At 60.9% G+C, this 54,779-nt stretch carries 57 protein-coding genes and 2 pseudogenes; 31 read left to right on the top strand and 28 right to left on the bottom strand.

Annotated elements, in window-relative coordinates; translation table 11 throughout:
• Positions 1-63: 63 nt before the first annotated feature.
• Together ABIB06_RS18430 and ABIB06_RS18425 are read left to right on the top strand one after the other, a co-directional pair.
• Positions 64-1,344 carry an O-acetylhomoserine aminocarboxypropyltransferase gene (locus ABIB06_RS18430; protein WP_354049636.1) on the top strand — a complete coding sequence of 427 codons (1,281 nt, stop codon included), beginning with the start codon at positions 64-66 and terminating at the stop codon, positions 1,342-1,344.
• A 119-nt stretch (positions 1,345-1,463) separates the two neighbouring features.
• Positions 1,464-1,808, top strand: a complete 345-nt coding sequence (locus ABIB06_RS18425) for a hypothetical protein (RefSeq protein WP_354049637.1) — start codon at positions 1,464-1,466, stop codon at positions 1,806-1,808.
• A gap of 19 nt (positions 1,809-1,827) precedes the next feature.
• Here the strand turns inward: ABIB06_RS18425 and ABIB06_RS18420 are convergent, their stop codons facing one another.
• Positions 1,828-2,910 (bottom strand): COX15/CtaA family protein, encoded by a 1,083-nt coding sequence (locus tag ABIB06_RS18420; RefSeq protein ID WP_354049638.1) that lies wholly within the window; start codon positions 2,908-2,910, stop codon positions 1,828-1,830.
• A 94-nt stretch (positions 2,911-3,004) separates the two neighbouring features.
• Here ABIB06_RS18420 and ABIB06_RS18415 point away from each other — a divergent pair, with 94 nt between their 5' ends.
• Positions 3,005-3,226, top strand: a complete 222-nt coding sequence (locus ABIB06_RS18415; protein WP_247349382.1) for a DUF2842 domain-containing protein — start codon at positions 3,005-3,007, stop codon at positions 3,224-3,226.
• Positions 3,227-3,247: 21 nt separating this feature from the next.
• Here ABIB06_RS18415 and ABIB06_RS18410 read toward each other — a convergent pair whose 3' ends face one another.
• Positions 3,248-4,291, bottom strand: a complete 1,044-nt coding sequence (locus tag ABIB06_RS18410; protein WP_354049639.1) for a polysaccharide deacetylase family protein — start codon at positions 4,289-4,291, stop codon at positions 3,248-3,250.
• A gap of 129 nt (positions 4,292-4,420) precedes the next feature.
• Here ABIB06_RS18410 and ABIB06_RS18405 point away from each other — a divergent pair, with 129 nt between their 5' ends.
• The gene (locus tag ABIB06_RS18405) at positions 4,421-5,602 is read left to right on the top strand and encodes a GNAT family N-acetyltransferase (RefSeq protein ID WP_354069204.1); all 1,182 of its coding nucleotides are present in this window, start codon (positions 4,421-4,423) and stop codon (positions 5,600-5,602) included.
• Between the two features lie 11 nt (positions 5,603-5,613).
• Here the strand turns inward: ABIB06_RS18405 and ABIB06_RS18400 are convergent, their stop codons facing one another.
• Positions 5,614-7,884: a GumC family protein gene (locus ABIB06_RS18400; protein ID WP_354049641.1), complete on the bottom strand. Its 2,271-nt coding sequence runs from the start codon at positions 7,882-7,884 to the stop codon at positions 5,614-5,616.
• 205 nt (positions 7,885-8,089) lie between these two features.
• On the opposite strand from ABIB06_RS18400, the gene ABIB06_RS18395 reads away from it, so the two are divergent.
• The 3 genes from ABIB06_RS18395 to ABIB06_RS18385 all read left to right on the top strand — a co-directional run bounded on the left by ABIB06_RS18395 (position 8,090) and on the right by ABIB06_RS18385 (position 12,315).
• Positions 8,090-9,223: a glycosyltransferase family 4 protein gene (locus ABIB06_RS18395; RefSeq protein ID WP_354049642.1), complete on the top strand. Its 1,134-nt coding sequence runs from the start codon at positions 8,090-8,092 to the stop codon at positions 9,221-9,223.
• A gap of 120 nt (positions 9,224-9,343) precedes the next feature.
• The gene (locus ABIB06_RS18390) at positions 9,344-10,894 is read left to right on the top strand and encodes an undecaprenyl-phosphate glucose phosphotransferase (RefSeq protein WP_354049643.1); all 1,551 of its coding nucleotides are present in this window, start codon (positions 9,344-9,346) and stop codon (positions 10,892-10,894) included.
• A gap of 164 nt (positions 10,895-11,058) precedes the next feature.
• Positions 11,059-12,315: an O-antigen ligase family protein gene (locus tag ABIB06_RS18385; RefSeq protein WP_354069202.1), complete on the top strand. Its 1,257-nt coding sequence runs from the start codon at positions 11,059-11,061 to the stop codon at positions 12,313-12,315.
• Here the strand turns inward: ABIB06_RS18385 and ABIB06_RS18380 are convergent.
• Positions 12,284-12,760: a MarR family transcriptional regulator gene (locus ABIB06_RS18380; RefSeq protein ID WP_354049667.1), complete on the bottom strand. Its 477-nt coding sequence runs from the start codon at positions 12,758-12,760 to the stop codon at positions 12,284-12,286. The genes ABIB06_RS18385 and ABIB06_RS18380 overlap by 32 nt on opposite strands.
• Before the next feature lie 146 nt (positions 12,761-12,906).
• Here ABIB06_RS18380 and ABIB06_RS18375 point away from each other — a divergent pair, with 146 nt between their 5' ends.
• Positions 12,907-14,103 carry an FAD-dependent monooxygenase gene (locus ABIB06_RS18375; RefSeq protein WP_354049645.1) on the top strand — a complete coding sequence of 399 codons (1,197 nt, stop codon included), beginning with the start codon at positions 12,907-12,909 and terminating at the stop codon, positions 14,101-14,103.
• Positions 14,104-14,240: 137 nt separating this feature from the next.
• On the opposite strand, the gene ABIB06_RS18370 is transcribed toward ABIB06_RS18375, so the two are convergent.
• Genes ABIB06_RS18370 through ABIB06_RS18360 form a run of 3 tightly spaced genes read right to left on the bottom strand, consistent with a single transcriptional unit; the run spans position 14,241 to position 17,036 of the window.
• Positions 14,241-15,419 carry a saccharopine dehydrogenase family protein gene (locus ABIB06_RS18370; protein ID WP_247443219.1) on the bottom strand — a complete coding sequence of 393 codons (1,179 nt, stop codon included), beginning with the start codon at positions 15,417-15,419 and terminating at the stop codon, positions 14,241-14,243.
• 9 nt (positions 15,420-15,428) lie between these two features.
• On the bottom strand, positions 15,429-16,211 hold the full coding sequence (locus tag ABIB06_RS18365; protein WP_354049646.1) for a DUF169 domain-containing protein: 783 nt from the start codon (positions 16,209-16,211) through the stop codon (positions 15,429-15,431).
• Between the two features lie 57 nt (positions 16,212-16,268).
• A complete protein-coding gene (locus tag ABIB06_RS18360; RefSeq protein ID WP_354049668.1) occupies positions 16,269-17,036 on the bottom strand; it encodes a YdcF family protein in 768 nt (255 codons plus the stop codon).
• A gap of 164 nt (positions 17,037-17,200) precedes the next feature.
• On the opposite strand from ABIB06_RS18360, the gene ABIB06_RS18355 reads away from it, so the two are divergent.
• From ABIB06_RS18355 to ABIB06_RS18345, 3 genes are all read left to right on the top strand, one after another.
• Positions 17,201-18,142 carry an acetamidase/formamidase family protein gene (locus ABIB06_RS18355; RefSeq protein WP_247349397.1) on the top strand — a complete coding sequence of 314 codons (942 nt, stop codon included), beginning with the start codon at positions 17,201-17,203 and terminating at the stop codon, positions 18,140-18,142.
• A gap of 199 nt (positions 18,143-18,341) precedes the next feature.
• Positions 18,342-18,539, top strand: coding sequence for a hypothetical protein (locus ABIB06_RS18350; RefSeq protein WP_007603456.1), 198 nt, complete (start codon positions 18,342-18,344; stop codon positions 18,537-18,539).
• A gap of 72 nt (positions 18,540-18,611) precedes the next feature.
• On the top strand, positions 18,612-19,103 hold the full coding sequence (locus ABIB06_RS18345) for a GcrA family cell cycle regulator (RefSeq protein ID WP_247443209.1): 492 nt from the start codon (positions 18,612-18,614) through the stop codon (positions 19,101-19,103).
• A gap of 263 nt (positions 19,104-19,366) precedes the next feature.
• Here ABIB06_RS18345 and ABIB06_RS18340 read toward each other — a convergent pair whose 3' ends face one another.
• Positions 19,367-20,896, bottom strand: a complete 1,530-nt coding sequence (locus ABIB06_RS18340; RefSeq protein WP_247349399.1) for a porin — start codon at positions 20,894-20,896, stop codon at positions 19,367-19,369.
• 405 nt (positions 20,897-21,301) lie between these two features.
• Here ABIB06_RS18340 and ABIB06_RS18335 point away from each other — a divergent pair, with 405 nt between their 5' ends.
• A complete protein-coding gene (locus tag ABIB06_RS18335) occupies positions 21,302-21,808 on the top strand; it encodes a MarR family winged helix-turn-helix transcriptional regulator (RefSeq protein WP_247443205.1) in 507 nt (168 codons plus the stop codon).
• A gap of 14 nt (positions 21,809-21,822) precedes the next feature.
• Here the strand turns inward: ABIB06_RS18335 and ABIB06_RS18330 are convergent, their stop codons facing one another.
• The 3 genes and pseudogenes from ABIB06_RS18330 to ABIB06_RS18320 all read right to left on the bottom strand — a co-directional run bounded on the left by ABIB06_RS18330 (position 21,823) and on the right by ABIB06_RS18320 (position 25,224).
• A complete protein-coding gene (locus ABIB06_RS18330; protein ID WP_354049647.1) occupies positions 21,823-22,935 on the bottom strand; it encodes an alpha/beta hydrolase family protein in 1,113 nt (370 codons plus the stop codon).
• Positions 22,936-23,198: 263 nt separating this feature from the next.
• Positions 23,199-24,172 (bottom strand): annotated as a pseudogene (locus tag ABIB06_RS18325) (SDR family NAD(P)-dependent oxidoreductase).
• 143 nt (positions 24,173-24,315) lie between these two features.
• Entirely contained in the window at positions 24,316-25,224 is a 909-nt protein-coding gene (locus ABIB06_RS18320; RefSeq protein ID WP_354049648.1) for a dihydrodipicolinate synthase family protein, read from the bottom strand.
• A gap of 318 nt (positions 25,225-25,542) precedes the next feature.
• On the opposite strand from ABIB06_RS18320, the gene ABIB06_RS18315 reads away from it, so the two are divergent.
• A complete protein-coding gene (locus tag ABIB06_RS18315; protein WP_354049649.1) occupies positions 25,543-25,782 on the top strand; it encodes a hypothetical protein in 240 nt (79 codons plus the stop codon).
• Positions 25,783-26,276: 494 nt separating this feature from the next.
• Here ABIB06_RS18315 and ABIB06_RS18310 read toward each other — a convergent pair whose 3' ends face one another.
• From ABIB06_RS18310 to ABIB06_RS18300, 3 genes are all read right to left on the bottom strand, one after another.
• Positions 26,277-26,660: a hypothetical protein gene (locus tag ABIB06_RS18310; protein ID WP_354049650.1), complete on the bottom strand. Its 384-nt coding sequence runs from the start codon at positions 26,658-26,660 to the stop codon at positions 26,277-26,279.
• 10 nt (positions 26,661-26,670) lie between these two features.
• Positions 26,671-26,937 carry a hypothetical protein gene (locus tag ABIB06_RS18305; RefSeq protein WP_354069200.1) on the bottom strand — a complete coding sequence of 89 codons (267 nt, stop codon included), beginning with the start codon at positions 26,935-26,937 and terminating at the stop codon, positions 26,671-26,673.
• A gap of 364 nt (positions 26,938-27,301) precedes the next feature.
• Positions 27,302-27,643: a hypothetical protein gene (locus ABIB06_RS18300; protein ID WP_354049652.1), complete on the bottom strand. Its 342-nt coding sequence runs from the start codon at positions 27,641-27,643 to the stop codon at positions 27,302-27,304.
• A gap of 281 nt (positions 27,644-27,924) precedes the next feature.
• On the opposite strand from ABIB06_RS18300, the gene ABIB06_RS18295 reads away from it, so the two are divergent.
• Positions 27,925-29,259, top strand: a complete 1,335-nt coding sequence (locus tag ABIB06_RS18295; RefSeq protein WP_247342378.1) for a site-specific integrase — start codon at positions 27,925-27,927, stop codon at positions 29,257-29,259.
• A 667-nt stretch (positions 29,260-29,926) separates the two neighbouring features.
• Entirely contained in the window at positions 29,927-30,220 is a 294-nt protein-coding gene (locus tag ABIB06_RS18290; RefSeq protein ID WP_354053387.1) for a hypothetical protein, read from the top strand.
• 20 nt (positions 30,221-30,240) lie between these two features.
• Here ABIB06_RS18290 and ABIB06_RS18285 read toward each other — a convergent pair whose 3' ends face one another.
• A complete protein-coding gene (locus tag ABIB06_RS18285) occupies positions 30,241-30,420 on the bottom strand; it encodes a hypothetical protein (RefSeq protein ID WP_247342372.1) in 180 nt (59 codons plus the stop codon).
• A 1,094-nt stretch (positions 30,421-31,514) separates the two neighbouring features.
• Between ABIB06_RS18285 and ABIB06_RS18280 the strand changes: the two genes are divergently transcribed.
• Positions 31,515-32,144 (top strand): DUF6680 family protein, encoded by a 630-nt coding sequence (locus ABIB06_RS18280; protein ID WP_354070268.1) that lies wholly within the window; start codon positions 31,515-31,517, stop codon positions 32,142-32,144.
• Positions 32,145-32,231: 87 nt separating this feature from the next.
• Positions 32,232-32,537 carry a hypothetical protein gene (locus ABIB06_RS18275; RefSeq protein ID WP_354053389.1) on the top strand — a complete coding sequence of 102 codons (306 nt, stop codon included), beginning with the start codon at positions 32,232-32,234 and terminating at the stop codon, positions 32,535-32,537.
• An 82-nt stretch (positions 32,538-32,619) separates the two neighbouring features.
• Here the strand turns inward: ABIB06_RS18275 and ABIB06_RS18270 are convergent, their stop codons facing one another.
• Positions 32,620-32,823, bottom strand: coding sequence for a cold-shock protein (locus ABIB06_RS18270; protein ID WP_354053390.1), 204 nt, complete (start codon positions 32,821-32,823; stop codon positions 32,620-32,622).
• Positions 32,824-33,275: 452 nt separating this feature from the next.
• Between ABIB06_RS18270 and ABIB06_RS18265 the strand changes: the two genes are divergently transcribed.
• Together ABIB06_RS18265 and ABIB06_RS38910 are read left to right on the top strand one after the other, a co-directional pair.
• Positions 33,276-34,043 carry a Crp/Fnr family transcriptional regulator gene (locus tag ABIB06_RS18265; RefSeq protein WP_354070266.1) on the top strand — a complete coding sequence of 256 codons (768 nt, stop codon included), beginning with the start codon at positions 33,276-33,278 and terminating at the stop codon, positions 34,041-34,043.
• Positions 34,044-34,048: 5 nt separating this feature from the next.
• Positions 34,049-34,273, top strand: coding sequence for a DUF6894 family protein (locus tag ABIB06_RS38910; protein ID WP_502916594.1), 225 nt, complete (start codon positions 34,049-34,051; stop codon positions 34,271-34,273).
• A gap of 1,419 nt (positions 34,274-35,692) precedes the next feature.
• On the opposite strand, the gene ABIB06_RS18260 is transcribed toward ABIB06_RS38910, so the two are convergent.
• From ABIB06_RS18260 to ABIB06_RS18250, 3 genes are all read right to left on the bottom strand, one after another.
• On the bottom strand, positions 35,693-35,932 hold the full coding sequence (locus tag ABIB06_RS18260; RefSeq protein ID WP_354053339.1) for a hypothetical protein: 240 nt from the start codon (positions 35,930-35,932) through the stop codon (positions 35,693-35,695).
• A gap of 525 nt (positions 35,933-36,457) precedes the next feature.
• Positions 36,458-36,607 (bottom strand): hypothetical protein, encoded by a 150-nt coding sequence (locus ABIB06_RS18255; protein ID WP_354053338.1) that lies wholly within the window; start codon positions 36,605-36,607, stop codon positions 36,458-36,460.
• A gap of 1,061 nt (positions 36,608-37,668) precedes the next feature.
• A complete protein-coding gene (locus ABIB06_RS18250; protein ID WP_354053337.1) occupies positions 37,669-37,974 on the bottom strand; it encodes a hypothetical protein in 306 nt (101 codons plus the stop codon).
• Positions 37,975-38,728: 754 nt separating this feature from the next.
• Here ABIB06_RS18250 and ABIB06_RS18245 point away from each other — a divergent pair.
• Complete coding sequence (locus ABIB06_RS18245; RefSeq protein ID WP_354053336.1) at positions 38,729-39,184, top strand: H-NS histone family protein; 456 nt, start codon at positions 38,729-38,731, stop codon at positions 39,182-39,184.
• A 290-nt stretch (positions 39,185-39,474) separates the two neighbouring features.
• Here the strand turns inward: ABIB06_RS18245 and ABIB06_RS18235 are convergent, their stop codons facing one another.
• Positions 39,475-39,708, bottom strand: a complete 234-nt coding sequence (locus ABIB06_RS18235) for a hypothetical protein (RefSeq protein WP_354053335.1) — start codon at positions 39,706-39,708, stop codon at positions 39,475-39,477.
• A gap of 1,197 nt (positions 39,709-40,905) precedes the next feature.
• Here ABIB06_RS18235 and ABIB06_RS18230 point away from each other — a divergent pair.
• From ABIB06_RS18230 to ABIB06_RS18220, 3 genes are all read left to right on the top strand, one after another.
• Positions 40,906-41,625, top strand: coding sequence for a DUF4393 domain-containing protein (locus ABIB06_RS18230; RefSeq protein ID WP_354053334.1), 720 nt, complete (start codon positions 40,906-40,908; stop codon positions 41,623-41,625).
• A gap of 99 nt (positions 41,626-41,724) precedes the next feature.
• Entirely contained in the window at positions 41,725-41,976 is a 252-nt protein-coding gene (locus ABIB06_RS18225; RefSeq protein ID WP_354053333.1) for a hypothetical protein, read from the top strand.
• A 31-nt stretch (positions 41,977-42,007) separates the two neighbouring features.
• Positions 42,008-42,613, top strand: coding sequence for a hypothetical protein (locus tag ABIB06_RS18220; RefSeq protein ID WP_354053332.1), 606 nt, complete (start codon positions 42,008-42,010; stop codon positions 42,611-42,613).
• A 19-nt stretch (positions 42,614-42,632) separates the two neighbouring features.
• On the opposite strand, the gene ABIB06_RS18215 is transcribed toward ABIB06_RS18220, so the two are convergent.
• Both ABIB06_RS18215 and ABIB06_RS18210 read right to left on the bottom strand, forming a co-directional pair.
• Complete coding sequence (locus ABIB06_RS18215; RefSeq protein WP_354053331.1) at positions 42,633-42,962, bottom strand: hypothetical protein; 330 nt, start codon at positions 42,960-42,962, stop codon at positions 42,633-42,635.
• A 352-nt stretch (positions 42,963-43,314) separates the two neighbouring features.
• On the bottom strand, positions 43,315-43,605 hold the full coding sequence (locus ABIB06_RS18210) for a lysozyme family protein (protein ID WP_354125605.1): 291 nt from the start codon (positions 43,603-43,605) through the stop codon (positions 43,315-43,317).
• Between the two features lie 38 nt (positions 43,606-43,643).
• Between ABIB06_RS18210 and ABIB06_RS18205 the strand changes: the two genes are divergently transcribed.
• The gene (locus tag ABIB06_RS18205; protein ID WP_354053329.1) at positions 43,644-45,635 is read left to right on the top strand and encodes an acyltransferase family protein; all 1,992 of its coding nucleotides are present in this window, start codon (positions 43,644-43,646) and stop codon (positions 45,633-45,635) included.
• 40 nt (positions 45,636-45,675) lie between these two features.
• Here the strand turns inward: ABIB06_RS18205 and ABIB06_RS18200 are convergent, their stop codons facing one another.
• Positions 45,676-46,161, bottom strand: coding sequence for a hypothetical protein (locus ABIB06_RS18200; RefSeq protein WP_354053328.1), 486 nt, complete (start codon positions 46,159-46,161; stop codon positions 45,676-45,678).
• 246 nt (positions 46,162-46,407) lie between these two features.
• Here ABIB06_RS18200 and ABIB06_RS18195 point away from each other — a divergent pair, with 246 nt between their 5' ends.
• The 4 genes from ABIB06_RS18195 to ABIB06_RS18180 all read left to right on the top strand — a co-directional run bounded on the left by ABIB06_RS18195 (position 46,408) and on the right by ABIB06_RS18180 (position 48,793).
• On the top strand, positions 46,408-46,587 hold the full coding sequence (locus ABIB06_RS18195) for a hypothetical protein (protein WP_354053340.1): 180 nt from the start codon (positions 46,408-46,410) through the stop codon (positions 46,585-46,587).
• A gap of 193 nt (positions 46,588-46,780) precedes the next feature.
• Positions 46,781-46,927, top strand: a complete 147-nt coding sequence (locus ABIB06_RS18190; protein WP_354053327.1) for a hypothetical protein — start codon at positions 46,781-46,783, stop codon at positions 46,925-46,927.
• 967 nt (positions 46,928-47,894) lie between these two features.
• Entirely contained in the window at positions 47,895-48,068 is a 174-nt protein-coding gene (locus tag ABIB06_RS18185; protein ID WP_354070264.1) for a hypothetical protein, read from the top strand.
• 455 nt (positions 48,069-48,523) lie between these two features.
• Positions 48,524-48,793 (top strand): DUF1488 family protein, encoded by a 270-nt coding sequence (locus ABIB06_RS18180; protein WP_354070262.1) that lies wholly within the window; start codon positions 48,524-48,526, stop codon positions 48,791-48,793.
• A 505-nt stretch (positions 48,794-49,298) separates the two neighbouring features.
• On the opposite strand, the gene ABIB06_RS18175 is transcribed toward ABIB06_RS18180, so the two are convergent.
• From ABIB06_RS18175 to ABIB06_RS18165, 3 genes and pseudogenes are all read right to left on the bottom strand, one after another.
• Positions 49,299-49,514, bottom strand: coding sequence for a hypothetical protein (locus ABIB06_RS18175; protein ID WP_354070260.1), 216 nt, complete (start codon positions 49,512-49,514; stop codon positions 49,299-49,301).
• 817 nt (positions 49,515-50,331) lie between these two features.
• Positions 50,332-50,575: pseudogene (locus ABIB06_RS18170) on the bottom strand (Sir2 family NAD-dependent protein deacetylase); the annotation flags it as partial.
• Positions 50,576-50,717: 142 nt separating this feature from the next.
• Positions 50,718-51,062 carry a response regulator gene (locus ABIB06_RS18165; RefSeq protein ID WP_354070258.1) on the bottom strand — a complete coding sequence of 115 codons (345 nt, stop codon included), beginning with the start codon at positions 51,060-51,062 and terminating at the stop codon, positions 50,718-50,720.
• Positions 51,063-51,210: 148 nt separating this feature from the next.
• Here ABIB06_RS18165 and ABIB06_RS18160 point away from each other — a divergent pair, with 148 nt between their 5' ends.
• Positions 51,211-51,966: an SDR family NAD(P)-dependent oxidoreductase gene (locus tag ABIB06_RS18160; protein WP_354070256.1), complete on the top strand. Its 756-nt coding sequence runs from the start codon at positions 51,211-51,213 to the stop codon at positions 51,964-51,966.
• A gap of 69 nt (positions 51,967-52,035) precedes the next feature.
• Here ABIB06_RS18160 and ABIB06_RS18155 read toward each other — a convergent pair whose 3' ends face one another.
• Together ABIB06_RS18155 and ABIB06_RS18150 are read right to left on the bottom strand one after the other, a co-directional pair.
• On the bottom strand, positions 52,036-52,257 hold the full coding sequence (locus ABIB06_RS18155; protein ID WP_354070254.1) for a hypothetical protein: 222 nt from the start codon (positions 52,255-52,257) through the stop codon (positions 52,036-52,038).
• Positions 52,242-52,778 carry a hypothetical protein gene (locus ABIB06_RS18150; RefSeq protein WP_354070252.1) on the bottom strand — a complete coding sequence of 179 codons (537 nt, stop codon included), beginning with the start codon at positions 52,776-52,778 and terminating at the stop codon, positions 52,242-52,244. Before ABIB06_RS18150 ends, ABIB06_RS18155 begins: the two co-directional genes overlap by 16 nt.
• Between ABIB06_RS18150 and ABIB06_RS18145 the strand changes: the two genes are divergently transcribed.
• Together ABIB06_RS18145 and ABIB06_RS18140 are read left to right on the top strand one after the other, a co-directional pair.
• Positions 52,777-53,160, top strand: coding sequence for a hypothetical protein (locus ABIB06_RS18145; protein WP_354070250.1), 384 nt, complete (start codon positions 52,777-52,779; stop codon positions 53,158-53,160). The genes ABIB06_RS18150 and ABIB06_RS18145 overlap by 2 nt on opposite strands.
• A gap of 188 nt (positions 53,161-53,348) precedes the next feature.
• Positions 53,349-54,212, top strand: coding sequence for a formate/nitrite transporter family protein (locus ABIB06_RS18140; protein ID WP_247351203.1), 864 nt, complete (start codon positions 53,349-53,351; stop codon positions 54,210-54,212).
• Positions 54,213-54,779: the final 567 nt, after the last annotated feature.

The following is a 54,779-nucleotide window of genomic DNA, read 5'->3' as shown; positions in this document are numbered from 1 at the left end:
ACGGCAGCCGCGGCGCCAATCAGCATGCCGCGCGATTTCAGACCACCAGAACAGGACGCCTCAATGAGCGATCGCCTTCCGGGATTTTCGACCCTCGCCGTGCATGCCGGTGCACAGCCCGATCCCACCACCGGTGCGCGCGCGACTCCGATTTATCAAACCACATCCTTTGTCTTCAACGACGCCGACCACGCCGCCTCGCTGTTCGGCCTGCAGGCGTTCGGCAACATCTATACCCGTATCGGCAATCCCACCAATGCGGTGCTGGAAGAACGCGTCGCGGCGCTCGAAGGCGGCACGGCCGCGCTTGCCGTGGCCTCGGGCCATGCCGCGCAGGTCGTGGTGCTGCAGCAATTGCTCCAGCCCGGCGACGAGTTCATCGCCGCGCGAAAGCTCTATGGCGGCTCGATCAACCAGTTCACGCATGCGTTCAAGAGCTTTGGCTGGAACGTGGTGTGGGCTGATCCCGACGACATCGCGAGCTTCGAGCGCGCGGTCACGCCGCGCACGAAAGCGATCTTCATCGAGTCCATCGCCAATCCCGCCGGCAGCATCACCGACATCGAGGCGGTTTCGACGGTGGCGCGCAAGGCGGCCGTACCGCTGATCGTCGACAACACGCTGGCCTCGCCCTATCTGATCCGGCCGATCGATCACGGTGCCGACATCGTCGTGCACTCGCTGACGAAGTTTCTGGGCGGCCACGGCAATTCGATCGGTGGCATCATCGTCGATGCCGGCACCTTCGACTGGTCGACCGGCGGCAAATATCCGATGCTGTCCGAGCCGCGGCCCGAATATCACGGCATCCGGCTCCAGGAGACGTTCGGCAATTTCGCCTTCGCGATCGCCTGCCGCGTGCTCGGCCTGCGCGACCTCGGCCCCGCGCTGTCGCCGTTCAATGCCTTCATGATCCTCACCGGCATCGAGACGCTGCCGCTGCGCATGCAGAAGCACTGCGACAATGCGAAGGCGGTCGCCGAATTCCTCGCCGGCCATCCGGCGGTGGCCTCGGTGAACTATGCGGGCCTTGCAAGCGACAAGTACTACCAGCTTGCGCGCAAATACGCGCCGAAGGGCGCCGGCGCCGTGTTCACCTTCGGCCTGAAGGGCGGCTACGACGCAGGCGTCAGCCTGGTGTCGAAGTTGCAGCTGTTCTCGCATCTGGCCAATGTCGGCGACACCCGCTCGCTCGTCATCCATCCGGCCTCGACCACGCACAGCCAGCTCGACGACGCCGCCAAGGTCAAGTCCGGCGCCGGCCCCGACGTGGTGCGGCTCTCGATCGGGATCGAGGACAAGGAAGATCTGATCGCCGATCTGGAACAGGCGCTGGGCGCGTAGCCTTCTCGGTCATTCCGGGGCGCTTGGGTGCGTCCCGGAAGACGGCCCCCGTTAACAGTCATTAACCATATCTGCCGCATACATCGTCACTGGATCGCCCCTTTGATTCGGAGCCGACGATGCTGCGCTGGATGGTGCCTGCTCTTGCGGCGATGCTGACGGTCTCAGCTGCGATTGCCGCCGATTTGCCGGCCACGCCGAAACGGCGGCCCGCCGCTCCGCCGCAGGAGCCGCCGCAGGTCTATGTCGAGACGGATCCGGATGCGCTGATCTCGCCGGCCTATGGCATCGGCAGCTACATCCGCAACCTGCCGGGTACGCCACTGCTGCCGGGTTCCAACACGCTGCCGGGCTATTACGGCCGCCCGTGGGATTACGATTATCAGGGCCCGTATTACGGCGGGAAGCAGGTCGATTATTTCTGGCGCCTGCCCTACTCGTGCGGCATCTACGGCTATTGCTGATCAGCCGGGCTGGTAGTGATCAGCCGGGCTGACTGACAGGAATCGCCCGCGGCTGCGCTTCGGTTGAGCCACGCGCAGCGAGCCGCTCTGTCTGCATCACCGCAAGCGTCAGCACCACGAGCGCAACCGCCTGATGCGCCAGCGCGAGATCAATCGGCACCTGGTTGAGCAGCGTGAGAATGCCGAGCACTGCCTGCAGGCTTACCGCGCCCAACAGCAAAAGCGCGCCGCTTGCCGCAGAACCTGCGCGTGAACGCACCGCATCGAACGCGTGCAACGCCGCCAGCGCGAACAGCGCATAGGCCGTCATGCGATGCTCGAACTGCACCGTCAGCACATTGTCGAACATGTTGCGCCACCACGGCGTCTCGAACCACAGCCGCTCAGCCGAGGGAATGAATGCGCCGTCGATCTTCGGCCAGGTGTTGTAGGCGCGCCCGGCGCGCAGGCCGGCAACCAGCGCGCCGAAATAGATCTGGATAAAGGTCACGACGAGGAGCAAGGCGCTCGTGAAGCGCAGCCGCGATGGTGCTGCGATCTGCGGCCGCTCGGCGAGCCGCCGCACCGTCCAGACGATGCCGGCGAAGATCAGCAGCGCGAGCACCAGATGCGTCGCCAGCCGATATTGCGAAACTTCGACCCGTTCGGACAGTCCCGAGGCCACCATCCACCAGCCAACCGCGCCCTGGAGCCCGCCAAGCCCAAACAGCAGCCACAGCCGCCGCTTCAACTCACCCGACAGGCCGCCGCGCCACAGGAAGAACAGGAACGGCAGCAGATAGGCGACACCGATGAAACGGCCGAGCAGCCGGTGGCTCCATTCCCACCAGAAGATCTCCTTGAACTCGGACAGGCTCATGCCCGCGTTGAGCTCGCGATATTGCGGGATCTTCTGGTAGGCCTCGAAGGCCGCCGTCCACTGCCCTTCCGAGAGCGGCGGCACGCTGCCCGTGACCGGCTTCCATTCGACGATCGAGAGGCCGGATTCCGTCAGCCGGGTCGCGCCGCCGACCAGCACCATCAGCGCGATCAGCGCCGCCACGAAGATCAGCCACCAGCGCACGGCGCGATGCGGCTCGGACGGGGCGGAAATCGTCGTCATTCGAGGCAAAAACCAGAGCTTGAACCGGACTGCGTGCCCCTTATAGTCCCCCGCTCCCGCAGCGCAAGTTAAGCGAAAGCCGCAATATTCCGTCATGACGATCCGCACCCGCAAGTTCCTCGGCACCATCCTCCTCCTGATGCTCGCCACCGTCTGGGCCTTGCTCGGCATGGCGCTGGCGCAGATGCCATGGATCGCCGAGTCCGGCTGGCGGCAGGCAATCTACTACGTGGTGGTCGGCATGGGCTGGGTGCTGCCGGCGATGCCGATCGTGAGCTGGATGCAGCGACCCGACCGGGCCAAATCTAGTTCGTAGCGCTGCCAGGTCGTAGCGCCTCTAGTTCGTAGCGGTGCCGGTCGGCTTCACCGGCGCAAAGGCCGTGCCCGACACCAGCACGCGTAGCATGCGCAGCGAGCGCACCCGGCCATCCCAGGAAATGCGCGGCAGCGCGCGCAGATTGGTGCGTCCCTCCGCATCCACGATGCCCGGGATCGTCGACACCGCGCTGGCGAAGCCCGCCTCCTCCACCATGACGACATGGCCACGCCGGAACGAGGCGCGATCGCCGAACGGAAAGGCGAGATGCCTGATGTCGCGCTGGAAGGCCGCTTCCGCCACCGCCTTGCCCATCGCCATCTCGCGCAGCGCGGCTGCATCCTTCATGTTGGCGAGCACGGGATAGTTCACGGTCGCGCTGCCGATCGTCACCAGCGGATCGGCCGCAAGCTTCGCCAGATCCTCCCAATTCATCGACGCATCGCGTGAGAGCGCGGCGAGGTCGACCCGGTAGCGCGTGCAGAGATCGGCGATCGCAGCCGACACATCCGCCGACGGCAGCGAGCGCAGCCAACACTCGACGAACGAAAACAGCGCCTGCTTCTCGGCTTTGCCTGTGACGGTGAAGCGCTGCTCCTTTTCGCCCATCAACAGGCTGACACGGCTCTCGCGCGCGATCACCTGCTCGAGTCCGAGCCACCAGGCTTCTCCGACGCCGTCGGGAAACGCCGTGGGCACATAAATCGTGAAGGGCACGCCGTGGCGCGCCAGCACCGGATAGGCAAAGTCGATCAGATCCTTGCCGGCGCCGTCGAAGGTGAGCGCCACGAAGCGCCGCTTTTCCGGCAGCGTCACCGCGCGCCGGCAGACCTCGTCCATGCCGAGAAAATCATAATTCCACCGCTTCAGCGCGCGAATGGCGCGATCGAGAAAGTGCGGCGTGATCTCGTTCTCGCGCAGCGGCTGAAACCCGCCGCGCCGCCGCGGCCGCACATGCGCAAGGCGCAGGATGGCGCCGGCACCACGACTACGCAGCGCCGCCTGGCCGGTGAACCAGGTCAGCTCGAGGCGCAGCCGTTCCAGCCATCTGTCGTCGGATGCCATATCCCACCTTCACGCCCGTCGGCGCCCGTTCCCCCTCCCTATAGTCATTACCCTTTGTTGACATTTCTTTGCAAAGGTCGGCCACAGGCCGAATTACGCACATTTTTGATTTCTCGACAGGTTTCGCGAATGACCATGGCTGCGGCGATGCAAAGCCGGACGGCAGAATCGCCAGCGCGGTCGAAAGCGAGCCGCATCGCGCATGTCGATATCGTCACCGATCTCGGCACGGCCGAGGCGGTCTGGCGCGCCTTCGAGGAGCCCGGTCACCTCTTCACGCCCTATCAGCGATTTGACCTACTGAGTCCCTGGCAGGGCCTGGTCGGCGAACACGAACGCGCCCGCCCCTTCATCGTCATTGCCCGCGACGCCGAGCATCGGCCGCTCCTGCTGCTGCCGCTCTCGCTGCGCCAAAACCACGGCGTGCGCACGGCCTGCTTCATGGGCGGCAAGCATACCTCCTTCAACATGGGCTTGTGGAACGCCGAGTTTGCAGCGCAGGTCGCCATCGCCGATCTCGACGCGCTGCTTGCGTCCTTGCACGAGCATGTCGACGTGCTCGCACTGACGCAGCAGCCGCTGCACTGGCACGACCAGCAGAATCCGTTTGTGCTCCTGCCGCGCCAGAGCGCGATCAACGGTTGCCCGCTGCTCACGATGGAGCCGGGCGGTCCGCCGGCGTCGCGGATCAGCAATTCCTTCCGTCGTCGTCTCAAGAGCAAGGAGAAGAAGCTCCAGGCTCTCGCCGGCTATCGCTATCACCTGGCGACCACGGACACGGACGTCACCCGCCTGCTCGACTGGTTCTTCCGCGTCAAGCCGGCGCGGATGGCCGAACAGAAGCTTCCCAACGTCTTCGCCGAGCCCGGCGTCGAGCAATTCGTCCGCAGCGCCTGCCTTGCGCTGCGCGGTGAAGGCCACGTCATCGACATCCACGCGCTCGAATGCGACGACGAGGTGATCGCGATCTTCGCCGGCGTCGCCGATGGCCAGCGCTACTCGATGATGTTCAACACCTACACGATGTCCGAGCACGCCCGTTACAGCCCCGGGCTGATCCTGATGCGCTACATCATCGACCGCTACGCCGAGCGCGGCTACCGTTCGCTCGACCTTGGCATCGGCTCGGACGAGTACAAGCGGATGTTCTGCAAGGACGACCAGAACATCTTCGACAGTTTTGTTCCGCTGACGTCACGCGGAAAACTCGCGGCGATGGCGATGTCCTCGCTGAGCCACGGCAAGCGGCTGGTGAAACAAAACCAGATGCTGTTCGACCTCGCGCAGCGGCTGCGACGCGCGTTCGGGTAATCTGTCTTTGCCTACGCCGCCACGACGCGCGGCGCATCCACCGCATTCGACGGCTGCACCGGCTTGCTCAGCATCGTGACTTCGCTGAAGCCGACGGCGCTGAGCTGCTCGCACATCAGCGCGCGCGCATCCGGCGCCATCGACGCGTCGGGCACCACGACGGCGCGGGCATTCGCCGTCAGCAGTTCGGCCGGCAGGTCGGAGGCGCTGCCGGCATCGAGCAGCACGTGGTCGTAGGCGCGCAGCAGCGCGTCGACCGCCAGGGTCACCCGCGGCGACTGCAACAGACTGCGATCGAAGCCGGGACGGCCGGGCAAGACCAGATGCAGCCGCGAGAGCTTGTCCCGGGTGATGATTTGCGCGAACGACGCCTCGCCCTGCATCAGCTCGGCAAGGCCGGGTGCGGAGGCGTCGACGGATACGGCGGCCATGGTCGGCGAGGACGCGGCAAGATCGACCACGACAACCCGCGCATCGCGCGCGAGATACCGGGCCAGTGTCAGCGTCGACAGCGTGACGGCTTCGCCGGCTGCGGTGCCGAGCACCGTGACTTTCTTCGCCCCAGCCCCGGCGGCGCGCAGGCTAGCGGCCAGGCGTTCGATCTCCGCGAATTCGCTGACATCGGCATCCGCCGTCATCTCCGGCTGAAGCGGCGCGGGCTCTGCCATGACCGGATCGACGAACGGCTCGATGACCATCGGTTGAACAACTTGTTCCTGGCGAGCCGACGCCCGCGTTTGCGCTGGCGTGAATACAGCGACTGCACGGGGCGCGGTCTGGCGCAACAACTCTCCGGTGACGACGACGCCGGACGAGAGCAACAGTGTCGCGATCGTCGCGATCAGCACGATCGGCAGCTTCTTCGGATAGGCCGGCATGTTCGAGACGATGGCGCGTGAGATGATGCGGCCATCCGTCGGCGCGGTATCGATGGTCTCGCGGGTGTTCGCTTCACGGTACTTCGCGAGATAGGTCTCGAGCAGGTCACGCTGCGCTTTTGCCTCACGCTCGAGGGCGCGGAGCTGCACGTCCTGGCCGTTGGTTGACGTCGCCTGCTTCTTGAGCTGCTCGAGGCTTGCGGACAATTCCTGAACGCGCCCGGTGGCGGCACGCGCATCGTTTTCGAGCGTGCGGGCGAGCTTGGCGGCCTCGTCGCGGATCTGGGTGTCGAGGTCGGCGAGCTGCGCCTTCAATTCCTTGATGCGCGGGTGGTTGCCAAGCAACGTCGACGATTGCTCGGCCAGCTGCGCCCGCAACGCCACGCGCTGCTGGGAGGGCGTGCGCATCGATTCCGAGTTCAGCACTTCCGACGACTCGATCGGTTTGCCGCTCTGGATCATCTCGCGGATCAGGCGCGCCTTGGACTCGGCATCGGCCTTCAGCGCGCGCGCATTGTTGAGCTGGGTGTTGACCTCGCCCATCTGCTGGTTCGACAGCGTCGTGTTGTTGGTGCCGATGAACAGGCTCGACTTGGAGCGGAAATCCTCGGCCTTCGCTTCGGCCTCGGAGACATTCCGTCGCAGCTCGTCGATCCTGCCGCCATACCACTGGCTCGCGTTCCGGGCCTGGTCCTGGCGCGCATCCTGTTGGAGCACGAGATAGCCGTCGGCGATTGAATTGGCGACGCGCGCGGCGAGATCGGGATCGGCGGACTGGAATTCGATCACGATCACGCGCGACTTGTCGACGGCGTAGGCCTGGAGGCGCTCGTAATAGGCGTCGAGCACGCGCTCTTCCGGCGTCATCGAGAACGGATCGCGGCCGATGCCAACCAGCGCCGCAAGCGACCTCAGCGGCGAAATGCCTTGCAGCACCGGATCGAACTCGGGCCGCTCCGCAAGCTTGTTCTTCTTGATGATCTCGCGCGCGAGGTCGCGCGACAGCACGAGCTGCACCTGGCTGGTGACGGCCTCGGCGTCGAGCGCCTGCCGCTCCTCGGCGCGATCGCTGTTGGGGCGCAGAAACACGTTCTCGCGGCCGTCGATCAGGATGCGGGACTCAGACTTGTAGCGCGGCGTGACGAGATTGACGATCGCGACGGACGCGACGAGCGCCAGCACCGTCGGCACGATGATCCAGCCGCGCTTGCGCGCCAATGCCGCGCCGAGCGCGTGAAGGTCGATGTCGCCGGATTCGACTGGCTGCTGCGTCGGAGCAACGGGCGCAGGCTTTGCTTCGATCCTGGGCGCGAGTTCGGCCCGCTTGGTTTCGGCTTTGGCCTTCGAGACGGCCCGCTCGACCACCGCCCTGTCCTTGCCGCCACGCCAGAACGCTAAACGCATCGAACACTCCCGCAGGCGCAACGCCACGAACTTACCTGAACCGGGGCGATTACACTCCATTAAGGTTGCCGCTGGGTTAATCGCGGCATCCGACAGCTCGCGCGGGCGCGCTCGTCACCGTTTGTTAACTACGAGGGCTCTTAATCCGTCTCGATTATTTCGTGAGTTTTGTTCGAGCATTCGCCGTCGAGCGCTGGTTTTGATCATGCCCCCCTCTCAAGACCAGCCGCTTCGCATCCTGCACGCCGTGCGCGCTCCAGTCGGCGGCATCTTCCGCCACATCCTCGACGTCGCCAACGGCCAGGTCGACCGCGGCCATCATGTCGGCATCCTCGCCGACAACCTCACCGGCGGCGAGCGCGCCGACAAGGCCCTTGCCGAGCTCGCACCGCGACTGAAGCTCGGCGTGCACCGGATGGCGATCCGCCGCGAACCGTCGCCGGACGATGTCCTGGTCTGGCTTCGCTTGCGGCGCCTGATCGCTACGCTCAAGCCCGACGTCATGCATGGCCACGGCGCCAAGGCCGGTGCTTTCATCCGCATGCGGCGGCGCTCCGACGACACCATCCGCATCTACACCCCGCATGGCGGCTCGCTGCATTATCCCCTCAACACGCTCAAGGGCGAGTTTTACGCGCGGCTCGAGCGCACGCTGATGGGCGCGACCGACCTTTTTCTGTTCGAAAGCGCGTTTGCCCGCGACACCTATCAGCGCATCGTCGGCACGCCGAAGGGCGTGGTGCATTGCGTCTTCAACGGTGTGACGCCGGAAGAATTCGAGCCTGTTATCATCGCCGGCGACGCCACCGACCTCGCTTATGTCGGTGAGTTCAGGCACATCAAGGGCGCCGATCTGCTGGTCGATGCGGTGGCGCGCCTGCACGAGGGCGGCAAGAGGGTCACCCTGACGCTCGGCGGCGATGGCGAGGAGACCGCGGCGTTGAAAGCGCAGGTCGAGAGGCTTGGCCTGACCAGTGCCATCCGCTTCATCGGCCATGTCAAGGCGCGCTACGGCTTTTCCAAGGGGCGGCTGCTGGTCGTTCCCTCGCGTGGCGATTCCATGCCCTATGTCGTGATCGAGGCCGGTGCTGCCGGCATTCCGATGATCGCGTCCAAAATCGGAGGCATCCCCGAGATTTTTGGGGCGGAGAGCCCGGCGCTGTTCGCGCCGAGCGACGCGGAGGCCATGGCGGAGGCGATTGCGGCCGCGCTCGACAATCCGCAAGCGACCGTGCAGCGCGCATCGTCTTTGCGCGAGCGCATCTCCGCGCATTTCTCTCAGCAGGCGATGGTTGATGGCGTGCTCGCGGGATATCGCGACGCATTTACCAAACGCTAACCATCCTTAAGGCCCGCTTTAGAGAATCTTCCGATTTGTTCGATACTCGATGTGCCAGGGGATGCTCGCCCGGGGCGCAAGGACGCGTCCCGCGGGTTTTTGGAATGGACGTGGACGCCCGTGGAACCGCTCAACGCACGCTCGATGCTCGATGCCGCGACCAGCGCCGCGGCGAACCCGGCTGACCCGCCCTTTGTGGAGCGCCGCCGCCGACTCTCGCCCGCCGCGCTGGACATCGTCAACCAGAAGGTCGCCCGCGCCTATTCGCCAATCGTAATCACCGGCTTCGTCCGCCTGGCCGATTTCGCGCTGCTGAGCCTTGTCGGCATCGCGCTCTATCTCGGCTATGTCATGCCGCTCGCCGGCTCCTTCAGCTGGGTTTATCCCGCGCAAATCATCGCCGTCGCGATCTCCGCCGTGGTCTGCTTCCAGGCCGCCGACATCTATCAAGTGCAGCTGTTCCGCGGTCAGCTCCGGCAGATGACGCGGATGATCTCCTCCTGGTCGTTCGTCTTCCTGCTGTTCATCGGCATCTCCTTCTTCGCCAAGTTCGGCAGCGAAATATCGCGGCTGTGGCTTGCCGCCTTCTACTTCCTCGGGCTCGCCGCGCTCGTCTGCCAGCGCCTGGTGCTGCGCTCGCTGGTGCGCGCCTGGGCGCGCGAAGGCCGGCTCGACCGCCGCACCATCATTGTCGGCTCCGACCGCAACGGCGAACAATTGGTCGAGGCGCTGAAAGTGCAGGAGGATTCCGACATCCACGTGCTCGGCGTGTTCGACGACCGCAACGACAGCCGCGCGCTCGATACTTGTGCCGGCGCGCGCAAGCTCGGCAAGGTCGACGACATCATCGAGTTCGCCCGCCGCACCCGCGTCGATCTCGTGCTGTTCGCGCTGCCGATCTCCGCCGAGACGCGCATCCTGGAGATGCTGAAGAAGCTCTGGGTGCTGCCGGTGGACATCCGCCTCTCCGCGCACACCAACAAGCTGCGCTTCCGTCCCCGCTCCTACTCCTATATCGGCGAGGTGCCGACACTGGACGTGTTCGAGGCGCCGATCACCGACTGGGACCTGGTGATGAAATGGTTGTTCGACCGCATCGTCGGCACCCTCGCGCTGCTCGCGGCCCTGCCGGTCATGGGATTGGTGGCGCTCGCGGTGAAGTTCGACAGCCCCGGCCCGGTGCTGTTCCGGCAAAAGCGCTTCGGCTTCAACAACGAGCGCATCGACGTCTACAAGTTCCGCTCGATGTACCATCATCAGGCGGATCCGACGGCCTCGAAGGTCGTGACCAAAAACGATTCGCGCGTCACCCGTGTCGGCCGCTTCATCCGCAAGACCAGCCTCGACGAGCTGCCGCAGCTCTTCAACGTGGTCTTCTCCGGCAATCTCTCTCTGGTCGGCCCGCGTCCGCATGCGGTGCAAGGCAAGCTCCAGAGCCGCCTGTTCGACGAAGCCGTCGACGGATATTTCGCCCGCCACCGGGTAAAGCCCGGCATCACCGGCTGGGCCCAGATCAACGGCTGGCGCGGCGAGATCGACAACGAAGAGAAGATCCAGAAGCGCGTCGAGTTCGACCTCTATTACATCGAGAGCTGGTCGGTGCTGTTCGATCTCGTCATTCTGCTGAAGACGCCGATGTCGCTGCTGACCAAGAACGAGAACGCATATTGAGCTGAGTTTCTCCGTCATGCTCCGCCTTGTCCGCAATTGCGTACTCGGGCGGGGCATCCAGTACGCCGCGGCGCCGCCATAGAGCCTCGCTGTCTCGGAGTACTGGATCGCCCGATCGGACGATGAGAGCGTGTTTTGTGGCGTACCGGTAGCGTGAGCGTGTGATGGCGTATGCGGCGACAGCGGGGGAGATGAATGCAGCGGTTCGCGCTGCGCCCGGCGTGCTGGCGCTTCAGCGTGCGCTGGTGTGGCTGGTCGGCGCCTCCGGCGCGATCGTCTTCATCGAGCCGAGCCTCTACGAGATCGTGACGCTGCTGGCCACTGTCACCTTCTTCGCCACCGGCCTGCGTCTGCGGCTCGCCCTGATGCCGCTGGTGCTGATGCTGGTCCTGCTCAATGTCGGCTACACGATCAGCGCGATCCCGCTGTTCGAAAAGTCCGAGGTGGTGAGCTGGATTGCGACCTCCTGGTACATGGCGGTGACGGTCCTGTTCTTCGCCATGGTCACATCGGAGGACACCACGGCCCGGCTCGACATGCTCCGCCGCGGCCTCGTGATCGGCGCGATGGTCGCCTCGCTGTCGGCGGTCGCCGGTTACTTCCACCTGGTCCCCGGCGGAGACGACCTCCTCACACTTTACGGACGCGCGCGCGGCACGTTCAAGGACCCGAACGTGCTCGGCGCCTTCCTGATCCTGCCAGCGCTTTTTTCCCTCCAGAGCGTGGTTTCCGACAAGCTCGGCAAGGCGTTCCGCAACGTCATTGCCTTCGGCATGATGTCGCTGGCGATCCTGCTCGCGTTCTCCCGTGCCGCCTGGGGCGGGCTGGTGCTGACATCCGCCTTCATGCTGGCGCTGATGGCGCTGACCAGCCGCACCAACGCGCAGCGCTCGCGCATCATTGTCATGGCGATCCTGGCCGCGGTGCTGGGCCTGGCGCTGATCGCGGTGTTGATGTCGTTCGATTCCATCGCCGAAATGTTCAAGCAGCGCGCGAGCTTCGACCAGAGCTATGACGAAGGCCGGTTCGGCCGGTTCGGCCGGCACATCCTCGGTGCGGAGATGGCGCTCGACCTGCCGTTCGGCATCGGCCCCCTGCAATTCCACCGCTTCTTCCCCGAGGACACCCACAACTCCTACCTCAACGCCTTCATGTCCGGCGGCTGGCTGTCCGGCATCTGCTATCCCGCGCTGGTCTTCACGACCGTCATCATGGGTATCAGGCACATCTTCGTCCGTGTGCCATGGCAGCGCGCCTATCTCGCCGTCTTCTCCGCCTTCGTCGGCACCGTCGGCGAAAGTTTCGTGATCGACACCGACCACTGGCGGCACTTCTGGATGATGCTGGGCGCGATGTGGGGCATGATCGCGGCCGCACAGATCTACAAGACTAGGGCTGGCGACGAAGCTTCTTCAGCTTGAGATCGGGACGCTTCTCCGGCGGCGTGTCTAGCAGGCCCTTCAGCGCCGCGGTCGCCGCGAGCACGCCCTTGTAGCCCTCATTGGCGAAGCGCAGCAGCAGGCGCAATTCCGCGTCGGAATAGCCGCCAAAAACCTTCTCCATCGCCTGCTGCATCGGCACGTAGAACTGGCCGATCCCTTCTATCGCCTCCGGCACGACAGCAATGAAGACCTTGCGGCGATCGGCATCGTCGCGTTCCCGGCGTACCAGCCCCGCCTTTTCGAGACGGTCGAGCACGCCGGTGATGGCGCCCGTCGTCAGGCCGGTGACTTCGGCGAGCCGGCCGGCGGTGACGCGGCCTTCGAGATACAGGATGTCCATGCATTCGAGGTCGGAATTGGCAATTCCGGCAACGTTCGCAACCGTCTGGCCATAGAGCACGCCCTGCGCGGACGACCGGCGCATCGCCTCCTCGAGCTCCTGCAGCAGCGCAGCGCGCGCCTTCGTCCTTGACAAGGCAGACCTCATAACTTAGTCAATATATATCTTAGTCGCTAAGATATTTAGCGATCTTAATTCTCCTAGCACCACGGAAACGTCGGGAGCAAGCCATGTCCAACCGTCCCCGCAAGGCCCTGATCATCGGCGCCGGCATCGCCGGCCCCGTCGCCGCGGTCCTGTTGCGCCGCGCCGGCATCGAGTCCGCGATCTACGAGGCCTGGCCCTATTCGAAAGGCATCGGCGGCGGCCTTCAGATCGCACCGAACGGCATGCAAGTCATGGACGAGATCGGCCTTTCGAACGAGCTGATCAGCCGCGGCTCGATCGCGGAGTCGTTCGACTTCTATTCGCAAGGCGGGGAGGGGCTCGGCTCGATCAATCGCGACATGGCGCGGCGCTTCGGCCAGCCGGCGGTCAATGTCTGCCGCGCCACGCTGAACGAGATGCTGATCGACAAGGCCTGGTGCGCCTGTGTGTCGCTGTATTTCGAGAAGCGCCTGATCAAGATCGAGGACCGCGGCGACCAGCCGATCATCGCCTATTTCGCCGACGGCACCACCGCCGAAGGCGACTTCCTGATCGGCGCTGATGGCGTGCACTCGGTTGCGCGGCGCCAGGTCGTGCCGGACGGACCGCAGCCGTTCGACACCGGACTGATCGGCTTCGGCGGCTTCGTTCCGTACGCCGTCCTCGACGGCCGGCCGATCGGCCGGAACGTCGAGACCACGTTCGGGCAGAGTGGCTTCTTCGGCTACGGCTATTGCAGTCCCGATCCGAACGACGGCGTGATGTGGTGGAGCACGCAGCCCGCACACGGCATGGACGCGGCGATGTTCCGCGCGCTCGACCCGACGACACTGAAGCAGCACCTGCGCGGCTTCCATCGCGGCTGGCATGATCCGATCCCCGCCATCATCGACGCGGCCGAGAACATCGTGGTCACCGACACGCTCGACGTCGCGACCCTGCCGACCTGGTCGCGCAAGCGCTCGCTGCTGATCGGCGACGCCGCGCATGCGACCAGCCCGCATGCCGGCCAGGGCGCCTCTCTCGCGCTGGAGGATGCGATGCGCCTCGCCCGGCTGATGCAGCAAGGCCAGGAGCTCGGCGCCACCTTCCAGGCCTTCGAGGCCGAGCGACGCCCGCGCGCGGAAAAGATCGTCGCTCTGGCGCGCCGGAACGGCAACAGCAAGCGCGAACTCAGCGCCACCGGCGCTTGGATCCGCAATCAGATGATGAAGTGGCTGCTGCCGCTGGGTTCGAAGAGCATGGAGTTCATGTACACGTACGACGCGCGGGCGGTGTAGTTGCGAACGCTGTCATGCCCGCGAAGGCGGGCATCCAGTACGCCGCGACCTCTCGATTCGATCAGTGCCATCTCTGGGATACCGGATCGTCCGGTCAAGCCGGACGATGACACCGCGATTGCGGCAAGTGACCGCCTCTATCTCTCCACGGCGAATGTCAGCCCGGCGTGCTCGACCAGCCGCTTGATCAGCTTGTGCTGCATCGCTGCGCCCGGCGTCCAGAAGCCCGCGGCGACGTCTGTCGCGTCACGCAGCATGCAGATGGCGCATTCGGAGATCATCTTCGAGGTCGAGCCGTAGCCGGGATCGCGGTCGCCGGTGACGCCGGCGCGAACCATGCGGCCATCGGGTGCGATCGCGATATAGAGCAGGTCGAAGAGACCGTTTTCGCGCTCTTCCTTCGACGGCCCCTCGCCCGGCTTCGGTGCGTCGGGGCCCGTCTTGCCCGCATTGGCCGCCATCACGAGCTTGGCGTTGGCCTCGCCGTTCTCGCCGGGGCCGGTCAGGACCATCTCGTCGTAGACGAAGTCCTGGCCATAGGGGAAGCCCATCAGCATGTTGGAGCGATGGACGTTGCGCGTGTTGATCAGCGCCATCGTGAACGGCGCGGCCCAGGATTGCAGGTCCTCCTCGAGCAGCGACCTGTTGCCCTTCGGCTGCTTCGGGCCGGTGAAACCCGGTGTCAGCGCGAACGGATCGTTCAGGATCGTGATGAGGCTGATGTCTTTGGCAACCGCATCGAAGGTCGCCTTCGCGCTCGCCGCGGTGCCGCCCGAGAGCGTGCCGCGCATATCGCGCACGCGACCTTTCACGCGCGACGCCGGTGCGCCGAACATGCGCTTGGCCTCTTCCTGCACGAAGAACGCACCGAGCTCGAACGGCACGGAATCAAAGCCGCATGAAAACACGATGCGCGCGCCGCTCTCTTTTGCAGCCGCCTCGTACTTGTCGATCATCTGGCGCATCCAGATCGGTTCGCCGCAGAGATCGAAATAATCCGTGCCGGTGGCGACGCAGGCCGCGAGCAGTTCCTCGCCGTAGAGCTGATACGGACCCACCGTCGTGACCACCGACATCGTCCGTTCCGCCATCGCCTTCAGCGAAGCCGCGTCAGACGCATCCGCGACAATCAGCGGCGTGTTCCCGGGCGCGCCGACCGCATCGCGTACCGATTTCAGCTTGCCAAGGCTACGGCCTGCCATCGCCCATTTGAGCGTCTTGTCGCTCTTGTAATGCTGGGTCAGATATTCGGCGACGAGCTGACCGGTGAAACCGGTCGCACCGTAGACGATGATGTCGAATTTCGCAGAGCTCATGGTCGGCCTTTACTTCTTCGCGTAACTCACGCCCATGCCGGCACGGACGTCGCTTTGAATACCGTAGGGCGGGATCGGATAGCGCAGGCCGTTTTTGGCCAGCGCCTTCATGCCCAGAACCGCCTTGGCGAGATGTTCCGGCTTCAATGCCATCAGCATCTCCTCGTCGGGCACGCCGCCATAGCGCCGTTCGGCATAGCATGGCAAGGACAGGCTGGGCTCACCGCTTTTGAGCGCCCGTCCCCAGGAATCCGCGCACGCGGTCTCGCCGACGACACCCCATTCGAACTTCTTGTAGCCGGTATATTGCAGACCGTTGATCAGGATGATCATCTGTCCCGGCGTGGCGTAGACGAGGCAGATGTCGGGCGGATCGAGCCGGCCGCTGGCGAGCGGGCTGACCGCGAGCGCCTGGTACTGGCCGAACGGAACGACGTCCAGCGCCTCCTGGCGTTTGCGCGCGTCCTCTGCCGTGCCGTGCCAGACCCCGACATAGTTTTCGCCGGCGAGCCATTTCTCGTCCTGCGGTGCAAGTCCGATCACGGCGCGGCATTGCGCGCCGACGAGATCGTCGCCGGTAATGCCGACGGTCCAGCCGAGCCGCGAGGCCATGCTGACGATCTGGTCTGTCGTGTGAACCGCGTTCGGCCGCCGGATTTTCGGGATCGCCTCCATCTCCGCGGTACGCGCGAACAGCTTCATGCCGATCACGGTGGTCTTCAGCCGCAGCAGGCTGTTGAGATCGGCGACGAGGCCGGCAAGATCGATGCTGTCTGCACTCTGCTGTTGCATGGCGTCCTCCCGGCCGGCGGTCGCGCGCCGGCGCTATTTATTGTTTCTTGAACGGTTCTAGTCCTTCGCCGGTCCCGGGAGCAACTCGCTAGTCCGGCCCATCAGGCGGTAGGCAACGAGCCCGATCCATTCGCGCACCGCCACTTCGGTCCTGGCAAGACCGTCGCCGCCGACATTGGTGAAAGAGAGGAGTGCGTCACGCCCGCCCATTCGCCAGTCCACGGGATAGGCTTCGACGTCAAATCCGGCCTTGCGGAAGATCCCCATCGCGCGCGGCATGTGAAAGGCCGACGTGACCAGGAGCCAGCGTTCGCCCGGCTTTGGCGATACCAATTGCCTCGTGAAGATCGCATTCTCCCAGGTGTTGCGGGAATCGCGATCGAGAATCAGGCGATCCTTCGCGATGCCGAGGCTTTCGAGGATCGGCGCGGAGTAGTCGGCCTCCCTGGAATCGGTTTCGACAAGATTCGCAGTGCCCCCGGTGAAGACGATGCGCGCATTGGGATAGCGGCGCGCGAGCCCGGCCGGCGCAAACAAGCGATCGGCCGCGTGCGAAACGACTGGCGTGCGATGCGCCGCCGACAGATCCGTGTCGATGGAGCCGCCAAGCACGATGATGCCGTCGGGCGCGCCGCGCGCCGGGTCCCATGCCGGAAACCGCGATTCCAATGGATAGAGCAGCAGATTACCGAGCGGCGAGAACGCAGCCAGTGCCAGCAGCACCAGCGTGGTCACGGCGAGCTTGCGGCCGAGCGCGGAAAAACGCGTCGCCATCAGCAGCAGCGACAGGATTCCCAGCTCGATCAGGAGATTGATCGGCAGCAGCGCGGTGCCGATGGTCTTGGAAAGAACGAAATACAGGGGAGCCTCGCTGGAATGATCGTGCCATGTACGGGCTTGACCAGCCCATCCATCTTCAGAAATCTTCTTGAAAGAGGATCAATCACCCGGTCAAGCCCGGGCTCGATGAAACCGGACGGACAAGCCACATGACCCATCACCACCTGCATTCCAGCCCCGAAACCTGCCATTGGGGCTTCTTCGAAGCTGCGCTCAAGCCCGTCCTCACCATCGCGAGCGGTGACGAGGTGACGGTCGACACCATCAGCGGCGGCCCTGACATGCTGCCCGACCGCAGCAAGTTTCACATCCCGCCCGAGATGTTCGAGGTTCATGCCAAAAACGAGCGCATGCTCCCCGGCCATATCCTCACCGGCCCGATCGCGGTCGAAGGGGCCGAGCCCGGTGACGTGCTCGCGGTCGAGATCCTCGACGTCCAGCTCCGCCAGGATTGGGGCTGGAACATGATCAAGCCGCTGTCCGGCACTCTGCCCGACGATTTCCACGAGACGCGCATCCTGAACATCCCGCTCGACCGGTCGCGGATGGTCGGCCGCATGCCGTGGGGGCTCGACCTGCCGCTCAAGCCGTTCTTCGGCGTGATGGGCGTTTCGCCGCCGCCGGCCTGGGGCCGCATCTCCTCGCTCGTTCCGCGCGCCATGGGCGGCAATCTCGACAACAAGGAACTTGGCGCCGGTGCGACACTCTATCTGCCGGTATTCGTTCCCGGCGCGCTGTTCTCCTGCGGCGACGGCCATGCCGTGCAGGGCGACGGCGAGGTCTGCGTCACCGCGATCGAGACCGCACTCCAGGGCCGCTTCCGCCTGACGCTGCGCAAGGACCTCAGGCTCGATTATCCCCGCGGCGAGACGGCGACGCACTACATGACCATGGCGATGGACCCCGATCTCGACCAGTGCGTGGTGCGGGCGCTGCGCGATATGATCGTGTTGCTCGGCGAGAAGCGAAACCTGTCGCGCGAGGACGCCTATACGCTGTGCAGCCTGGCGGCCGATCTGCGGGTGACCCAGACCGTCAACGGCTGCAAGGGCATCCATTGCATGATCGAAAAGGCGATCGTGCACGGCTGATCCGGCCCGCCCTTTCTGACCCATCGACGCCACACCGCCGCCCGGCCTCTCGGACGGCGCGTTGCGCCATGCCGAACTTCCCCAGCGATTCCAATGGGCTGACGCATCGGCCGAAGCCGGATTTGACTTCCGCCTCCAAACCTAAATAGACTCTTAATCGTTACTTTTATGTACCCGCGTATGAGGCTAGCGTTTAGGCATGGCCACCGAAAAAGCCGAGACTGACCGCATTCCCGTAACCTTGGCGCTCTCGACCATCACCTATCTGGAGAAGCTGGTGAGACAGGGCACCCATGGCACCAGCGTTCCCGGCGTCGCACGTACCTTGATCGAGGAAGGCATCCGTCTCGCCATCAAGGACGGGCTTTTGTCGATTCGCGACAATGGCAGGACGTGAGCGCGCGCCGGACGTGAGGCGGACGGATCTCGAGAGGCGGATGGCCGACATCTGCAACCTGGGACCGCTACAATGCCTGTTCTCTCACCGACTTCTTCACAGACCTGGACCGACGAACGAATCGAACTTCTGAAGCAGCACTTCGAGGCCGGCCTCTCCTGCCGCGAGATCGCCGCCGACATCGGCGTCAGCCGCAACGCCGTGATCGGCAAGCTGTCCCGCCTGAATCTGACGCGCGGCCGGACCATCGACGACCGCAAGGTTCAGAACAGGGGCACCGCGCCGGCGCGCGCGCCGCGGACCGTGCCGCGGCTGCAATACGAGATGCTCGCCACGATCTATGGCGAGACCGGCGCGCCCGTAGTCACCGGCCCGATCGACGATGCCAATCGCTGCTCGCTGCTGGAGCTTGCCGAGAACCGCTGCCGCTGGCCGATCTCCACGCCTGGCGCAGACGATTTCTGCTTCTGCGGCAACTCCGCATCCGACGGCCAGTCCTATTGCGCCGGCCACAGCCGCCTCGCCTACCGGCCAAACTCCCGGGCGCGCGTGATGCGCGGCTGAGCCGTGTCCCAAAAACGAAAAACCTCCGGCAGGGCATTGCCGGAGGTTTCTGGAGGCTTAGCATCACGCCAAGAGCCGCAACTTTCGTAAATCGGCTGCAAGCCATATAGCTTAGTAACTCAGGTAAGTAAATAAATTTGGGCCGGTCGAATCGCATGGCTCGTCTTCGTCGTCCGCACGGGCTACCGGATTTTCCGAAAGCCATCTCGTAAAAAGCCCCGGCGGTTTCCCGCCGGGGCTAGTTCAGATCCGAAGACCTTAGCTTACCAGTTGCGCTGGGCGCGCAGCAGCAGGCTGTAGGTGTCCTGGTCCTTCAGCTCGTATGCAGCCGCCGGCTTGGCAACGCTTGCCAGCGTCGGCGCCGTGATCGTTCCCGAGTACTTCTGGTCGAGGTGGCTGTAGACGAAGTCAGCCGAGAAGGTCAGGTTCTTGACCGGCGTCCAGCGGGTGATGACGCCGATCTGGCCAATGTTGAAGTCCGGGTTGCAGGTACCGGTCAGCGAAGCAAACGCAGCGCTTCCGCAGATCAGGCCCTTGGCCGTGCCGCTGTAGTTGACCGCAGCCCACGCACCATAGAGCGCCGAGTTCCAGTACGGGTTCCAATTGTGGGTGTAGGCACCACGGAAGCCGTAGGTCTTGGTCAGCTCGAGGCCGCCGCCGGCACCGAACACCGCATCAGACACGCCGGCGAAGCCGATGCTCTGATACGCGGAGCTCGAGCTGCCGAACATCGAGTAGCTGGTCGCTGCCAGCTCCTGGAAGTTGTAGCGGCTCGCGCCATCGGTATAGACGCCCGAAATGTTGATCTGGTCGCCCGCGCCCGTTGGAATGTTCTTGATCGACAGTGCGAGTTGGACCGCCCAGCCCCATTTGTCCTCGGGATGACCGGTGGCTTCGGTTGCGCCGTAGTAGCCGACATGGTTGTCGTGTGCGGCAACCGATGCCTGGAACAGGCCCCAGGCCTGGTCGACGCGGACCATGCCAACGATGTCGGGCGCAGTGGTGCCACCGAGATCGTTCGCGCCATAAGCTCCGCCGAGAACGCCGGCCGTGGACATGGCGGCTGTGTTCCAGACGTTGGTCTGGAAGGCCAGCGACTGGTCCTGCGCCGAGATTGACGCCGTCACGCCCTGACCGAAATCGGCAGTGTAGGTGAACTGATTGACACCGTTGGTGGTGCCGCTGCCGCCGACGAGCTGGTCGAAGTTGTTGCCGGGATAGTTGATCCAGGGCGCGTCGAACTGCGACACGGACTTACCCATGGTGAAGCCGGCGAACTGGATGAAGGCGTAGTAGACGCCGAGCGAACCGCCCGAGATCGTGCCTGAACTTGCGTTGTTCGGCGCAGACACACCGGTACTTCCGAGTTGCGAGTAAACGGTCGCACCCGGCGTCGTGCCGCTTCCCGTATAAATGTCGGTCGTCCAGGTGAACACCGCATCAAAATAGGTACGAACCACGCCGTACTCGGTCGCAGTACGCGTATCGATGTTGAGGTCCTCGCGAGCGCGAGTCGAGTAGTAGTTCGCCAGACGGTTGTTCGCAGCGGCAACACTGCTATACGCACCGCTGTAGTTGCCTCCAGCATTGAGCGCAACTTCAGCACGCAGGTAGCCGCCGAGCTTGATGCAGGTATCGCTGCCCGGGATATAGTAGAAGCCCGCGCCGTACAGCGTGCAGATCTTCACGTACTCGACCGCCTTGGCCTTGACCGGAAGATCAGCCGCCTGAGCTCCACCGACGGCGATCAGACCCGCCGCAGTGCCGAGCAAAAGGCTCTTCACCATTTTCATTTAAAACCTCCAAGTTGCTCATTTTACGGAGACTGGACCGTGAGGCCCCCCAGATCCCCGTCTCTAAATCCGCTCGGCCGCTTCGCGCTTTCGGACACACCCGCTTTCGACGCGAGGGACGTGAGCGGACCACCTGCAACGGGACGATCGAGTACCCCCCACCGTCACGGATCAATATGCATCCGCTGTTCCCTAATCAAAATAGTTTATTTAGTCAGCCTTATGGGTTTCACTAAACCTGTGCCCCGCGCGCAACACCGGGAGGAAGCGATTCAGCTGAGCAGATCATGTTTGTAGTTTTAGTGACAAAATTAGGTTGCTCTGCACTTGCGTCAGGGCAGGCTTGCGTGGACTATGGCTTGCACGACACCGGCCGCAAACAAGTCAGATCACGGGAGTGACGCTGTGTCAGCGACGAGGAAAGAAGGGGCGCGCCTCCGCCCCATCGGCAATCTGGATATCATCAGGCGCTTCACCTGGGAGATATCGTCGATCAACATGTATCTGGAGGAGCTGCGTCAGTTCTGGGCGAGAACGCTCGGCATCAGCGGCCCGCAATGGCTGATCCTGATGGCGATCTCCGACCTCGACAAGGACGACGGCATTCCGGTCAACGTCGTCTCAAAACTCCTCCACGTCGATCCCTCGTTCGTCACCACCCAGTCCAAGCTGCTCGAGAAGAAGGGCCTGTTGCGCCGTCGCCCTTCGCCGACCGATGCGCGGGTGGTCCGGCTGTCCCTGACCGAGAAGACGCAGAAGCACCTGGCGAGCCTCAATGATCAATACAAGACGATCAAGGAATTCGTCTTCCAGGAGTTCGACGAGAAAGAACTGACGGCATTCACCACCAAGCTCGCGACGCTGAAGACCCGCCTCGAAAAGGCCTGCGTCCGCCTGACCCTCGACTTCTGACGCAGCGGTCGCTGCTAGATGCGCCCGGCGGCCCCGAGCCGCGATTCGAGCCAGTCGAAGATGTATTCATTGGCAAGGCTAGGATTGTCCGCATGGGCCTGCGCCGCGCCGGTTTCGGCCGAGGTGAACACCTTCAGCATGACATCCGAGCTACCGAGCCGGGACGTCTGTACGATCTGACGCGCCCGATCGGCCTTGAGCCAGCCGTCCTCGCCCAGCGTGATCAGCACCGGACAGTCGGCGCTGGACGCCATCAGCGGAGCATGCGGCACCGGGACGATGCTGACGTCGCTCATGGCGAACCGGCTGGCAAAGAAGGCCCGCTCGTGCAGATCCCACAGTCCGCCGTCGCAGACGGCGGCGGCAAGCCGCGGCTCCTGCAGCACCGCGCGCGCCACGAAGGAAGAGCCCCAGCCATCGGCGACGATCGCGACGCGATCGAAATCGACGTCGCTGCACGTCTCCAGATAGTCCATGACGCACGGAATCGAACTCTCGAGATCCCGGCGCCGCAACAGCGCGTCGAGATAATCGTCGCGTTGGTCGCCAAAGAGATCCAGCGCCAGCAACGAGAATCCGCGCTCGCGCGCATGCGGCGCGAGCTTGAACAGGAACTCCTCCTTGCGGTGGCCGGGCTCGCCGATGCAGATCACGGTCGGGGCACGCACTCTTCCCGACGGCGCGGGCAGAAAATAGCCCTGCAACGAATGTCCGTCGAGCCAGGGGATCGTCACGACTTCCCCGGCCGGGTCGCGCGCCGCGAGGGAGCGGCGGGCGCAATCCTGCATCGCGAGCACCGCGACCCAGCGGCGCTCGTCGGCCTGATCGAGCGGCATTGCGGCCGCACTGTAGTAATTCATGGCGCGCAGCCAGTTGCGCTGTGCGGTCGCCCTGTGACCTTCGGCGAACGCGGCCTCGGCGCGATGCCGATTGGCCTGCGCCAAGTTCTTCCACTCGCGATGCCAGGACTGGTCTTCGCCCCGCTTCAGCCGCCGCGCGATCATCAGGCATTCCGCGATCGTGGCGCCGCCCTCCTGGGCCGCGGTGAGGAGCCGCGTGAATTCAGCGGAGATGTCCTCTCGCTCCGGGCAAAGGATCCAGTCGTCGGAGAGACATGCGGGTATCATCGGGAGCTACGCTCTGGTCATCGCCTTACACATCACTGACTAAACTATTTCAGTTCCCCGACCAAGCTGCCGTGCAATGAATGAGAGCCGTTCGAGATCACCATCGCTTGAACGCATGGAATGTGTCGCATGCGTGACATTCCAATTCGTCATAAGTGGCCGAGCACTGGCAGAGGCGGCACGTAAAATGACCTGCGCGCCTCTTGCCATGATGATCATCATACTTATATCCGCGCGCTCGCCGACGGCCTCAGCAAGCAGCTTCAACCAAGCCGCCAGCCGACTTCCTGCGTAAAGCTTTCGTAGAAGGATCTTTCATAGGCGTGCTCCGGCGCAGCACGAACGCGCTCGTCAAGGCGCTTTGCGTCCTCGCCCACAAGAATGCGCCACTGCTCTGCCTTGACGCCGTCGAGGATAATCTTCGCGGCCTGCGCGGCGGTCGTCGGTGCATCCTCAAGGAAGCTGCGCGCGCGCTCGGCGAACACCGCCTGGACGTCGTCGTCCGACATCTTGTCAGCATCCGGAACGCCGGCCGCGACCATGCGCTTGCGGGTCAGCGCGACCTCGTCGGCGTTGAGCCGCTCCGAGCCGTCGACGCTTTGCACCTTGCGCGAGTTGGACACGATCGAGGTGCCGATATATGGCCGGGCATCACCACCGAGCATTTGACGTGCGGCGCGTGCAGGCGGAGGTCGTTGATCAGCGCTTCGGTAAATCCCTTCACGGCGAACTTCGCCGAGCTGTAGGCTGTGTGCGCCTGCCCCATGCCGATCGAGGCCCAGAAGCCGTTGACGCTCGCGGTGTTGACGATGTGGGCCTCGTCCGCCGCGACCAGCATCGGCAGGAAGGTGCGGACGCCGAGATAGACGCCGCCCCAGCAGATGTTGAAGGTGCGCTCCCACTGCTCGCGCGTGTTGGTGAACAGGCTGCCGCCGCCACCGATGCCGGCATTGTTGAACAGGAGATGGATCCGGTCGGTCTTCTGCTGCTCGGCGAGCTCGTCGCGAAATCGCTTCAGATGATCCTCGATCGAGACGTCGGCGACATGGGTCGTGACGCGCAGGCCCTGCGGCAGCTTCTCGACCTCGCACAGCCGCTTGGTCTCGGCCATCGCGGCTTCCGAGACGTCGCACATGGCGACATTGCAGCCCTCGGCTACGAGCTGCCGCGCGAGCTCGCGTCCCATTCCCGTGCCGCCGCCGGTGATGACGGCGATCTTTCCTGCAAAATCCTTCATGGGACTTTCGGCCCCTCCCCTTGTCGGTGTGTTTCTTCATGGCCGCGCCGCGCATCGGGGCGCAGCGCAAAATGTAGCAGCGCCGCATCCGCAGGTAAAAGCGGATCGGCGCTGCCATTTTCATCAGTAATTTCGGGGGCGGACTATTCGGCCGCTTCGACGCGCGCCCCGTTCAACGTGCCGAGACCGTCCAGCGCCTTGCGGACCGCCGCCTGCTGCGCGGGCGAGGCCTCCGGCATCGGCGCGCGCGGATAAGTCCTGGGCAACCCCTGGAGCGTCTGCGCATAGCGCGTGCAGGCCGGCAAATTGTCGGCGATCACAGCGTTCCACAGCGTCAGCAGCTTCTTGTGCAGATCGAGCGCGCGCGGATGGTCGCCCGCCTTGACCGCATCCCACAGCGCGACCGAGGCATGCGGCGCCGCGGTCAGAATCGCGGCGATCGAACCATGCGCCCCCAATGTGTAGGACGGATACATCAGCGCATCGACCGCGCTGTAGATCAGCTTGTCCGGCGCCATCATCATCAGGTCCGCGAACAATTTGAGATCGCCCGCGCTCTGCTTAACGCCGACCACCAGCGGCACCTCCGTCATGATCCGCGTCAAGAGCGCCGGCGAAAGGTAGGACCACGGCACCACGTTGTAGATGATGATGGGCATGCCGGTCTCGTCAGCCATGGCGCGGAAATGCGCTACCATCGCCTCGTCGTCCGGCTTGAACAGATAATGCACCGGCGTGACCTGGAGCGCGGCGACGTTCATGTCGCGCACGAGCTTGCCGCGGCGGATCGCATCGCGCGTGGAATCGACGATGATGCCGGCGATCACGGGAATGCGTCCCTTCACCGCCGCAACGGTCGCTTCCATCAGGTCGCGATATTCCTCGTGATCGAGCGTATGCCCCTCGCCGGTCGAGCCGCCGGCCGCGACGCCATGCGCGCCGGCGCCAATCATCCAGTCGACCTGGGGCGCCACGAGGGAGTAGTCGATCTCGCCATCCTTCCGGAACGGCGTCGTCATCGGCGGAATCACGCCGGTCGGTCGTGCCTTCATGGTCTGTCCTCGCGTTTCCATAACGGTCCCGCTCTTTTGGCGAGGATCCGCACGACCCCAGCCTATCGGCTGTGCAGGCCCTGTGAAGGGCTGCCCGCGCGGCGCTGCCCTCAGCATTCAACATCCCTGCGGTCATCCCTTCCCGGTTCCGCGTATTTGCCCGGCTTCGGTTTGGGGCAATTTTTTACAATCCGAATCGTCAAATGGACTCCGGACGCTGGGTCGGGTCGGCCAGGCCAGCGTGTTGTTTGCGTCACAGGCTCTGGCACTTCGCTTGCATCCTCTTCGTGGTCAGAAACAACCGATGAGGTGACTGGAATGTTCGTGACCGTCGTTGCCGTGCTCTGCCGGCTGAGTGCAGCCAGTTCAGGCAGTTGCATCGAGGAAATCGTGACCGACAGCAGCATGACGCCCGAGATGTCGATGATGCAGTGCGCGATCGGCGCACAGGCCCCGTTGGCGAAATGGATGGGCGAGCATCCGATCTATCACGCCAACTGGCGCCTCGATCGCTACAAATGCGTGCCGGGTCGCTACGAGATCAAGAGCCACGCCTAAGGCTCCGCAAAACTACTGATACCAAGACGACGGACGAGGAAACGCCCCGGGGGCCGACTGGCCTTTCCGCGCGGGCATCGCCAGCGCCAGACCCATTGCGGCGGCGCACTTTGTGACAACGATCACACCTTCCCCTCAAGCCACTGCATCCAGAATGATCGCACGCGCGCGTCGCCCCTCTGGCGTTGGCATCAGCGCGTAATTGTGCGGCTGGTCGCGGAGCAGATGCAGCTCGATCGGCAGGGCCACCGCCCTCGAAGAACATCACTCACCTTCGCATCCTAAACGGCTTATCAGATCATCATCACGCGATCCCGCATGGCGCCTGCGCGTTTGGCGCGTAAACTTCGATCCCGATATAGGGAAGCGCCTTAGAGCAGTTGAATGCACTTCGTCATTCTGACGACGATTTAGTACTGGGTGTCGCTATCGCGCTTTGGATGGCAACCGAGGGACCGGTGATGAGCATTAGCGAGTTGCGGCTGTGACTCCAATCATCCTTCGACACGAAATTCGACCGTTGCTGAGAATACCGGGTTTTGGACCCCGGCAGGTTTTGTGTTTGTGGCCACTGCTTTGATCCGAAAATGAGCGGGCTTGGCATTCTCGGGAATGCTCCAGGCGATTTCCAAATCGAAATAGTACGGTTCTGATCTTGCTCCCGGTTGGGCGGGCAGCGTCGTGAGGAAAAAGAGCGCTGCCGTATTCCACACGTCGATTGGGATGAATATCTCTGCTGATCGAGTGATGAATGGCTTATCTAATTTTGCTGAGAAGCCGAATGGGTTTTGGTGGGGCATCCCGCCACCGGATAGAGTGATCAGGTTATTCGCAATCGCGACCTGACGACCTTGGAACACGGGCGCGTTGGCCGTCATTGTCGATGGATCATACTTTGCCGCCGACCATGTCACCCGCACGTCCTGAGCGTTTACCTGGGGTCACCTCAAACTGGGGCTGCAGAATGTTGCTCTGTATGTAAGCTTGAATCTGAAACGCTCCCGTGAGGAGCAGAAGCAGGACCCCCGCAAAAGTCATCCAAAGGGCCGCGATCTTGTCGCCGCCGTACCAGACGCTTGGCGATAAACCGCCCAGGATGATTCCAGCGATCAGCGGCAACCAAAAGATGCCGACGTTAATAAGCTTTTCGGTCAAAACGGCCTCCACCGATTCGCGTACCCGAAGGTTGACACGAGTGCCGGTATCCGAGCCGACAAATTGACGACTCCCAGCCGCCCTAGGGCCAGCAATTCATGGGGAAGGCGGAAAGAACGCGCGCCGAAATGTCGCTAGCCGACGTTGCACTACCCTGTGAGAAATCCGGACGCCCTGAAATCCGGCTATGTTTTGGTCGGAGCGAGAGGATTTAAACCTCCGACCCCTAGTCTCCCAGGCGGTGGCTCATCATTGATCATGCTCGCAATTTTTGCGAACCAGCAGAAAATCGCCGCATTGAGTTCACTAAGTTTTGGATCACAGCTGCAAACTAGAAGAGCCAACAACCCGTGCGGGCTGCATCTTACAAGCAGTCATCCTCCGCTCTTCCCAATACATCCATCAAGGTCTCGAAACGCGCCTGATTGTTCCCTTTGCAACTGCCTCCCTGTTGACTGAAAGAATTCATTGTATTGACATAGCCCAGATCGAACGCGTTCAAGGCCGCCCGTGTAGCCGGCTTGGTAGTGGTGCAAGTATCGGCGACATCTTGGAACTTGGCCTTTATCTTCTTGGCCTTAGATTGATCACCACATAAGTGAAAACCCGCGGCAGCTGCACCGGCGGCCGATGCGACTTCCTGCAGTTCACCGGCGGATGGAAGGGAGAGTGCCGCAGTCGCGAAAAACAACCCAGAAATAAACATGGTTAGTGCCCAAGAGCCCCGGCGCATCGACTTCCCCTATCCAAAAATTTTGAAATGAATTCCAGTCGCAACCTAGTGCAATGCTACCCCAGCGGGCAATTGACCGTCGAGATCTAATTTCCTGTTAGACACCGCCTCGGAACTGTCTGGCGCCGCTAGGGAGCGCCAAAATAGCCCCGGCAAAAACCCCGCAAAATCAACTAGCTAACCGTAAAGCTTGACATTTTCAGCTCCCTATCGCATGTAAACGTAGATACACTGCGTAGATACATGGGTGCGGTATGAAGCCCGACTACCTGATTCAGCGAAACGACTACTGGCAGTATCACCGTCGAGTCCCGAAAGCATACGCTGGCCTGGGCGGCAAGAGCAGCAAGTTCGTCGTCATCAGCACGAAGATCGCGGTGGCCGACGATCGCACCGGCAGCAAGGCCGCACGGGTAGCCGCTCGGATCAACGAGCAACAGGAGGCGCACTGGCGCAGCCTCGCATCCGGCACGCCCGATAAGCAGCGCTGGCAGGACGCAGTCACCATTGCGCGCTCGCATGGGCTTGACTACCTGACACCCGATGAGGCCGCCAGGCGCGAGGTCAGCGAACTGCTTGTTCGGATCGAGACCTTGAAGGTTGGCGACCGCAAGACCGACGTCGCCATCGTGGATGCCGTTCTCGGTGCAGTCGACAAGCCGCGCGTCATGCTGAGCGACCTGTTCGCCGAGTACGAAAAGACCCAGCAAACGCCGCTCTCGAAAATGTCCCCAAATCAGAAGCGCAAATGGACCAGCGCCAAGAAGCGCGCTGTTGAGATATTGATCGAGCAGCGAGGCGATAAAGCGCTGCAGGATCTCGCGCGCGCTGACGCCGTGGCCTATGCCGATTTTTGGGAGGCTCGCACTATCGCCGAGGGCATCAGCCCGAGCAGCGCCAACAAGAACATCAGCCACATCGGGGGCATGATCCGCGCCGTCGACAAACGCCTCAAGCTTGGGCTGGATCATGTATTCCTGGGCACGCGCCTTGATGGTGGCAGGGATGGTAATCGCTCGCCGTTCACGGTCGAGCACATCAGGAACGTCATCTTGGCTCCGGGGGCGCTTGACGGCCTCAACGACGAGGCGAAGGACGTGGTTTACATCGCGATGGAAACCGGCTGCCGCCCGAGCGAGATCGTGAATCTCTCAAAGGGCAGGATCAAGTTGGACGCTGATATCCCGTTCATTCGCGTAGAAGCTGAAGGTAGGCTTTTGAAAACTGAGCACAGCGAGCGCGACATCCCGCTCGTCGGCTTGGCGCTCGGGGCAATGAAACGGCACCCGGCAGGCTTCCCGCGCTACTTAGATAACGGCGATAACCTCAGCGCCACGCTGATGAAGCATTTCAAAAAGGCCAAGCTGCTGCCTAAGCTGAGTGAGGATACTCCGCTGAAGAAGAGACCTAAGTACGGCGTTTATTCGTTTCGGCACAGCCTGAAGGATCGCCTCAAGGCCGTCGAGTGCCCAGAGGAGCTAACCGACGAGTTAATCGGTCACGCCACGGGCAAGCCGAAATATGGCGACGGCTACGGGCTGCAGCTCAAGGCGAAATATCTCAAGTTGATTGCCCTGACGCGGGCCTAAGCCCTGACGCCGGCCTAAGCCGCAGCTGGACAGGTGAAGGTTCTCAGTTGGCGGCCCTGATCCCAAGACAGCCCCAGCCTTGCGGCTGGGAAGCCGCTCCGCCAATTCTCCACACCCACGAGCCGCAGTAGCTTGCACGCGTTCCGAGGCCCAAGGGATTGAGAATTTGGCTCCGCGCCGCGTTTCGATAGCGGCATGCCTGAGCCATTTGTGCAGTTTGATGAGAATGCGGGCCGACGCTCGATAACCGGTCAGCCGAGCAAGAAGCAGGCTGAAGAGATCGCTAAGGAGATCGCCCGGAGTGAGCGGGTCAGGACAGGCGCGCCCGTTTGGAAATGACCTGGCCTCGCACGTTCTCCGAGCCCCCTTTTGCAACGCTACTCGAACTGGCCGCGTTGCTTGACCGTCTCTCCTCTCTCCTCGGCTCTCATCAGAGAGGCCAGTCTGTCCAATTGACCAGCAGAACCGGCAAAGGTCTTGGCGATATTCTTCAACAAAAAGGCTTGGCTTGCGGAAATGTTAGGACTTACAGACAGCGCTCTGTAATGATTTGCGAGTTCTCTGCACCTGGCGGCTGTAATCAAGTCGGCCTCCGTGAATTAATGAACAATACGACCTAACTGCTATTTTTCCCCGCCGTTCCATCGACGGAGTATCGAAACACGAAATGACCAAGGGCTGGGGGCGGCCTTTTCAAAATCCGATCGAAGTGGACGGCCGCAGGCTGGTGACGTTGCTGGACGCAGGCGAGTACATCATGGCGCTACCGAAGAACGAGCACGCTGCGCCGGAATGGCAAGCCGCGATGGAGTCGCTGATCCTGGTAGCGGAAGGCGGCGGCCCGACGATGTTCGCCCGTATCGGCGTCATGCGTGCGCTGAACCGACACTATGTCCCGGAGTTCGACCCCAAGGGAAAAGAGCCGCATTGGGGCCGGCGCAAGCTGAGAAGGGACCAATGATCAAAGGCCGCGAGGCGGCCTTACTGTCTTGTGTGGTGCTTCAAGACAGCGACGCGCCGATCTCTGTTCCACACTTCCAAATCGTGGCCGTCGAGCAGCTGTCTCGCTTTGGCTGTGGCCTCAACGTCGTCGGCGCATTCCATCTCATGAACGCCGGTGATCCGCCCGTCCTCACTCATGATAAAAGCGCGGTAGTCCATCGCACGCGTTCCCTGTTCGGAACACCATACCTCCGGAACACGGGGGCGCAATTATCACATATTAATGGAAATCATCAGTGGGATGGGTTGGGCGGGCCTAATCGTCCCACATGAACCTCTGGCAGTCGGTGCACTTGAAGATGCGGACTGTTTTGCCGGAGCGAGTGTCGAGATAGCTTTGGACTCGCAACAAGCGGCCGTCGCAATGCTGGCAATTCCCAAATTGACTTGGGCTAAGTGGCGGAAAGTTCGAACCAAGGCGAAGCATTGGCAATCTTTAGCTGATGGAGCTGGCCAACGACGCTAAGCGCAGCCGAGTGTTCCTAAATTTGGTCGGAAACGAGTCCAACCCGAAATTCAACCTAAGGCCGCTGAGACCGGAGACAGGCCCGCCAAGGCAAACAGGGAAAAGCCGCAGCGTGGTTCCAGCCCCACTGCGGCCATCCCGGACAACTGAAAATTGACGGGTACTTAAATCTCTCCGGTGTTCCGATAATAGAACACCCCGTTGCGAAAATGGAGTCGGTAAGACTACCGTCTACCCATTGTCGTTAAGGGAGAACATGGCACGGCTCAACCTCCAGCCCCAATGCTCCCGGCTGCCAATCTAATTGCGTATCAGAGCGCCGGGAGTGCTAGGCCCCGCCAGGTGGCGAGACACGTCCTGTCCTGAAGCGCTGCCGCTCCCCCTGGCTCAGCCAGTCTCCTGCCTTGGGTCCATCAAGCGTTTAATCCCAAAAACCGCGGACTACATTGTCCCCGAGCTTTCCGCCGCCGCCATCGAAGATCGCCTCGTCGTGATCTTTCGCAGCGTCTCCCCTGCTTTCAGTCGCAGCATGAACTCGTCCACAAGCTCAGGTGTCATACCGGGAGGGACGTTCATCCACTTCCGCCTGGCCGCACTACGCTCCTCATGCGATCGATATGCTTAGACACGCGACATGCTCGCCTCCACAGCGCTGGATTGCGCGATGGAAGGCGACTCCTGAGTCGGGGCGGCGCAAGGGCAATCACGTGTCAATCCCCCGACATCGAGCCTTGCACTCACCTTCCGGTTGCGGTTGGAATGACGGTGGCGCTGGGAGGATGACGTTATGGCTATCGAGTGGTGGGTTGTGATCGCGACGTTGCTTGGACCTGTGGTCGCAGTCCAAACTCAAAAATGGATTGAGCGAGCCAGTGAGCGCGGACGACGGAGACAGTGGATATTCACGGCGTTGATGGCCAATAGGGCTACACGGCTCAGCGACGAATACGTGCGCGCCCTGAACCTCATTGATCTGGAATTTTCTCCTAAACGATTCGGCGGCAGCGCCGATCGGAAGGTTATCCATGCCTGGCGCGCCTTATTCGGCGAGCTGGGAAACGGCCCTCCGGACGATAACCAAGACATGAACATCGCCCGAGCATGGAACGAGCGCGTCACCGAACGGCTGGTCGATTTGCTTTCTGAAATGTCCACCGCGCTCGGTTACACCTTCTCTGAGGAAGAACTCAGACGAGGAATTTACTATCCCAAAGGGCGCGTAGACCTAGAGCAGTCCCAGATCGCCATAATGCACGGACTGAGTAAGATAATTCAGGGGACCACTTCATTGCCGATGAAGATTACAGAGATACCTGCCTCTCCCGAAGCAGCCCAACTCCAGGCTACGCTTAATGAGAAGATGATCGGCGCATACCATGAAGATGGGTCATTAAAAGTTCGCGTCCAAAACACCTGAGAGCAGCTCAGTTGTGGTGCGAGCAATCGCCGCGGCAGGGTCGACGTAATCCGTCGGAACGATCTCACCGGAAGCCCGTTGTCTCCCATGGTCAAAACGTCCGATAAATTTCGCGAAAATGCCGAGAACTGCCTGCAACTCGCTGAGGGGTCGACGAATGCGCAGGCGGCACTCCGTTACAAGCGGATGGCGCGGGCTTGGTCCGCCTTAGCGACAGAACAGGATTGGCTCGACGGTTATCCGATACAAAGTCATCGGGCCGGCGAGTTGGCGGCAGATGCGATCGATGGTTTGCTCGATCAAGATGCTAGCGCCGCTGACGTCAACACTCGTAAGAGCCGACTCATAGATGGCCCAGTTGAGTTTCGGAAATCGCGCGTGGACAACTGTTGATCATCAGCCACGCGTCTCGTTGTGTCGAGGCGTCCTACCGACCTTCCGGACGTGGCAAACGCCGCCAACCCGCTTGGGTGTATCAGCCGATTCTTAGATTGTCCGCCGAGTCTTTACCGCGATTGTTCACGACGTCGAAGCTAACCTTGGCTCCCTCTGCGAGCGAGGTGAAACCAGCCTTCTCAACTGCAGAGATGTGAACAAAGACGTCCCTGCCGCCGTTGTCAGGTTGAATGAACCCGTAGCCCTTCGTCGGGTTGAACCATTTTACAGTCCCCATCGCCACGTCACATCTCCATTTTTCAAAAACCAAAGCTACTGCCCGAATTTCGACTAAAGAAAGGCTGGTCGCGACACGCGCCCGCGGCTTGGACCACCCGACACGATCGAACCGACGCGCGTCCCCATCAGTTCGCTAAGCGTAGGAGCAAACCTGAGAAAATGGACGGGCCGATGATTTGGGACAGGCTCCGCGTCGAAGCGGCATTTACCGACTTGCCGGCCGTGGTAATCGCGCCGTACCCCGCTAGACCGATGCGAAGGAACAAGTGAGATTTCAATGACCGAACTAAGACATGGGTGCCAGCTCAATTTCCGGGTTCAAGAACCGCCGGTTTCTGATTGGAACAGGGCCATATGGCGTGCGTTAACGCGCCACCACTGGCCAAGGCTTTGTCCGTAGGCGTCGGTGGCTGAGAGACCAAATGGGCTCCCGCCTGCATCGCACGGGAGCGTCCAATGCCGCATCAGAAGCTAATAGCGCGCCTACGCGCGGTGGTCGGTCTGTCTGAACAAGATCAACTTAGGCTCACACGCATACCATACAGGGTGAAATCCCTTGGAGATCGTGAATACGTCCTGCGCCAGGGCGAGAAGCCTGGCGTCTGCATTGTTGTGATGAGCGGGCTTCTCTCTCGGCAAAGAGTGGTGAACGCTCGAAACCAGATTTCGTCGTTCTACATAGCCGGCGACATGCCCGACCTGCCTACCCTGCATCTGCCGGTCGCGGATTGTGATCTTTGCAGCGTGGGCAGTTCGACGATAGCCTCTATCCCCCATTCATATCTCAGAAAAACGATGACGGAATCGCCCGCGCTCACGCACGCTTTTTGGCGCGAGACGCTGATTCATGCTGCTATTTACCGCGAGTGGGTTGAGAATCTCGGATCGCGCCAAGCCTTGGGTAGAGTCGCGCATCTTCTTTGCGAGCTTATCACCCGCATGGGATTCGTTGGGCTGGCGGACAACGGCAGTTTCCGACTTCCGCTCACGCAGCAAGATGTTGCCGACGCATGTGGGCTTTCAATCGTGCATGTGAACAGGACGATCCAGGAACTCAGGCGTGAGGGCCTGATTGAATGGCAGAACCAAACCGTGACTCCGCTCCGCCCACAGAAGCTTATGGATGTAGCCGAGTTCAGCGCTGAATATCTTCATGAGCTGAACCCAAGCGAAGGATCAAAGCTCAGCAAAGTTCTTGGAACGTCTCCCCCCGGAGTGATTTAGCCGGCATGGTTCGATATCATTTCGACTACCATGAAGCGGAACTCGTTACCGTAGACCGCGCGGGCGAGGACTTCGAGAGCATTGATGCGGCCCGAAAGATGGCAACGATCGCATTGGGCGAGGCCGTGCGCGACTTCACTTTTGCTGGTCGGCCTGGGAGGATAGCTATTCTGGTTAGGGACGACACCGGCCCTGTTTTGAGTGTCTCTGCTACTATCGAGCAGACTTGAACACAAACACCTTCAATTGCATCCGGCGGCGGTTCGGTTGCGTCTAGGGGAGCGTTGTGAATATCAGTCATTTTGAAACCTTTGTTCTGATGTTCTTCATCAGCCGCGCCCGAGGTACGAGCGCGACCTCGACCGGCTCGCGGTCGCCAGCGATTGGCCGGCGGCAGACGAGGCGCCACGCGATACCCCCCAACATTTCAATTGCAGACGCGCGTGAAACTGGGGGCGAGCGGTGAGCAAGGACGGATCGTGGCTGAAAACTGCCATTCCCCTCCCCCCTTACACCGTGCTCTAACCCGCATGGACCTTCGCGGCGCCAATTGCGCCGTTGCGGACGCGCGTGGGATGATTTTCGCCGGCAAGCTGACGCACAAGTAATACAAAAATTATGTGGCACATCTCTCGTTTGGAGATGCTCGAGAAAAATGCCGATGTCTCCAGGGGCCCGGTTGGGGGCGAATGACGGTAGCCTCAGTTTCGGCCATGAAGACCACCAGCAAAGGCCCCCAGAAGAGGCCCTGCATTCTTGTTCAGGTTTCCTGGTGTTGATGAGGTTCACCTTCACCGAGTCCGAGCCATGGCGCATAGGCCGATCTGCACGTTCTGGAAGTTCAGCAGCGGCGGCAAATCGATCACGGTGGTCGCCCTGATAATTAAAGCGGCCGCCCCCATAGGCCCGTGGCCACGGGGTTGAAGGGGGGAAGACACCGAGAACGATGTTACTCAGCTCACTCGCCTCCCACAAAGGCACACTTCACGGTTCTGCCGGTAGCCTTCTTCAGCACTGCAGCTAGTAGCAACGCTGGCGTGGCTGTAGGTTATCGCCAAGACGGTGATTGCAGTCGGAGGCTGGCTGCTGTTCTAAAATAGTTCGACGAGTTGCAGAAACTCGCAGGCGGCACAAACAATCATTCCCCACAGCGCAAAGTTTATCTGCAGAGCTGCTACCATGCTTCCTCCCCGTCGGCCGAGCTTGCTGCTATGGTTGATGGTGCACTTGCATTTTCACCATTTCCCGAATCTACACCGATTCGAACGTCTCAACCGCCCGCAAGAATACTGGGTCGGACTTCTCGATGAAACACGGCAGAACTTCAGGTTATGCACCCGCCCTCTTCCGCATCACGGCAAGACGTTGCGCAGGCGCAACAGCCTTCCATGTTCCGCTTCGGAACAGATGTTTTGGGACTCAACCCGCAAACCAGGTTCTGGAATGATCGCCAACAGCCGGGGCTGGAAGTGTCCATTCCGTAAGCACTCAATTTTCCCGGGAAAATAAAGGCCGCAGGAGATGAGCTGATCCTGCGGCCTTTTTCATCTCAGCGGCGGATGTGGCAATCTCAGGAGCGGAGGGCGGAGAGTGTTGCTCGCTTGAAAGGAAAAGCTCGCCGAGCAACTTGGAGCTACCGAAGACGCCGATCAGCGAAGCGATATCGAACGCCAGCTTGAACAGGTCGATAACGCGCTACAGTTCTTGGGCGTACCGGGCGAATAAGGACTTCGTGCGGCTACCGCACTGGCCTGCTCGCGCGGTTCATTTCCGTTCGCCAGCTCTTCTGGCCGATGCTTCGCCTTGAAGTTCTCCCAGGCGACCTTGAAGCCGCGCTTGGCTTCATCGAGCGAGCCAGCTTCCCCGAACGGCAGACCGGGAAGCGTCACGATGCATGTCCACAGCTAAAGTCCAAGGGAGCGTTCGCTCGCGTAGCGGATGCGCCCGATTAGCTGCCGATCCTCGTGGACCGTGTAATCATCGAGGCCGATCATCCGCAGCGTCATCATTGTGGCATTGCCGTTGGCTAGGAACGAACTTAAACCGCGACTGCTTGAAAGGTGTCAATCAAAGCTCCCGGACCTGCAGCCGATGCCCTTTCCGCAGTTACCGCACTGGCTTATGATTGCAGGGGCCCTGCTGGTGGCGGCCGGCTTTATTGGAATGTTAGGCAGCAGAAGAAATCGGAGCGAAGTTGATCGGCCTTCGGACGAGCCGATTGACCCGCCATCGTCGCCGGTCATTGAATCCAAATCGAAAAAGAGCCAGCTGGCGGGGCGGCCCGGCGATAACCCTAGCCCGCAGCCACACAAGCGCTGGGGCCGTTCTCTCCGCCGACTAGCGGGCGCCCCAAGCGTTGTAGATCAGAAAGGCCGCGACGATCGGGAGGACCGCTGATCCCCGTCGAGCGCCGTCTATTCCTGGTGCGATGTGCTCAATTTGGTGCGGAATTCGACAATGTCTTTGAGTAGCTGGTCACGGCCCAGCTGCTGTGGAAGTCGACGAGCACCCGCTTCAAGCTGTTCGGCCTGCGCTCTTAACTCCTCCCGTGCGTTCTCGCTCATTTCCTCGTTCCGAGTCGGGCCCATGGCTTCATCTACTTTCGTGAAGTGGCTCTTTCCGCGGCTAACGCAAAGCCCCCAGATCCGGGCTGAGGTCGGAGCTGGGGTCCAAGCGTACCAAAGGATCGCTCGGGTGTGCGAGGTCCGAACAGTGACAGCCTGAACCTCAGCTCCTAATTTAAAGTTACGATTGGAATACGTTGCGCACCACCAGGACGGGCCGAGGTTCGCGGGTCGACAGCTACTAGGAATCGATAATTTGCGATGTACTTACGATGGCGCTTTAATGGCGGCATGTCCCGTCCTGTCCGACGCCACACGCCTACGCACGCTGACGGCCGACCGCTCAAGATCACATTTGGTGAGATGCGCGAGATGGGCTACGCGGCGTCCTGATCTACTGCCATTGCGGTCACCATGTTGCTCTTAGCGCCGATCGCTGGCCGGACGACGTTCGCTTCTCTGATATAGAGCCGCGGTTCGTTTGCGGTGGATGCGGCAACCGGAGTTCTGAGGTCAGACTGAATTTCAGCAGTGGCAGGCCGCCGCAATTTGCGATCTGTAGCGCTCGTTAGAGGAACGAACGCGCAGAGGAAAACTTGGAGGTTTGCTAGCGCTCGGAGCGGCCCCGGCCGGCAATCTCCAGCCCCGTAAAGCCGGGGCCTCTCTCGCGGTCGCCGGAGATAGTCGGCCCCTTGCTTAGGAGGTCCGCACCTGAATCCGTAGCACGGGACCGCGCTGCCGCCGACCGCGGGCCCGTCGTGCATGCGCGTCCATGAGACGCAATAAGCCAAAAGCTATGTGGGGGCGACCCGGGTTCTAGCCCGCCCGGGAGAGCCTCCGGGTCGCTTCGTCTCTCACCAACGAGTCAAGTCGATTCAATTGACCAGCGAGTGCAGGCGCGCGGAACCTTTGTGCGTGTGGCAATTCGGCTATACCGGCGTGAACTCATCGATCTCGGGGCCGCGTCAACTAACCCGCCCTGTGTACGCGCATCGGTGGCGCAATTTCACGTCTGCCGAACCGTGCGGTTCGAGCTTAAAATCGAAAAGCCCCCAGCGTCATCAGACCGTCCAGCTGCGCGGCTCGTCGCGCACCTCTTCATTGTGCGCGGCCATCGGGATAGCTGCAGGTGAGTCGGCTCGCACGGCCGCGGGAAGCTTCTCCACGTCAACTTGGGGCGGCACGGAGTGCTCGGGCGTGAGCTGGCTGGTAGGAAAATCCGCGACGGGTCGCGCCGGCATCAGGGCCGGCTTGCTCGCCTCGGAAAAAGGAGCGGCATCAACCACCTTGAGTTCGCGTGCTGGCGGCGTCGGCGGAGCCCGATCCACGGGCGAAGAGGGTAGCAACTCCACGCGCGCATCGATCATCGGGCTCGACCTTTGCTGCGCGGCCTGGTTCTCGACGGGACTAGCGGCGCGGGCGGCCACACTACCGTGAGCTGGCTTTCGCACCGTCGCGGTGTCTTCGGCTAGGAACCAGCATTTGCGGTGGCCGTCCCGCCGATAGACCCAGTGTTGGCGTGGCCAGGTGAGCTGCCGGCCCGCGGCAAGCGTTCCGGCTGCAACGATGAGGTTGTAGCCAGCTCGCGCGGAGCAATATTGAACAAGTCGGTAAAAGGGTCGGAGCACGCTGGTGTCGACGAAAGGCCTCCGACAAGGACCAAACCGGCCAAGTAAAATTGCAAATGACGCGACATCGAAAATTCCGGGTGTTGCGCCCCTACTCGGCACGAGCCTTCGCGGCGACATGGGCCCCATGCGGCTTAAATCTGGCAACGTGATGGATTAATTGTGCTCCTGGCCATCCGAGTTAACAGCCATCCAACACTCTTCGATTGCAACACGCGGCAGCGCATTCAATTAAATCGAGCCACATGCGTTTCGTGGGGCGTCGATCCCGCTCGCGATCCGCGACGCGGCCGCCCGGTTAATCACTGTCGCTGCGGTGTTTGCGCTCACCTTCGCAATGGCAATGTGAAAGCGCAACTGGTCGAGCGGTAGGTTGTGGATGATACGATGCCGGTGTGCGGGCCTGAGTGAGGATTCGCCTCGCACCAAATTAAATGCTCCGTCACGATATTACCGCCATCGCGCCTTTCTCCCGTTCTACCTCCTCATTTAAATGTGGATTGCACGACGACTATTTAACTCATGGCTTGTCTGCTCCTTCATTCCCGACTTGTCTGCCTGGGCCTTCTCCCAAGAATTGGATCGAGCGATGAACACCGAGCATTTCAATTCGCTTTCCCTTGACGAGCTTTGGATACTTCACCAACAGCTCGCCGCCACCCTCAGTCAGAAAATTTTGGTGCAAAAAGCACGGTTGGAGGAGCGGCTCCACAAAATTGGACTGGTCGAGAAAGCTGTACGGTTCGATCGTAAGCGCCGTCCATACCCGCCCGTTCGCCCCAAATATAGCAACCCAAAGAACCCGGCGGAGACATGGTCCGGCCGCGGCAGACTGCCTCGGTGGCTGCGGCCGCAGCTTCGAGGTGGCCGGAAGTTGGACGATTTCCTAATCGACGCGCCGCGAAATCTAACTCGGGAAAAGGCGTACGCGCGAGCCCCTACCCTCTAAGGGACGACGACAGAGTAGGCGCCAGCCGATCGCCCCCGGGAAGCTGTTGGCGACGCTCAACGCGAGGCTCTCCTCGATTTCGAGAGCAATTTTCTGGGCAAGCGTGAAGTCGCCCTGGGCCAAGCCACCTAATGGGACGAAGCAGCGCCCCGGCCGGCCCGGCAGCCGACGGAGTTTGGCCTGTAGACCGAGATCCGGACAGCCGCGAGGCTTTGTCGCAAGAAGACCGCCAGCTGTGAACGAGAGACCGCGAGTTGAGGCGGTGGCCCAAAAAGGGAAGCGGGATTGGGTCAGCGACGATCTGGACGCACGTGGAGGGGCACGACTTTATCCATGTCGCTGTGACCGGAGCGCCAGCTTTGCAGCTTCACCACCTGCTCGAGTTCGAGAGCCTCTATGGCGAGCTCATCTGCCAAGCGTTCGAAAAGTGCGCGCTTTTGCGGGTCGCTCGCTCGCCTGCTCATAAGGCTCAAATCCACGGCGTCGGCGCGGAGCTTCTCCAATCTTTCCCTGAGGTCCTTCATGGTATCGGCCCAGGTCCTAAACCCACTCATGTTGCGGGTGGCGTTCTGCAGGTCAACGACGGAACATGCTATTGGTTCTTCGTTAACTGTTCGTTAGGCCGACATACGTGAACGAGAGCCCGCGCCCGTTTATAAATCTATGAGCTTTGCCTGGAGTCCGTCTGCAAGCGGCCCAACATTTATTCCGATCTAGAGTGACCACAGGTGGTCACGAGCAGCATGGTCCGGCTGCATTGCCAATCGGATCCCAACATTGGTTCATATACTCCACGAGGAGTACCGATGGCCATAGTAGTACCAGCCGCCATCAAAACAACGGCGGTCAGCGCGAGCATTCGATAGGTTGTCGAGTTCCACTTCATTGCGCTTCCCTCCAGTGGAAGCGCGCACGCTACGCTCGGTGAGACCTGCCGCTTGTGAACCACTTCACATAATGCGCATCACAACCGCGTACACTCACACACGCGGTGCAATACCGGTAAGCGCGCCCGCAATGATTCTTCCGTAGAATGCCGTAGATCGCGTAGGGATGGCCGCTCTTACAATGCGTTCTGCCCCCTTTCCATCCCTTTGAGGCATCGGCAGCCTTGAAGTTCGCGTCGACCAAGCGCTTCGCTTCCGCGGCCCACTCAGGGTGCAATTCGCAATGCTTCTTGAAACGTTGCGGTGTGAGCAGAGCCGGGCCGCATCTCTTATCGCCCGACGTGATTTTTCGCAGCGTCTCCCCTGCTTTTAGTCTTCGCATGAATTCGTCAGCAAGCTCACGTGTCATACCGGGCGGGACGTTCATCCACTTCCGTCTGGCCGCACTACGCTCCTCATGTGATCAATATGCTCGGACACGCGACATGCTCGCCTCCACAAAGCGCTGAATTGCGCTGCGGAAGGCGGCTCCTGAGTTGGGCGGGTCAAAAGTTCATTGGTGGCAATCCACCACTGCTTTACGGACGGCCGTACTGCCGTAGCCTCAGGCCAGCGTCGGCCGTTCCGAGCAGCACGACAGGCCACCCTATATGGCGCAATCTGACCGAAATCCCGCGCTTGATTGGGGCCAAGCAAAAAGGCTAGTTGCCGTCCCCGGCTCGCTCGCCTTATGGTCGCGGGGGCCTGGATAAGCATTTTTTTGAAGTCCCGGCCGTTTTCGCCGCGACCGCGTGGGCACTGCAGTGGTTTGGGGTTCGGTTGATGGATATAAATTTGGGTGATCTGATCCCGAAAGAGCTTCTTAACAAAATCTATGACGACGCGCTTTCCGGACCGGCGAAGCAGGTTGGGAAGCTGGGCGAGGACACGGTCAAGGTCGCCAGACTCTTGCTAGCCCCATTACAGGTCGGCGCTGCGATCCAAGACCGTCTGGAAAGATCACTCCAACGCATATCTGGTAGAGTCCCCCCCGAGCGCAGAATCGAACCTCCAGCAGAGATTGTAGGGCCGACCTTGGAGGCAATGCGATATCTCGGTGACGACGGCCCATTGTGGAGGATGTTCGAGGAGATTTTAACCAAATCTGTCGACCGTGATGGCCACGAAAACATACATCCATCATTTCCGAGGTTGATAGCGCAGCTCAGCCGCGACGAAGCTTGGATGCTTTATCGTTTGCGTAAGGGAGCATTCAAGATTGTGGATACCCTCGACCTAGATCGAGTGGCCAATCGGTTTCACAATCTTGTTGTGCAATCGAGCCAGCTACCAGCCGACGAGCTTTATCAACCCTCGCAAACCAGTTTGTACTTTACCCACCTGTCCGCGCTAGGCTTGGTAGAATGGCCGATCGAGCAGCAGGTTCCGATAACGGTTGGTAGCGTACAAAGCGGCGTTACCCGATACAGCGAAATGCGGCTAACGGAATATGGTCGGCTCCTTGTCGACGCTTGTGTGCCACCGCAAGGGTTTGAAGAATTCGCAAAGAAATGATCCGTCGAGTTAATCGCTGCCGCGCGGGCCTTGGTTGTTTTGGCCGCTCGCCGGACCTAGCGCGCATCCCGTATTCGTCGCCAGCCAAGGCATCCAAAAATGAAGATCGCGATCTTATCTGCCGCAGATGTTGCTGGGTGGTATACCGCGACGCTAATGGAGCGCGGGCACGAGGTCACCATTGGCCCCTTCGGCCACGCACCTACGGCGGTGACTGGCATGATTGAGGACGGAATTGAGGGCGTTCTCATCTTGGCCGAAGACGATGATAACCTGGAGGAGATTGCTGCGCGCTTCACTAGGGCGACAGGCCGGCCGATATGGCGCAACATGACAGAAATCCCGCGCTGATGGGCGGCGCCCTGGCTTGGAGTATTAGATCATGAACAAGCGCCTGCACCACAATGGCGTTTCAATCGGCGAGTTTGAATTTACTGGCGACGACGTTAGGGACATCGAGATCGTCGATAAGCTGCTCGCCGAAAGAGGCCTCAAGCAAACTGTGACCTTAGAAAGGTCGATGTTCAACCAAGCGAATTTGTTCGCCAGCATCTCCGCTGACATCTTTGAAACGCATCTGCTGAAGGCCCCGCCAAACGGCGCTGCGATGAGCCCGTTTGTGGTCAACATCGCTTTCGCGATAGAGCTCTTTATCAAAACTCTATCCATCCAACATGGCAAGAAGCTTCACGGACACGAAATAAAAAGGCTTTTCAAGAAACTGCCTGGCGGGGCAAAGGATGAGATTGGTCATCATCTCCGCAGGCTGTGCACCAGTAGCCAGTGGGCAGACGGGATCAAGACGATGGAGGGATTACGAGAGGTTCTCGATGAGGTCGACACAGCGTTTATCGACTGGCGCTATCTGCATGAAGACACGACAAAACGACTGAAGATCACGTTCAAGCCGACAATCTTCCTAAGCGAGGTCCTGCACGCAGCGTGCGCCGAGAATGTGGTAAAAAGCGTGACGGGTAAAAGTCAATGATGCGACGATGTTCTGCCGTTCAGCGGCCATCTGCCAGCCCAACTTCGACATTGAAGTTTTCGCCCTCCTCGCGAAGGCGTATCCGATACAGCGGCGTGACGAACATCTGCTGATGAGCGGAATTGCCAAAGACTTGGAATCCGTTGCTCCTCAGAAAGGCAAATATCTCGGTCGCGAGCACGTGCGACTCTTGGTTGCCAGTGCTCGACCAAACGACGAGTAGCTTATTCCGGGGAATGGCTTTGAGCAGACCCGATTTTAGATTATCGCTCATTACCCGCTGCATATGGGTATTGACGTGGACGTTTTTGCGCCGTGATGCCGCCAGACTGGTTGTGGGATGTGACATAGGTATCTCCAGTCGGCTTTGCCGAGTCATCGCCCACCATCCGATCTTCCTTTGGTGGCATGCCTCTAAGCAGCCTTAGTCCCAATAAGACCAGCACAAAAACGGCCAGCGCGATCAAAGCAACAGGTATGTATCCCCACTGCGTGATATAGGCCCATGAAGCCACAAAGGCTGCCAACACTGCACTCCCGATGTAAGGCCAGACCTTTTTGACGACGTCAAATGTCGCTGATAGCGCCTTTGCAAACGAGGTATAAGTATCGGTTCTTGAGGGCATGCCAGAATGTACATGGAAGCATCAGCCAGAATCAACAGCACACCCCTCACCTCACAACACCCGTCGCGATTGGCGTTATTCACAGCAGCGACAACCTTCCAGTCGGACCGGATGAAGCTTGGTCTGCGTCCCGAAATCATAGCCGATGCCGACGGTCGGGCCGCTTTTGTCGCTGGGATGCTCCAGCACGTGGCGGTATTTCCGCTCAGAGACGGCCTCGCTCGTCACCGCTTCGGCGAGGGGCGAGGCCGAACGCGGCACGCGAAATGCCATGCAGGTCGAGCGTGTGATGCAGCCTGCGTAGGGAAAGACGTGGGCAACAATGGGAACCCGGCGACCTCGGGTTGACTCCGAACGGATGGCCAATGGTAAATCGGGGCCCTTTGGAAGCGCGCGCCATCAAAATGAAAGAGGAACTCAGCCGCCCATCGAGCCGTGCGGGCATGATGAGATACCGCCCCGAGATCGATGGATTGCGCGCGGTTGCAGTTTCATCGGTGGTGATCTTCCACACATTCCCAAGGGCGCTGCAGGGCGGCTTTGTCGGCGTCGACATCTTCTTCGTGATCAGTGGCTTCCTGATCACCCGGCTCATCGTCTCCGAAATCAAAGCGACAGGCAGGTTCTCGTTCTCGAACTTTTACCTTCGACGCGCGCGGCGGCTTGGGCCGGCCCTGGTCTTTACCTGCGCATTGTCCTTCGTGGCGGCCGCGGCCCTGTTTTCGCCCCAGGATCTGGCGCGGTTCGCATCGTCACTGATCGCGGCCATCACCAGCACGTCAAACATCTATCTCTGGCTCCAGTCGGGATATTTCGACGCGGACTCCGCCGTGAAGCCGTTGCTGCACACATGGTCCCTCAGCGTCGAAGAACAGTTCTATCTCGCTTGGCCTGCGCTATTGGCCTTCGCGTATCACCTCACCGAGAAAGCACGTACAAAACCGCTGGGGGCCAAACTGATCGTAGCGGCTGCATTCGTACTGAGCCTTGCCGCGAATGTGTTGTTCCAAAGCGGCATCGCCTCGCCCGTTCTGACTGCAAACCTCAAGGATGGCGCAGCGACGATCTTCTACCTGATGCCCTTTCGAATTTTTGAACTCGCGATCGGCGCCGCACTGCACTGGGTGATTGACCGCGACATTCCAGAGCGCGTGCGCGCTTCCCTTCTCGTCGCCGGAACCATCGCCGTGGGCTACGCCATGGGAGCGTTCAACAGCAAGACGATCTTTCCGACCTACAATGGCCTCGTTCCCTGCCTCGGCGCCGCCATGATGATCGTCGGCTCTGCCGGATCTTCTGGCAAGCTATTGCGCTCGCGGATCATGGTCTTCATTGGACTGATCAGCTACTCGCTCTACCTGGTCCATTGGCCCTTGATCGTCTTCTGGAGCTACTACAGAAGCAACCCCCTCACCTCCACCGACCGCGCGGCCCTCATCGCGGTCTCACTGATTACCGCCATCGCGATGTATACTTACGTCGAGAAGCCATTCCGCTTCAGAAAGGCGTCCTCTGGCCGCTTTGTCGTCGGCCTGGCGACAGCCTCGATCGCCCTGATCCTTGTCGCAAAGCCCGCGGAGACCGGCTGGCCATCGCGAACGCACTATGGCCCCCTCTTGAGTTCTGCCAGCTCAGTCTATGGCGGCGCAGACTGCGCGGGGGCAACCTGCTCTCATGGCGATGTCGGTCGTCCCGTCTTTGTAGTGGGAGATTCTTTCTCTCGCCACCTTTACGCGGGGCTTGTCTCGTCGTTCCCACGCCAGCATTTCGAGTTCATCGACGAGGAAACGTGCACCTCGTTCTCCCTCAAATGGTCGCGGCTTGAGGAAGAAATCCCAAATCAATGGCGCGATTGCCGCCAAACCCGTGAGACCGTGAACCGGCGGATCGCTGGCCAGAAGGTCATCTTCGCTTTCCACTGGGTACGGATGGCCTATTTCGATCTTGATGCCCGGCCGCCACCCCGCGCATCGATGATGCACCTGCACGACTACGACGATCTCGGCCGATTCATCTTTACGCAAGTCTCGGAACTGGCCAAGGAACTAGAGCTCCGATCAGTGCTGCTTGTGTCCAATCCTCCATCGACCGGAGACAACATCAGAGATTTGGCCTGGTGCTTAGGACGACCATTCGCGCAGGCCCAATGCTCGGACACGACGGCGAGAACCGTCTACCTAAATTTGCGCCAATACCCACTCGTCACGTTTTCGGATCATCGTGGCATCCCTGTCCTGGACCCGTTCGACGCCTTTTGCGATGCGCGAGAGTGCAAGAACGTCGATGACGATGGATTGTACTACAGCGACAAATACCACCTGTCTCGGCGCGGGTCTGTGGTCCTCATCGACCACTTCAGAGACAGGATCGCAAGATGGATCGCGGACGGCGATTGACATCTAGCGGGCACGGCGGGCCTCTATCTTCCCGAATGCGTTAGCCGTTGATGCTCCAAATGCTGCTGTCGCCACAAGATACACCGTAGTAGTAGACGAGATCAAAATGCGCCTCTGCGGAATGGCAATCGACCTCGCATCTTGAGTAAAAATGGTTGCGGCCGAATAGCCTTCCGCTCCTATATCTGGGCCAAAGACAAGGGTTGCAGAAGTCGTCGCAATTCCTCCGCGAAGTGAGCGCTGAAACAAGTTTGGCGACGGACTCCGCGTAGGTCACGCCGACGATGCGCTGTTGCGACACTTTCCAGATGGCACATGCCGCACCGATCACCGTCGAGCCCGGCCAGGGCGTAATGGTCAGATGCATCTCATAGGTGATGTCCGTGATCGGAACGCAAAAATGGCCGCTCTGGAAAAGATCCCCTGGCTTAACGTTGGTCAACCAAAGCGCGCTTGATGCGGTAACGATCGTTCCGTCCGCGCTAACGGAAACGGTGCCGGTGGAGTATGAAGAGAGAGCAGTCATTTGGAATTCCTTGATTCAATCAGGGCATTTGCTTCTCCGATCGGAAGCCATTCGCCATCGACCTTCCGCCAGATTTTGCCGGTCGAAGGTTGGAAGGCGAGCCACCCGCGCAGAGTCGGCGGCGGTTCGGTCATTTCAGGTGGGAGGGTGTTGAGTTGGATCATTTTGAAACTCGGTGCTGCGGCCTTGCATCACGCCCCTCGCGTGATAGAAAGCGGCCACGAAAGTGAATGCAGGGAAATTGCTTTGGCCAAAACGAAAAAGACTGTTCGTCGCGAATGGACGAAAGATGATGTTCGCAGCTTAAAGACGCTCGCAAAACAGAGGGCTGGTGTTAAGAAAATTGCGAAGGTGCTGAAGCGAACTCCGGGCGCTACGATGGTCAAGGCGTCGTTGCTTGGCGTGTCGCTCGATACGAGGGGCTAACTACCGCTCCTCCTTGAAGGGAGCGGATGGTAGCAGGCAACCGCCCTCCTACAGGCGCCGCCCCTCGGCGGACGTTTGTACAGACAACGTGGTTGGCACCGTGCTAAAGCTCGGTAATCACCGCACGGTCCGTGGCCTCTATCGGTGACTGAGAGCCGAAATGCTCCCGCCTCCTAGCGAATGGGAGACGGTGATGGAAAACGATAACGGCCCTTTTTCGAAGACTGAGCTGACGTTCGTGGAGCGCGTTAAGCGCGCAGCGGTTGAGGACATGGATGGTCCCGAAATCCTCAAGTTTCTTGAAGAAATCGAGGACGAGATCAGAAGACGGGGCTTTTAAACTCGAGAACCCACAGCGTGGTTACTAAGGGAGGAGTCCTGGTGGCACTGCCTTTTAGCGACGAAACTCAGCAGCTGCGCCCGAAGCTCAAAAGCGCGACGTCACTCGGCTCGGCATGGCGATTGGCCGGCGGCAATCGAGACTAGGCGCCACGCGGTGCCCCCCTCAACATTTGATTTGCAGACGCGCGTAAAACTGGGGGCGAGCGGTCGCTAACAAACGATTGGTTCTGAAGCTGCGGACACCCCTACCCACCCCCTTACAGCAGACACGCAATCCTCACGCCTTCACGCTGTTCGGCGTTTGGCTGCGGTGTCGTTGCCGACGGCGATGCATCGAACTTCAATTACCTGGTAAGCATTGTCCTCTCTGAATCCTGCCAAGTGGTAGCACCCGTGTCCTGATAAGCAGAGCGGTCACCACGGACACTCCTTTTGACTTTGCCTGCCGCAATCAAACGCAGCAGCGTGTCTTCAGCGTGCCCAAGCGGGCGGTCGTTTTGGTGGTTCCGAAGCGCAACAACATCGGGCTTAGCAATGGGCGCGGATCTTAGCTGTCTCAAGCCGGGTGCTTCACATCATAGGCCGCACTAATCGGCACGCGAACTGACACCGTAGGCTCTCCATATCGGCCGCTGCCTCACGGACGATCGGCACCGTTCCGGCGACGGCATCGCTTCAAAGGTTGATTTGCATGTCGTCGTGGGCTCGACACCCCGTCAAACTAAAAGGCCCCCGGCGAACCGAGGGCCTCTGTTAGCATCAGGGGTACATCCGCCCTTAGTGATGCCAGAACAGTGCGAGGATAAGAATAATCGGCAGCGGGATGCCCAGCATCCAAAGCAGTGCGCCTCTTCCAAAGCCCATGGTGTCCTCCTGTGTTGCAGAGATAACCAGTAGATTGTAAATTGGTTCCGAGTCAGGAACGTTCCACAAATCCGAAGGTTGTTGCTCAAACGGAGGATCCGATGGCAGTCAACAAACCGACCGGCGACAATGCACGCAAGGGCGCGGTGAAGAAGCGTACCCAGCTCAAGAACAAGCTCACCAAGTCCGCGACCAAGCGCAACAAGACTAGTGGCGAGTTCATGGCAGTCAAGAAGTCCGCAAAGAAGTTTAAGGGTGTTCGCAAGGAGAAGTGATGGTCCGATTCTTCGTCGGCATCGCCATTCTCAGCGTCGCGCTAGTCCTCGCGGCGTATGTCTTCGCTCAGGAGCGGTGACTTTTCTATTTTGGCGCCTGCAGACCCGGAGACCGCAGCCAATCACTCATATGCGATGCGGTTTCGGCTTGCCGCGCTTTCCGAATGAGATGATCTCGCTGCAGGCCAGGCGGCATGGTCTGTGCCTGATGCTTCAGCCTGTCAGCTTCCTTCGCTAGTCGTTCTTCGAGTGTTTCGGTTTGTTTGAACCGCCACCGTTTCTGCATGGCGCGCTCCCTTCTGGCCCTGCGATGCTGGACCGAAAGTACATTAAGAACTGACGGCGAGACATTATCATTTGATAGATCGACATCATTTGATAGGTCAGCTCTTCGAGAGCCCTTTAAACGAGCTCGCCCGGAGCAGCCCTTCCCGCACCTGAGACGGAGCTCAGAGATGTCCCTTGTCAGCGATCCATCCGGCGAGTTCGCGCAGTCGAAGCCTGAAGCTCTTCTATTCGCGATGTTCGCTGGTGATGACCGTATCATCTGTAGAGTCGAATGGGCTGCCTTGCGCGATCGTGCGGCCGCGGACGGGATCAATCCAAACGACATAGTCGGCATCTTCAAGAAGCATCGGGCCACAATCGAGCAGATTGCAAGCGATCAGTACGACGCGGGCAAGCAGATGCCGGTGGTTCGGACTGAGCACCTGGGGGCGGTCTAGCCGTTCCGGGCCACGATCAGTTGGCCGTCAGAGCAGCACGCCAAAGAGCTATGCCATCACAGAGCCCGCGCTCCTGAGGGAGTGGACGTCTGGCCCTCTTGAAGCTAGGCTTCGAGCCTCCTGCAGGACTCGAATGCCTTACTTGAAAGCAGACCAGACCCGAGACGAGCGCAATGGCAAGGTGCTCGCCGACATCGCTCTTGCTCGCTACCTTTTCTATCGTCTTCTTCGGTTGGCTCGGCGGTTTAGCCGCCTTTGTTGTCATCGAAGCTTGCCTGCTCTCTTTCGATTGGCTCGGCCCGAGCAAGCTCGATGGGACGGGCGGTGTTCGCAGACAGAGCACCGGCGCCCCGGCCTCGGAAACAGCACCTCAAACAAGCCCGCGGCATTAGGAGCGGCCTAGTTTGGGCCGAAGGTGTGCAAGGAGATTTGGCCGGCCGGATTGAACCTCAGAACCGCGCTGACCGAGCCTTCGCGCACGACGTATGAAATGAGCGCTCCCTCGTCAAAGCTGGATATTGTCGAGCCGGGATGCCGGATGTTCGTTCAAGCGATCAACCCAATACGGGCATCGGGCTTCTGAGCCGGTGATGGTTTTCCTCGCGCCGCAGCCGCAGTAAATGAGGGCATCTTCAGCGTACATTCCCACGTTCGCTTTGATATCGCCCGCGCGGTAGGCATCGAGCCAGTCAATGGCAGCGGCCATCGGGTCAAAAGACATACAAGCACCTCCAGCTGAATCGTTTCTGGCGAACCAGCTAAATCTCTTCGCCATCGATTCTTGAGTTTTGATGCCCGCGCACGGTTCGTCCATATGCACAACGCCATAGCCGATACTTGCCGTCGGCCTGTTATGCAGACCCGACCTTCGCAGTCTCGCTATCCTTTATTGAATGGAACCGAGATGAGCACGAAATGCGAAAGGCAATGCGGGGGCCGGTAGCCGGCCGGACGAGATCGCGGCACTCAGCCGTAGCGAAGGGGCCGTCATGTCCGAGCTTCGCAACATGGCATCCCGCTGCGGTTAATTACTAGCGATGCTGGACATGCGCGACCTCGGCGATGTGCTGAGCATCGGCACGGGCAGGAGCACGAAGGATCGGACGTGACATGCGCTCGCTGTCGCGGCACCATATTGATGCCAAAGCCGAATTGGGCCGCATCTAAACTTGTGACATGGCCGCTTTGGTCGAGATCTGGCATCTTACGTTCGCATGGCTTGCCATCAACGAGCCTGTCAGCTGAGGGACCAGCGGCGACAGCTACCAGCTCGCTTGAGGGACGATTGGCCGAACTGCCCACAAACCTCAAAGATCAGGCTTGTCGCTTGCCAGCCGGTAGCGAGCGCGAAGTTCTTCTTAGAAACGCCCGTTTAGCCGAAAAGGCCCCAGGGATGACCTGAGACCGGATGCTGGCCTAACGTAATTCCTCGTCTTCGCCGGCGCCATCTGGATCCGCAGCACGCCCCCCCGGGGGGCGGGATCCTATCCGTGGAGTACGCAGAAATAGCAAGATCGCGATAGTGCCTGCCGAGCCATCTATTCCCGGGGGTCAGGACGCTGCCGATTGTTCGCAAGGAATCCGATCAGACCATCATCGGCGCGCGCGTCGTCCGGCGAGCCAACAGTGGTGATACCCCAGTTCGCCAGGACAGCCTCCTGCACCGGATTGCGCTGCGCCACGAAGGCGAAAGGATGCCGGGCGGTCGTGGCGGTGCCCCGAATCCTCCCATGTCTGCCAAATCCGATGTAACAGAAGCCGGATGTTCGGATCCGACCGGTTGCCCAGGGCATCACAGGACAGTGACATTGTGGAACTCGCGAAAGCAGCTCCGCCGGGTACCCGGCGAGACGGTGTGAAATCCGAAGGAAGCTTTTGCTCAAGACGCGTCCGAACGAGAGCGGGTAGATCGGTGCAGACGTGACTAGCTATGGACCGCCGCGAGCAGGTGGGCGGGCGAAAATGGCTTATGAAGAAAAGTCGTTCCGGACGGGAGCGGAGCCATCAGAGTCCCGGACATCAGCACGATGTTCAGGCCGGGGCATACGCCGCGAGCGTACTTTGCCAATTCGAGTCCAGTCATTCTGCCGGCAAGATTGTGATCGGTGATAAGGGCTCTCAATTCGTTCCCAGTGGAGGCGACGATGAGCTCCGCGGCTTCAGCGGTCGCACATTCAACAACTTCAAATCCCTCATCCTTGAGGAGGTCAGATAAAACCTCGCGCTGGAGCGAGTCGTCCTCGACCAGCAGCATGACGAAGTTGGACATGGCAGCATTCCCAGCTTATCGCATGTTAATGCGCTCCGACAAGGAAGGTTCGGATCAAAGCTGTAGTCTTTAGTGTGCACGTGAGTGGCATCGCTCTTTTCGTTGAAGGTCCGATGAAACAATGAACCACGGAATGAGAGGACCAAGGATGGCAATCGTCTTCATCACCGGTAGCACCGACGGTTTGGGCCGGGCCGCCGCCCAATGCCTCCTTGATAAAGGACATCAAGTCGTCCTGCACGCCCGATCGGAGGAGCGAGCGGCGGCGATCGGCGAGCTCGCGTCGCAATCGGCAGGCGTGGTGATTGGTGATCTCAAGAGCGCCGCCCAGACGAGAAGCATTGCGGGTCAGGTCAACGCGATAGGACGAATGGACGCTGTCATTCAGAACGCCGGCGTTTACACCCAGCCAAGCCGCGGCTCGACACCGGAAGGCCATGCCGGCACGCTGGCCATCAACACTCTCGCGCCCTACATGTTGACCGCGCTGATCGAAAGGCCCAGACGCCTGATCCATCTCAGCAGCGGACTGCACCGCGGCGGCGAAGACTCGCTGGATGACATCGACTGGACGAAAAGGTCCTGGGATTCGGCAAAGGCCTACGCCGAAAGCAAGCTGCACGTCGTCGCTCTCGCGCTCGCGCTGGCGCGCCGCTGGCCTCAGGTCCTGAGCAACGCAGTCGATCCAGGCTGGGCGCGCACGAAGATGGGCGGAGCGGGCGCTCCCGTCGATATCGGGACAGGGCAAAAGACGCAAACCTGGCTGGCCGTGAGCGACGATCCCGCCGCGCGCCTCAGCGGGCGCTACTGGCATCACCTCCGGCAGCAGGAACCCGCCAGCGAAGCAGTGGATCCCGGTTTTCAGGACGCACTCATCGATCGGTTGACGTCTCTGACCGAGTGAGGCTTGCATCGAGGTAAGTGAACCGCCTATGCGGCCGGATCTGCTCCGCCACTTGGCTACCGGCCAAGACTAACAACCTCGGCAGATGCTCTTGATCTTCTTTTCTAACGCGATGTCGGCCGGATCGCGCGGCTGGTCGCCGGTTGGCTTTGCCGTGGCTGGTTGCTCCATTGCTTGCGCGCCTCGGCGATGGTTTTGCGGCTTGTCCTTCCCCTGAACCGGCTGGACGACAGCGACTGCTGCGACGAAGGCGATCAACATCGACGCAAATATCATCAGCAATTTTTGCAAATCTTCCCCACTGTCTTGTCGGCCTTTGTGTTCTCCTGATCGATTTTGGCGTCGCTGTCCTGTTGGTTCGTGGTCGTCGGCTTGCCAATGCCGCCCGCAGGTGCGGTGTTCTGCGCGTTGGCACCCGGCGAGCCTGACGGAGCCGCGGTACCAGCCGTATTGGTGCCCGGCGCCGCTCCCGTGCTGAGCCCATTGCCGCTACCGGTCTGCTGGTTGGGAAGTTGGCCGGTCGTCGGGCCGTTGATGTTGCCGGTCGCTGTGTTTCCATTCAGTCCAAGGCTCCCCGTAGGCCCTGCCGCGGTCGACGCACTTCCGCTCGCTCCGGCAGCAGCGCCACCAGCCGCTCCTGCTCCAGAAGATGTTGAAGATGCACCTGCGGCACCCGAAGAGGCGGCGCCACCTGTGCCGCCGCCGGCGGATCCGCCACCACCGCTACCGCCGCCACCGCCGCCTCCACCTTGGGCGAACGCGGTGCAGGGAATCAGGACAGCCAAGGCCAGAGCAAAGCGGGAGAGCTTCATGTCGTTCACTCCTTTTGCGACCAAGCTTTCTCGCGAAGTTTCGTTCCTGTCGTCCCGAAGCCGGCGCGATGTGGCAGCGACAGAGTTCGCCCTCATTCAGCTCGGATGGACTTTGGTCGTCGCAAGCGTAACGAGGCCTTCGGAAGAGGATGGCGGAGGCGAGTCCAGCGAAGCAGGCGTAGCCCATCAGCTCGCAGCGCCGCTTATAGACGAGGATCTGCTCCTGCACATTGTCACGTCTGTCCGGCTCATGTGCCGCACTGCGATAGTCGCTGATCGCCCCGCGATATCGCGAGACAGCCGCATCATGGCGCTGCTGGAGAAAGCCCATGAATATTCAGGCAGCGAAAATGATCGAGGCATTCGGCCCGATCGATTTTAAGATGTCAGAGAGCTCTAAAGCTACCGGAGCTGAACCGGGCGCGAGTCGAGTTGTTCCTGGCGATGTGGACCTACTTTTCCGCTTCCAGAGATGTGCGCAATCACAGTCGCTTGCTCCGCACCACCAGCTGCCAGGAACGGATTGTCGTCGGGAGCTTTGGAGCTGAGACCAACTTCTGAGCGGCGAACGTGGATAAGCAGAACGACCCAGCCTCATTCAATGCAGCTTCGGAGCTCGACGACGTCTCTCCGAGACAGACCGAGGAGATTGCGTCCCAGAGCAGGCCGAGCGCTGCGCTGATCCACGAGACAATCCGGGCCGAGGGCGAGCAGGAGCTGGAGCGGCATTGGTGGGCCGTTCTAATGTCCGGACTTGCAGCGGGCCTTTCGATGGGGTTGTCGCTAGTGGTCCAAGGCAAGTTGCACGCCACTATCTCCGAAGAGGCAACACGCCAGCTGGTCGCTCCGCTCGGCTACACTGTCGGATTCCTCGTCGTAGTGCTGGGGCGGCAGCAGCTTTTCACTGAGAACACGCTAACGCCGATCCTGCCACTGCTGCACCACCGGGATCTCTGCACACTCGTCAAGGTCGCGAAGCTGTGGGGCTTAGTGCTTGCGTCAAACGTTGCGGGAACCTGGGCGATAGGCTTTGGCCTTGCCCATACCAACATTTTCGAACCCAAGGTCACTGACGCGTTCCTTGAACTTGGTCGCCACACCGTTCAAGGCCCCTTCCCGGAGACTTTTGTTCGCGCCGTCTTTGCCGGCTGGCTGATCGCGCTGATGATGTGGCTGCTGCCGGCCACGAAGGGATTTCGCGCGCACATCATTGTGGTCATGACCTATGTGGTTGCGCTCGGCGAATTCGCGCATATCATTGCCGGATCGGTCGAGTGCGCATTCCTGGTGCAACGCGAAGAGGCCTCGCTCGGCCAATACGCCTATGATTTCTTCGTGCCGACGCTGCTCGGCAACATCGTGGGCGGAACGACATTGGTAGCCCTGTTGAACTACGGCCAAGTCGCGGCAGAGCTCGACCAGGCCCAAGACTAAATCCGCCCAACCGAGGCAACATGGCTGATCGGGTTGAAAGTGTCCCTCAAGTTCATTCGGCGGCAGCTTAAGCAGGATGGCCCGGATCAACATCCTTCGCTCTCTTCTTCTCTCTCTGAGGTGTCATCTTCGCCGGGCTTTCCTTGCCCGGCACACCACGCGGGCCCAACTCCCGTTGCATGTCTTCTTTCGAGCGCTTCGGTTCGCGGCCGCTGACCGGTCTATCAGGCATCATTCCATCCTCCCCTTGTCCTTCAGATCGCGAATGCGGGTCTCGGACTCACCCTTAGTTTTCAAGACCTCCGACCAGTCGTTAGCGACTTTGCTCAGCTCTTGGAGTTCAGTGAGTTGTTCTGCGCTTGACTTTTCCATTTTCGCTACCACAACGATGACATGCTCTGCTCACAAGCAGAAACGCGGCTGCGCGTTCCTTTTGAGACGCCGAGGCGGAGTAGATGGTAGGTAGTGCTTCCTAGGGTCTGTTGGGATTCATCTGGAGTTTATCGCGGCCGCGGCCAGATAGATCATTGAAGTGAAGCTCTGGTCGGTCTTGTCGGCGCGCATTGC

Source organism: Bradyrhizobium sp. LB8.2, from assembly GCF_040548035.1.
In the GTDB taxonomy this organism is placed as follows: Bacteria; Pseudomonadota; Alphaproteobacteria; order Rhizobiales; family Xanthobacteraceae; genus Bradyrhizobium.
This window is presented reverse-complemented; position numbering and strand designations above follow the sequence as displayed.

Coding starts and splice junctions, on each gene's coding strand:
- ABIB06_RS18430 (WP_354049636.1), top strand. CDS start 64: ATGAGCGATCGCCTTCCGGGATTTTCGACCCTCGCCGTGCATGCCGGT.
- ABIB06_RS18425 (WP_354049637.1), top strand. CDS start 1,464: ATGCTGCGCTGGATGGTGCCTGCTCTTGCGGCGATGCTGACGGTCTCA.
- ABIB06_RS18420 (WP_354049638.1), bottom strand. CDS start 2,910: ATGACGACGATTTCCGCCCCGTCCGAGCCGCATCGCGCCGTGCGCTGG.
- ABIB06_RS18415 (WP_247349382.1), top strand. CDS start 3,005: ATGACGATCCGCACCCGCAAGTTCCTCGGCACCATCCTCCTCCTGATG.
- ABIB06_RS18410 (WP_354049639.1), bottom strand. CDS start 4,291: ATGGCATCCGACGACAGATGGCTGGAACGGCTGCGCCTCGAGCTGACC.
- ABIB06_RS18405 (WP_354069204.1), top strand. CDS start 4,421: ATGACCATGGCTGCGGCGATGCAAAGCCGGACGGCAGAATCGCCAGCG.
- ABIB06_RS18400 (WP_354049641.1), bottom strand. CDS start 7,884: ATGCGTTTAGCGTTCTGGCGTGGCGGCAAGGACAGGGCGGTGGTCGAG.
- ABIB06_RS18395 (WP_354049642.1), top strand. CDS start 8,090: ATGCCCCCCTCTCAAGACCAGCCGCTTCGCATCCTGCACGCCGTGCGC.
- ABIB06_RS18385 (WP_354069202.1), top strand. CDS start 11,059: ATGGCGTATGCGGCGACAGCGGGGGAGATGAATGCAGCGGTTCGCGCT.
- ABIB06_RS18380 (WP_354049667.1), bottom strand. CDS start 12,760: ATGCGCCGGTCGTCCGCGCAGGGCGTGCTCTATGGCCAGACGGTTGCG.
- ABIB06_RS18375 (WP_354049645.1), top strand. CDS start 12,907: ATGTCCAACCGTCCCCGCAAGGCCCTGATCATCGGCGCCGGCATCGCC.
- ABIB06_RS18370 (WP_247443219.1), bottom strand. CDS start 15,419: ATGAGCTCTGCGAAATTCGACATCATCGTCTACGGTGCGACCGGTTTC.
- ABIB06_RS18365 (WP_354049646.1), bottom strand. CDS start 16,211: ATGCAACAGCAGAGTGCAGACAGCATCGATCTTGCCGGCCTCGTCGCC.
- ABIB06_RS18355 (WP_247349397.1), top strand. CDS start 17,201: ATGACCCATCACCACCTGCATTCCAGCCCCGAAACCTGCCATTGGGGC.
- ABIB06_RS18350 (WP_007603456.1), top strand. CDS start 18,342: ATGGCCACCGAAAAAGCCGAGACTGACCGCATTCCCGTAACCTTGGCG.
- ABIB06_RS18345 (WP_247443209.1), top strand. CDS start 18,612: ATGCCTGTTCTCTCACCGACTTCTTCACAGACCTGGACCGACGAACGA.
- ABIB06_RS18340 (WP_247349399.1), bottom strand. CDS start 20,896: ATGAAAATGGTGAAGAGCCTTTTGCTCGGCACTGCGGCGGGTCTGATC.
- ABIB06_RS18330 (WP_354049647.1), bottom strand. CDS start 22,935: ATGATACCCGCATGTCTCTCCGACGACTGGATCCTTTGCCCGGAGCGA.
- ABIB06_RS18320 (WP_354049648.1), bottom strand. CDS start 25,224: ATGAAGGCACGACCGACCGGCGTGATTCCGCCGATGACGACGCCGTTC.
- ABIB06_RS18315 (WP_354049649.1), top strand. CDS start 25,543: ATGTTCGTGACCGTCGTTGCCGTGCTCTGCCGGCTGAGTGCAGCCAGT.
- ABIB06_RS18310 (WP_354049650.1), bottom strand. CDS start 26,660: ATGACGGCCAACGCGCCCGTGTTCCAAGGTCGTCAGGTCGCGATTGCG.
- ABIB06_RS18300 (WP_354049652.1), bottom strand. CDS start 27,643: ATGTTTATTTCTGGGTTGTTTTTCGCGACTGCGGCACTCTCCCTTCCA.
- ABIB06_RS18295 (WP_247342378.1), top strand. CDS start 27,925: ATGAAGCCCGACTACCTGATTCAGCGAAACGACTACTGGCAGTATCAC.
- ABIB06_RS18290 (WP_354053387.1), top strand. CDS start 29,927: ATGACCAAGGGCTGGGGGCGGCCTTTTCAAAATCCGATCGAAGTGGAC.
- ABIB06_RS18285 (WP_247342372.1), bottom strand. CDS start 30,420: ATGGACTACCGCGCTTTTATCATGAGTGAGGACGGGCGGATCACCGGC.
- ABIB06_RS18280 (WP_354070268.1), top strand. CDS start 31,515: ATGGCTATCGAGTGGTGGGTTGTGATCGCGACGTTGCTTGGACCTGTG.
- ABIB06_RS18275 (WP_354053389.1), top strand. CDS start 32,232: ATGGTCAAAACGTCCGATAAATTTCGCGAAAATGCCGAGAACTGCCTG.
- ABIB06_RS18265 (WP_354070266.1), top strand. CDS start 33,276: ATGCCGCATCAGAAGCTAATAGCGCGCCTACGCGCGGTGGTCGGTCTG.
- ABIB06_RS38910 (WP_502916594.1), top strand. CDS start 34,049: ATGGTTCGATATCATTTCGACTACCATGAAGCGGAACTCGTTACCGTA.
- ABIB06_RS18255 (WP_354053338.1), bottom strand. CDS start 36,607: ATGAGCGAGAACGCACGGGAGGAGTTAAGAGCGCAGGCCGAACAGCTT.
- ABIB06_RS18250 (WP_354053337.1), bottom strand. CDS start 37,974: ATGATCGATGCGCGCGTGGAGTTGCTACCCTCTTCGCCCGTGGATCGG.
- ABIB06_RS18245 (WP_354053336.1), top strand. CDS start 38,729: ATGTGGATTGCACGACGACTATTTAACTCATGGCTTGTCTGCTCCTTC.
- ABIB06_RS18235 (WP_354053335.1), bottom strand. CDS start 39,708: ATGAAGGACCTCAGGGAAAGATTGGAGAAGCTCCGCGCCGACGCCGTG.
- ABIB06_RS18225 (WP_354053333.1), top strand. CDS start 41,725: ATGAAGATCGCGATCTTATCTGCCGCAGATGTTGCTGGGTGGTATACC.
- ABIB06_RS18220 (WP_354053332.1), top strand. CDS start 42,008: ATGAACAAGCGCCTGCACCACAATGGCGTTTCAATCGGCGAGTTTGAA.
- ABIB06_RS18215 (WP_354053331.1), bottom strand. CDS start 42,962: ATGTCACATCCCACAACCAGTCTGGCGGCATCACGGCGCAAAAACGTC.
- ABIB06_RS18205 (WP_354053329.1), top strand. CDS start 43,644: ATGAAAGAGGAACTCAGCCGCCCATCGAGCCGTGCGGGCATGATGAGA.
- ABIB06_RS18200 (WP_354053328.1), bottom strand. CDS start 46,161: ATGACTGCTCTCTCTTCATACTCCACCGGCACCGTTTCCGTTAGCGCG.
- ABIB06_RS18190 (WP_354053327.1), top strand. CDS start 46,781: ATGGAAAACGATAACGGCCCTTTTTCGAAGACTGAGCTGACGTTCGTG.
- ABIB06_RS18185 (WP_354070264.1), top strand. CDS start 47,895: ATGGCAGTCAACAAACCGACCGGCGACAATGCACGCAAGGGCGCGGTG.
- ABIB06_RS18180 (WP_354070262.1), top strand. CDS start 48,524: ATGTCCCTTGTCAGCGATCCATCCGGCGAGTTCGCGCAGTCGAAGCCT.
- ABIB06_RS18175 (WP_354070260.1), bottom strand. CDS start 49,514: ATGTCTTTTGACCCGATGGCCGCTGCCATTGACTGGCTCGATGCCTAC.
- ABIB06_RS18165 (WP_354070258.1), bottom strand. CDS start 51,062: ATGTCCAACTTCGTCATGCTGCTGGTCGAGGACGACTCGCTCCAGCGC.
- ABIB06_RS18160 (WP_354070256.1), top strand. CDS start 51,211: ATGGCAATCGTCTTCATCACCGGTAGCACCGACGGTTTGGGCCGGGCC.
- ABIB06_RS18145 (WP_354070250.1), top strand. CDS start 52,777: ATGTCGTTCACTCCTTTTGCGACCAAGCTTTCTCGCGAAGTTTCGTTC.
- ABIB06_RS18150 (WP_354070252.1), bottom strand. CDS start 52,778: ATGAAGCTCTCCCGCTTTGCTCTGGCCTTGGCTGTCCTGATTCCCTGC.